The 57,006-nt window shown below is 63.9% G+C and carries 53 protein-coding genes and 1 tRNA gene (2 of these 54 running past the window's edge); 34 read left to right on the top strand and 20 right to left on the bottom strand.

What is annotated here, in order from left to right; all coding sequences use genetic code 11:
• Together L6D77_RS10340 and L6D77_RS10335 are read right to left on the bottom strand one after the other, a co-directional pair.
• Nucleotides 1-808, bottom strand: the 5' portion of a protein-coding gene (locus L6D77_RS10340) for a tyrosine-type recombinase/integrase (RefSeq protein ID WP_232883053.1). It extends 404 nt beyond the left edge of the window; 808 of the gene's 1,212 nt are visible here — the first part of the coding sequence; it begins with the start codon at nucleotides 806-808; its stop codon lies off the left edge, out of view.
• A 208-nt stretch (nucleotides 809-1,016) separates the two neighbouring features.
• Nucleotides 1,017-1,101: transfer RNA gene (locus L6D77_RS10335), tRNA-Leu, on the bottom strand.
• 108 nt (nucleotides 1,102-1,209) lie between these two features.
• Between L6D77_RS10335 and queA the strand changes: the two genes are divergently transcribed.
• From queA to L6D77_RS10305, 6 genes are all read left to right on the top strand, one after another.
• A complete protein-coding gene (gene queA, locus L6D77_RS10330; protein WP_232883054.1) occupies nucleotides 1,210-2,259 on the top strand; it encodes a tRNA preQ1(34) S-adenosylmethionine ribosyltransferase-isomerase QueA in 1,050 nt (349 codons plus the stop codon).
• Between the two features lie 14 nt (nucleotides 2,260-2,273).
• A complete protein-coding gene (tgt, locus tag L6D77_RS10325; protein WP_167409821.1) occupies nucleotides 2,274-3,389 on the top strand; it encodes a tRNA guanosine(34) transglycosylase Tgt in 1,116 nt (371 codons plus the stop codon).
• A gap of 43 nt (nucleotides 3,390-3,432) precedes the next feature.
• Nucleotides 3,433-3,768 (top strand): preprotein translocase subunit YajC, encoded by a 336-nt coding sequence (gene yajC, locus L6D77_RS10320; protein ID WP_008092587.1) that lies wholly within the window; start codon nucleotides 3,433-3,435, stop codon nucleotides 3,766-3,768.
• A gap of 64 nt (nucleotides 3,769-3,832) precedes the next feature.
• Nucleotides 3,833-5,695 (top strand): protein translocase subunit SecD, encoded by a 1,863-nt coding sequence (gene secD, locus L6D77_RS10315; protein ID WP_232883055.1) that lies wholly within the window; start codon nucleotides 3,833-3,835, stop codon nucleotides 5,693-5,695.
• Nucleotides 5,696-5,705: 10 nt separating this feature from the next.
• Nucleotides 5,706-6,614, top strand: a complete 909-nt coding sequence (secF, locus tag L6D77_RS10310; RefSeq protein ID WP_110993507.1) for a protein translocase subunit SecF — start codon at nucleotides 5,706-5,708, stop codon at nucleotides 6,612-6,614.
• A gap of 120 nt (nucleotides 6,615-6,734) precedes the next feature.
• Entirely contained in the window at nucleotides 6,735-7,283 is a 549-nt protein-coding gene (locus L6D77_RS10305) for a glycine zipper 2TM domain-containing protein (protein ID WP_232883056.1), read from the top strand.
• A 218-nt stretch (nucleotides 7,284-7,501) separates the two neighbouring features.
• On the opposite strand, the gene suhB is transcribed toward L6D77_RS10305, so the two are convergent.
• On the bottom strand, nucleotides 7,502-8,320 hold the full coding sequence (gene suhB, locus L6D77_RS10300) for a type III secretion system regulator SuhB (protein WP_110993505.1): 819 nt from the start codon (nucleotides 8,318-8,320) through the stop codon (nucleotides 7,502-7,504).
• Nucleotides 8,321-8,471: 151 nt separating this feature from the next.
• On the opposite strand from suhB, the gene trmJ reads away from it, so the two are divergent.
• The 21 genes from trmJ (at nucleotide 8,472) to L6D77_RS10195 (ending at nucleotide 27,147) form a co-directional block, all read left to right on the top strand.
• Nucleotides 8,472-9,227: a tRNA (cytosine(32)/uridine(32)-2'-O)-methyltransferase TrmJ gene (gene trmJ / locus L6D77_RS10295; protein WP_232883057.1), complete on the top strand. Its 756-nt coding sequence runs from the start codon at nucleotides 8,472-8,474 to the stop codon at nucleotides 9,225-9,227.
• Nucleotides 9,228-9,230: 3 nt separating this feature from the next.
• The gene (gene cysE / locus L6D77_RS10290) at nucleotides 9,231-10,019 is read left to right on the top strand and encodes a serine O-acetyltransferase (RefSeq protein WP_232883058.1); all 789 of its coding nucleotides are present in this window, start codon (nucleotides 9,231-9,233) and stop codon (nucleotides 10,017-10,019) included.
• Nucleotides 10,020-10,187: 168 nt separating this feature from the next.
• Nucleotides 10,188-10,679: a Fe-S cluster assembly transcriptional regulator IscR gene (gene iscR, locus L6D77_RS10285; RefSeq protein ID WP_110993503.1), complete on the top strand. Its 492-nt coding sequence runs from the start codon at nucleotides 10,188-10,190 to the stop codon at nucleotides 10,677-10,679.
• A gap of 43 nt (nucleotides 10,680-10,722) precedes the next feature.
• Nucleotides 10,723-11,937 (top strand): IscS subfamily cysteine desulfurase, encoded by a 1,215-nt coding sequence (locus tag L6D77_RS10280; RefSeq protein ID WP_110993502.1) that lies wholly within the window; start codon nucleotides 10,723-10,725, stop codon nucleotides 11,935-11,937.
• A gap of 46 nt (nucleotides 11,938-11,983) precedes the next feature.
• Nucleotides 11,984-12,370: a Fe-S cluster assembly scaffold IscU gene (iscU, locus tag L6D77_RS10275; protein WP_010452756.1), complete on the top strand. Its 387-nt coding sequence runs from the start codon at nucleotides 11,984-11,986 to the stop codon at nucleotides 12,368-12,370.
• A 28-nt stretch (nucleotides 12,371-12,398) separates the two neighbouring features.
• Nucleotides 12,399-12,722, top strand: coding sequence for an iron-sulfur cluster assembly protein IscA (gene iscA / locus L6D77_RS10270; RefSeq protein WP_011532338.1), 324 nt, complete (start codon nucleotides 12,399-12,401; stop codon nucleotides 12,720-12,722).
• Nucleotides 12,723-12,730: 8 nt separating this feature from the next.
• On the top strand, nucleotides 12,731-13,252 hold the full coding sequence (gene hscB, locus L6D77_RS10265; protein ID WP_232883059.1) for a co-chaperone HscB: 522 nt from the start codon (nucleotides 12,731-12,733) through the stop codon (nucleotides 13,250-13,252).
• Nucleotides 13,253-13,295: 43 nt separating this feature from the next.
• Nucleotides 13,296-15,158: a Fe-S protein assembly chaperone HscA gene (gene hscA / locus L6D77_RS10260; RefSeq protein WP_232883060.1), complete on the top strand. Its 1,863-nt coding sequence runs from the start codon at nucleotides 13,296-13,298 to the stop codon at nucleotides 15,156-15,158.
• A 3-nt stretch (nucleotides 15,159-15,161) separates the two neighbouring features.
• Entirely contained in the window at nucleotides 15,162-15,503 is a 342-nt protein-coding gene (fdx, locus tag L6D77_RS10255; protein ID WP_110735783.1) for an ISC system 2Fe-2S type ferredoxin, read from the top strand.
• A gap of 10 nt (nucleotides 15,504-15,513) precedes the next feature.
• Nucleotides 15,514-15,714, top strand: coding sequence for a Fe-S cluster assembly protein IscX (gene iscX, locus L6D77_RS10250; RefSeq protein ID WP_110699949.1), 201 nt, complete (start codon nucleotides 15,514-15,516; stop codon nucleotides 15,712-15,714).
• A gap of 89 nt (nucleotides 15,715-15,803) precedes the next feature.
• Nucleotides 15,804-16,229 carry a nucleoside-diphosphate kinase gene (ndk, locus tag L6D77_RS10245; protein WP_008092560.1) on the top strand — a complete coding sequence of 142 codons (426 nt, stop codon included), beginning with the start codon at nucleotides 15,804-15,806 and terminating at the stop codon, nucleotides 16,227-16,229.
• Nucleotides 16,230-16,257: 28 nt separating this feature from the next.
• The gene (gene rlmN, locus L6D77_RS10240) at nucleotides 16,258-17,400 is read left to right on the top strand and encodes a dual-specificity RNA methyltransferase RlmN (protein WP_232883061.1); all 1,143 of its coding nucleotides are present in this window, start codon (nucleotides 16,258-16,260) and stop codon (nucleotides 17,398-17,400) included.
• A 14-nt stretch (nucleotides 17,401-17,414) separates the two neighbouring features.
• Nucleotides 17,415-18,176 (top strand): type IV pilus biogenesis/stability protein PilW, encoded by a 762-nt coding sequence (pilW, locus tag L6D77_RS10235; protein WP_232883062.1) that lies wholly within the window; start codon nucleotides 17,415-17,417, stop codon nucleotides 18,174-18,176.
• Nucleotides 18,173-19,186: a RodZ domain-containing protein gene (locus L6D77_RS10230; RefSeq protein WP_232883063.1), complete on the top strand. Its 1,014-nt coding sequence runs from the start codon at nucleotides 18,173-18,175 to the stop codon at nucleotides 19,184-19,186. The genes pilW and L6D77_RS10230 overlap by 4 nt, the downstream gene beginning before the upstream one ends.
• 3 nt (nucleotides 19,187-19,189) lie before the next feature.
• A complete protein-coding gene (gene ispG, locus L6D77_RS10225) occupies nucleotides 19,190-20,299 on the top strand; it encodes a flavodoxin-dependent (E)-4-hydroxy-3-methylbut-2-enyl-diphosphate synthase (RefSeq protein ID WP_110993496.1) in 1,110 nt (369 codons plus the stop codon).
• Between the two features lie 25 nt (nucleotides 20,300-20,324).
• Complete coding sequence (hisS, locus tag L6D77_RS10220; RefSeq protein ID WP_232883064.1) at nucleotides 20,325-21,614, top strand: histidine--tRNA ligase; 1,290 nt, start codon at nucleotides 20,325-20,327, stop codon at nucleotides 21,612-21,614.
• A gap of 38 nt (nucleotides 21,615-21,652) precedes the next feature.
• Nucleotides 21,653-22,294 (top strand): tetratricopeptide repeat protein, encoded by a 642-nt coding sequence (locus tag L6D77_RS10215; protein ID WP_232883065.1) that lies wholly within the window; start codon nucleotides 21,653-21,655, stop codon nucleotides 22,292-22,294.
• The gene (gene bamB, locus L6D77_RS10210; RefSeq protein ID WP_110993493.1) at nucleotides 22,269-23,438 is read left to right on the top strand and encodes an outer membrane protein assembly factor BamB; all 1,170 of its coding nucleotides are present in this window, start codon (nucleotides 22,269-22,271) and stop codon (nucleotides 23,436-23,438) included. The genes L6D77_RS10215 and bamB overlap by 26 nt, the downstream gene beginning before the upstream one ends.
• A gap of 117 nt (nucleotides 23,439-23,555) precedes the next feature.
• Entirely contained in the window at nucleotides 23,556-25,019 is a 1,464-nt protein-coding gene (der, locus tag L6D77_RS10205) for a ribosome biogenesis GTPase Der (RefSeq protein ID WP_232883066.1), read from the top strand.
• A gap of 200 nt (nucleotides 25,020-25,219) precedes the next feature.
• Nucleotides 25,220-26,368, top strand: a complete 1,149-nt coding sequence (locus L6D77_RS10200) for a pyridoxal phosphate-dependent aminotransferase (RefSeq protein WP_232883067.1) — start codon at nucleotides 25,220-25,222, stop codon at nucleotides 26,366-26,368.
• On the top strand, nucleotides 26,356-27,147 hold the full coding sequence (locus tag L6D77_RS10195) for an amidohydrolase (RefSeq protein ID WP_232883068.1): 792 nt from the start codon (nucleotides 26,356-26,358) through the stop codon (nucleotides 27,145-27,147). Before L6D77_RS10200 ends, L6D77_RS10195 begins: the two co-directional genes overlap by 13 nt.
• A 60-nt stretch (nucleotides 27,148-27,207) precedes the next feature.
• Here L6D77_RS10195 and L6D77_RS10190 read toward each other — a convergent pair whose 3' ends face one another.
• Both L6D77_RS10190 and L6D77_RS10185 read right to left on the bottom strand, forming a co-directional pair.
• Nucleotides 27,208-29,763, bottom strand: a complete 2,556-nt coding sequence (locus L6D77_RS10190) for a sulfite reductase flavoprotein subunit alpha (protein WP_232883069.1) — start codon at nucleotides 29,761-29,763, stop codon at nucleotides 27,208-27,210.
• Nucleotides 29,764-30,012: 249 nt separating this feature from the next.
• The gene (locus tag L6D77_RS10185) at nucleotides 30,013-32,316 is read right to left on the bottom strand and encodes a TonB-dependent receptor (RefSeq protein ID WP_232883070.1); all 2,304 of its coding nucleotides are present in this window, start codon (nucleotides 32,314-32,316) and stop codon (nucleotides 30,013-30,015) included.
• 222 nt (nucleotides 32,317-32,538) lie between these two features.
• Between L6D77_RS10185 and L6D77_RS10180 the strand changes: the two genes are divergently transcribed.
• From L6D77_RS10180 to L6D77_RS10170, 3 genes are all read left to right on the top strand, one after another.
• Complete coding sequence (locus L6D77_RS10180; protein ID WP_232883071.1) at nucleotides 32,539-33,219, top strand: Fe2+-dependent dioxygenase; 681 nt, start codon at nucleotides 32,539-32,541, stop codon at nucleotides 33,217-33,219.
• A gap of 3 nt (nucleotides 33,220-33,222) precedes the next feature.
• The gene (locus L6D77_RS10175; protein WP_232883072.1) at nucleotides 33,223-33,990 is read left to right on the top strand and encodes a tetratricopeptide repeat protein; all 768 of its coding nucleotides are present in this window, start codon (nucleotides 33,223-33,225) and stop codon (nucleotides 33,988-33,990) included.
• A 122-nt stretch (nucleotides 33,991-34,112) separates the two neighbouring features.
• A complete protein-coding gene (locus tag L6D77_RS10170; RefSeq protein WP_232883073.1) occupies nucleotides 34,113-34,673 on the top strand; it encodes a hypothetical protein in 561 nt (186 codons plus the stop codon).
• A gap of 54 nt (nucleotides 34,674-34,727) precedes the next feature.
• On the opposite strand, the gene L6D77_RS10165 is transcribed toward L6D77_RS10170, so the two are convergent.
• Nucleotides 34,728-35,891, bottom strand: a complete 1,164-nt coding sequence (locus L6D77_RS10165; RefSeq protein WP_125860139.1) for a type III PLP-dependent enzyme — start codon at nucleotides 35,889-35,891, stop codon at nucleotides 34,728-34,730.
• 571 nt (nucleotides 35,892-36,462) lie between these two features.
• On the opposite strand from L6D77_RS10165, the gene L6D77_RS10160 reads away from it, so the two are divergent.
• From L6D77_RS10160 to L6D77_RS10150, 3 genes are all read left to right on the top strand, one after another.
• Complete coding sequence (locus tag L6D77_RS10160; protein WP_232883074.1) at nucleotides 36,463-36,963, top strand: RNA polymerase sigma factor; 501 nt, start codon at nucleotides 36,463-36,465, stop codon at nucleotides 36,961-36,963.
• 17 nt (nucleotides 36,964-36,980) lie between these two features.
• Entirely contained in the window at nucleotides 36,981-37,943 is a 963-nt protein-coding gene (locus L6D77_RS10155) for a FecR family protein (RefSeq protein WP_232883075.1), read from the top strand.
• Between the two features lie 109 nt (nucleotides 37,944-38,052).
• Complete coding sequence (locus tag L6D77_RS10150) at nucleotides 38,053-40,470, top strand: TonB-dependent siderophore receptor (protein ID WP_232883076.1); 2,418 nt, start codon at nucleotides 38,053-38,055, stop codon at nucleotides 40,468-40,470.
• A 126-nt stretch (nucleotides 40,471-40,596) separates the two neighbouring features.
• Here the strand turns inward: L6D77_RS10150 and L6D77_RS10145 are convergent, their stop codons facing one another.
• The 4 genes from L6D77_RS10145 to L6D77_RS10130 are packed head-to-tail and all read right to left on the bottom strand — an operon-like array spanning nucleotide 40,597 to nucleotide 44,039.
• A complete protein-coding gene (locus L6D77_RS10145; protein ID WP_232883077.1) occupies nucleotides 40,597-41,754 on the bottom strand; it encodes an osmoprotectant ABC transporter ATP-binding protein OsmV in 1,158 nt (385 codons plus the stop codon).
• Entirely contained in the window at nucleotides 41,751-42,404 is a 654-nt protein-coding gene (locus tag L6D77_RS10140) for an ABC transporter permease (RefSeq protein ID WP_153787441.1), read from the bottom strand. The genes L6D77_RS10145 and L6D77_RS10140 overlap by 4 nt, the downstream gene beginning before the upstream one ends.
• Complete coding sequence (locus tag L6D77_RS10135) at nucleotides 42,401-43,312, bottom strand: glycine betaine ABC transporter substrate-binding protein (protein ID WP_232883078.1); 912 nt, start codon at nucleotides 43,310-43,312, stop codon at nucleotides 42,401-42,403. Before L6D77_RS10135 ends, L6D77_RS10140 begins: the two co-directional genes overlap by 4 nt.
• A gap of 13 nt (nucleotides 43,313-43,325) precedes the next feature.
• The gene (locus L6D77_RS10130; RefSeq protein ID WP_232883079.1) at nucleotides 43,326-44,039 is read right to left on the bottom strand and encodes an ABC transporter permease; all 714 of its coding nucleotides are present in this window, start codon (nucleotides 44,037-44,039) and stop codon (nucleotides 43,326-43,328) included.
• A 563-nt stretch (nucleotides 44,040-44,602) separates the two neighbouring features.
• Between L6D77_RS10130 and L6D77_RS10125 the strand changes: the two genes are divergently transcribed.
• Entirely contained in the window at nucleotides 44,603-46,186 is a 1,584-nt protein-coding gene (locus tag L6D77_RS10125) for a peptide chain release factor 3 (RefSeq protein ID WP_232883080.1), read from the top strand.
• 111 nt (nucleotides 46,187-46,297) lie between these two features.
• Here the strand turns inward: L6D77_RS10125 and L6D77_RS10120 are convergent, their stop codons facing one another.
• From L6D77_RS10120 to L6D77_RS10075, 10 genes are all read right to left on the bottom strand, one after another.
• On the bottom strand, nucleotides 46,298-47,377 hold the full coding sequence (locus L6D77_RS10120; RefSeq protein ID WP_232883081.1) for a polyamine ABC transporter substrate-binding protein: 1,080 nt from the start codon (nucleotides 47,375-47,377) through the stop codon (nucleotides 46,298-46,300).
• Nucleotides 47,378-47,429: 52 nt separating this feature from the next.
• Entirely contained in the window at nucleotides 47,430-47,771 is a 342-nt protein-coding gene (locus tag L6D77_RS10115; protein WP_232883082.1) for a cupin domain-containing protein, read from the bottom strand.
• Between the two features lie 33 nt (nucleotides 47,772-47,804).
• Nucleotides 47,805-49,211, bottom strand: a complete 1,407-nt coding sequence (locus L6D77_RS10110; protein WP_232883083.1) for an NAD(P)/FAD-dependent oxidoreductase — start codon at nucleotides 49,209-49,211, stop codon at nucleotides 47,805-47,807.
• A 64-nt stretch (nucleotides 49,212-49,275) separates the two neighbouring features.
• Nucleotides 49,276-50,085: a helix-turn-helix domain-containing protein gene (locus tag L6D77_RS10105; protein WP_232883084.1), complete on the bottom strand. Its 810-nt coding sequence runs from the start codon at nucleotides 50,083-50,085 to the stop codon at nucleotides 49,276-49,278.
• A 404-nt stretch (nucleotides 50,086-50,489) separates the two neighbouring features.
• Entirely contained in the window at nucleotides 50,490-51,458 is a 969-nt protein-coding gene (locus L6D77_RS10100) for a peptide ABC transporter ATP-binding protein (RefSeq protein ID WP_232883085.1), read from the bottom strand.
• Entirely contained in the window at nucleotides 51,458-52,426 is a 969-nt protein-coding gene (locus L6D77_RS10095; protein WP_232883086.1) for an ABC transporter ATP-binding protein, read from the bottom strand. Before L6D77_RS10095 ends, L6D77_RS10100 begins: the two co-directional genes overlap by 1 nt.
• Nucleotides 52,427-52,436: 10 nt before the next feature.
• Nucleotides 52,437-53,363, bottom strand: coding sequence for an ABC transporter permease subunit (locus L6D77_RS10090; protein WP_153787429.1), 927 nt, complete (start codon nucleotides 53,361-53,363; stop codon nucleotides 52,437-52,439).
• A 10-nt stretch (nucleotides 53,364-53,373) separates the two neighbouring features.
• Entirely contained in the window at nucleotides 53,374-54,384 is a 1,011-nt protein-coding gene (locus L6D77_RS10085; protein ID WP_232883087.1) for an ABC transporter permease subunit, read from the bottom strand.
• 74 nt (nucleotides 54,385-54,458) lie between these two features.
• Nucleotides 54,459-56,054 carry an ABC transporter substrate-binding protein gene (locus L6D77_RS10080; protein WP_232883088.1) on the bottom strand — a complete coding sequence of 532 codons (1,596 nt, stop codon included), beginning with the start codon at nucleotides 56,052-56,054 and terminating at the stop codon, nucleotides 54,459-54,461.
• 71 nt (nucleotides 56,055-56,125) lie between these two features.
• Nucleotides 56,126-57,006, bottom strand: partial view of an OprD family porin gene (locus L6D77_RS10075; RefSeq protein WP_232883089.1) — the 3' portion only. It continues 487 nt past the right edge of the window; the window shows 881 of its 1,368 coding nt (coding positions 488-1,368); its start codon lies beyond the right edge, outside the window; the stop codon is at nucleotides 56,126-56,128.

Below are 57,006 nucleotides of genomic sequence, written 5' to 3'. Positions count from 1 at the left end.
TTGCCTTCATCCGTGCTGCTGGGATAGTCCAGGTCGCGGCATCCAGGTCGAACTCATCCCAGGGCGCCAGTCGTAGTTCACCGGGGCGCACCGCTGTCAGCAGTAGCAGGCGAATTGCGATCTTGCTGGTGATATCGCACTGAGCCGCCTCCAGCTTCTCCAGCAGTTCGGGTAGTTCGGCTTCCGATACGTGCGGGTGATGGCGAGTGCGCGGGGCGTGGGCGGCTACTACGTCCAGGTCGGTGGCGGGATTGCCTGGCACCACGCCCTTAGCCAGGCCGAAGCGGAATATCTGGCTCAGCCATTGGCGAACCTTGCGGGCGACGTTAAATGCCTCGCGCCGCTCGATCTTGCGCACCAGGTCTACCAGTTCAGGGCGCTGTACCTCGGCAGCAGGCCGCTTACCAATCACCGGGAAAATGTCCGACTCCAGGTACTGCAATGCCTTCGACGCGGTGGCCGGTGCCCATCGCGGGTGGTTGTAGGCGTACCACTCCCGAGCCAGTGACTCGACCGTCAGGGCCTGGATCGCAGCCGCCACCTTTTCCTGCTGTTTATAGGCGCTTGGGTCTACGCCCTGCGCCAGCAGCTTCTGTGCGGCATCACGGCGTTCGCGGGCATTGGCGAGCGTGACCGAGGGATAAGCGCCCACGGCCAGCATCTTCGCCTTGCCTTCAAATCGGTAGCGGACGCGCCACAGCTTGCTGCCGGTCGTCGTGACCTCAAGGCATAAGCCGTGAGCGTCAGCCAGGCGGTACAGCTTATCGCGGGGTTTGGCGGTGCGGATGGCAGTGTCGGTGAGCGCCACGGCGATACCCTTGTAGTTCACTGAGCACGCTGGAATGCGGTCAGTGTGTGAGTAGATTTCTGGACCGAACTCGGTCTACTCACAAATCTACTCACATAACTTTGGGCTTACAAGGGAACCACTGGGAACGATAGACACAAAAAAACCGGCTCAGTGGCCGGTTTCTCTGGTGTTCCGGGTCTGGTAGGGACCGCTTGGAACTATATGATGGTGCCCCGAGGGAGACTCGAACTCCCACTCCTTTCGAAAACGGATTTTGAATCCGCCGCGTCTACCAATTCCGCCATCAGGGCTTGTCGCGGCGCAGTATAGAGAGGCGCATGAGGTCGGTCAATCGTCTTTCATGGTCAATTTTCATGCATTGGGCTAAACTTCCCGGCCCTGTCGAACCGAACATCATCATGCGCGTCGCCGATTTTTCTTTCGAACTCCCAGACTCCCTCATCGCCCGCCACCCGTTGGCCGAGCGTCACGGCAGCCGCCTGCTCGTGCTCGACGGCCAAAGCGGCGCGCTGGCCCACCAGCAGTTCCCCGACCTGCTCGACTACCTGCGCCCCGGCGACCTGATGGTGTTCAACAACACCCGGGTGATTCCTGCACGGCTGTTCGGCCAGAAAGCCTCCGGCGGCAAGCTGGAAGTGCTGGTCGAGCGAGTGCTGGACAGCCACCGCGTGCTGGCCCATGTGCGCGCCAGCAAGGCGCCTAAAGAGGGCACGGTGATCCTCATCGATGGCGGTGGCGAGGCCGAGATGGTCGCGCGCCACGAGACGCTGTTCGAGCTGCGCTTCACCGAAGAGGTGCTGCCACTGCTCGAACGTGTCGGCCACATGCCGCTGCCGCCCTACATCGACCGCCCGGACGAAGGCTCAGACCGTGAGCGCTACCAGACGGTCTATGCCGAGCGTGCAGGCGCCGTGGCCGCACCGACGGCCGGGCTGCACTTCGACGAGGCGCTGCTGGAGAAGATCGCCGCCAAGGGTGTCGAGCGTGCCTTCGTCACCCTGCACGTGGGCGCTGGCACCTTCCAGCCGGTGCGGGTCGACAAGATCGAAGACCACCACATGCACAAAGAGTGGCTTGAAGTGAGCCAGGACGTGGTCGACGCCGTAGAGGCCTGCCGCGCCCGTGGCGGCCGCGTGATCGCGGTAGGCACCACCAGCGTGCGTTCACTGGAAAGCGCGGCGCGCGATGGCGTGCTCAAGGCGTTCAGCGGCGATACCGACATCTTCATCTTCCCGGGCCGGCCGTTCCATGTGGTCGACTGCCTGGTGACCAACTTCCACCTGCCGGAGTCCACGCTGCTGATGCTGGTCTCGGCCTTTGCCGGTTACCCCGAGACCATGGCTGCCTATGCGGCGGCGGTCGAAAACGGTTACCGCTTCTTCAGTTACGGTGATGCCATGTTCATCACCCGCAATCCGGCGCCACGCGGCCCAGAGGATCAAGCATGAGTCGCACCTGTCGAATGTCGTTCGAACTGCTGGCCACCGACGGCAAGGCCCGTCGCGGTCGGCTGACCTTCCCCCGTGGCACTGTCGAGACCCCGGCGTTCATGCCGGTGGGCACCTATGGCACGGTCAAGGGCATGTTGCCGCGCGACATCGAGGCCATCGGCGCCGAGATCATCCTCGGCAATACCTTCCACCTGTGGCTGCGCCCAGGCACCGAGGTGATCAAGAAGCACAACGGCCTGCACGACTTCATGCAGTGGAAGGGCCCTATCCTCACCGACTCCGGTGGTTTCCAGGTGTTCAGCCTGGGCGCCATGCGCAAGATCAAGGAGGAGGGCGTAACCTTCGCCTCGCCCGTTGACGGTTCCAAGGTGTTCATGGGCCCGGAAGAGTCCATGCAGGTGCAGCGCGACCTGGGCTCGGACATCGTGATGATTTTCGACGAGTGCACGCCGTACCCGGCCGAGCACGACGTGGCGCGCACCTCGATGGAGCTGTCGCTGCGTTGGGCCCAGCGTTCGAAGAACGCCCACGCCGACAACACCGCGGCGCTGTTCGGCATCGTTCAGGGTGGCATGTACCAGGACCTGCGCATGCGCTCGCTGGAAGGCCTGGACAACATCGGCTTCGACGGCCTGGCCATCGGCGGCCTGTCGGTGGGCGAGCCCAAGCACGAGATGATCAAGGTACTGGACTACCTGCCAGGCCAAATGCCGGCTGACAAACCTCGTTACCTTATGGGGGTAGGCAAGCCGGAGGATCTTGTAGAGGGTGTGCGCCGCGGCGTCGACATGTTCGACTGCGTGATGCCCACGCGCAATGCGCGCAATGGCCATCTGTTCATCGACACCGGGGTGATCAAGATCCGCAACGCGTTCCATCGCCATGATGAATCGCCGCTGGATCCGACCTGCGATTGCTATACCTGCACCAACTTCTCCCGCGCTTACCTGCACCACCTGGACAAGTGCGGCGAAATGTTGAGCAGCATGCTGAATACCATCCACAACTTGCGCCATTACCAGCGCTTGATGGCCGGTTTACGCGAGGCTATTCAACAGGGTAAATTGGCCGCCTTTGTCGACGCCTTCTACGCCAAACGCGGGCTCCCCGTGCCGCCTTTGGACTGACTGTTTGCATCCATTATTAGAAAATTTGCATTAGGAGTGCACAATGAGCTTCTTGATTCCCGCCGCCTACGCGGACGCTGCAGCCCCTGCCGCCGGCCCAGCCGGTACCGGCTTCGAGTGGATCTTCCTGGTCGGCTTCCTGGTCATCTTCTACCTGATGATCTGGCGCCCGCAGGCCAAGCGCGCCAAAGAGCAGAAGAACCTGCTGAGCAACTTGCAGAAAGGTGACGAAGTTGTCACCAACGGCGGCATCGCCGGCAAGATCGTCAAGGTTTCCGATGATTTCGTGGTCCTGGAAGTGTCCGACACCGTCGAGCTGAAGTTCCAGAAGGGCGCGATTGCCGCGACCCTGCCAAAAGGTACGCTCAAGGCTATCTGAGTTACCGGTTTCATTTTTCCAGTCGGGGCGCGCAAAGCGCCCCGCGTCTTGAACGGGCGGCGTGATGCTGAACAAATACCCTCTGTGGAAATACCTGCTGATCGTGGTGGTACTGGCGATCGGTTTTATTTATTCCGCACCCAACCTCTACCCGGATGATCCGGCGGTGCAGATCAGCGGCGCCAGCTCCGCGCTGCATGTCAGCCAGGCTGACCTCGATCGCGTCACCAAGGCGCTGACCGATGCCGGCATCACGGTAAAAGGCGGCAACCTGGGCGAGAAGGGCAGTGCGCTGGTGCGCCTGACCAACCAGGAAGACCAGCTGCCAGCCAAGGATGTGGCGCGCAAGGCCCTCGGCGATGACTATGTCGTGGCGCTTAACCTGGCCCAGACCACCCCGCAGTGGCTGCGCAACCTGGGTGCCAGCCCGATGAAGCTGGGCCTGGACCTGTCCGGTGGTGTGCACTTCCTGCTGGAAGTGGACATGGACAAGGCCATGACTGCCCGCATGAAAGTCTACGAAGGCGAGGTCAAGACCTTGCTGCGCAAAGAGCGCGTCCGCTACCGCAGCCTGCCTCAGCAGGATGGCGGCATCATGCTGGGCTTCGCCGACGACGCTACCCGCGAACAGGCCCGCAGCCTGATCCGCAAGAATTTCAATGATTTCGAACTGACCACCACCGAGCGCAACGAGCTCGCCGTGCTGCGCCTGGCACTGACCCAGGCCAAGGTCGCCGAAATCCGCGAATACTCCATCAAGCAGAACCTGACCACCGTTCGCAACCGTGTGAACGAGCTGGGCGTGGCCGAGCCGCTGGTACAGCGCCAGGGCGCCAACCGCATCGTGGTCGAGCTGCCGGGTGTGCAGGACACCGCCGAAGCCAAGCGTATACTCGGCAAGACCGCCAACCTGGAGTTCCGCTTCGGTGCCGAGCCGGGTGCTTCCAAAGCCACCACCGAGGTGTTCGAGTTCCGCGAAGGCGGCCGTTCGGCCCCGGTCGAGCGCGGCCTGATCATCACCGGTGACCAGGTCACCGACGCCCAGGCCAGCTTCGACGAGCACGGTCGCCCGCAGGTGAACATCCGCCTCGACGGCCACGGCGGCGAGCTGATGAGCCGCGCCACCCGCTCCAACGTCGGGCGCAGCATGGCGGTGATCTTCATCGAGCAGAAGCCGATCACCCACTACGAGAAGCAGACGGTCAACGGCGTCGAGAAGGACGTTGCGGTCCAGAGCTTCAAGGAAGAGAAGAAGATCATCAGCCTGGCGACCATCCAGTCGCCACTGGGCAGCCAGTTCCGCATCACCGGCCTGAACGGCCAGGGTGAATCGTCCGAACTGGCCCTGCTGCTGCGTGCCGGTGGTCTGGCTGCGCCGATGTACTTCGCCGAAGAACGTACCATTGGCCCGAGCCTGGGTGCCGACAACATCACCAAGGGTATCGATGCATCCCTGTGGGGCATGCTGTTCGTATCGCTGTTCATCATTGCCATCTACCGTGGCTTCGGCGTGATCGCCACTGTCGCCCTGGCGGGCAACATGGTGCTGCTGCTGGCATTGATGTCGTTGCTGGGCGCCACGCTGACCCTGCCGGGTATCGCCGGTATCGTGCTGACCATGGGTATGGCGGTCGACGCCAACGTGCTGATCTTCTCGCGTATCCGCGAGGAGCTCAAAGCGGGCATGTCGGTGCAGCGTGCCATCCACGAAGGCTTCAACCGTGCGTACACCGCGATCATCGACGCCAACCTGACCAGCCTGCTGGTGGGCGGCATCCTGTTCGCCATGGGTACCGGCCCGGTCAAGGGCTTCGCGGTCACCATGTCCCTCGGGATTTTCACCTCGATGTTCACCGCCGTCATGGTGACCCGCGCCATGGTCAACCTGACCTGTGGCGGGCGTGACATCAAGAAGCTGTGGGTTTGAGGGAGCTGCGATGAAAACCATCAACTTCATGGGCGTGCGCAATGTCGCGTTCGCCATTACCGTGCTCCTCACCGTACTGGCGTTGTTCAGCTGGTGGCAGAAGGGTCTGAACTTCGGCCTGGACTTCACCGGCGGTACGCTGATCGAGCTGACCTACGAGCGCCCTGCGGACCTCAAGGCCGTACGTGCCGAGCTGGTCGAGTCGGGCTTCCACGAGGCTGTGGTGCAGAGCTTCGGCGCCACCACCGACCTATTGGTGCGCATGCCGGGCGATGACCCGCTGCTGGGCAACAAAGTCGCGGCGGCGCTGCAGAAGGCCGGCGGTGATAACCCGGCAACCCTCAAGCGTGTCGAGTTCGTTGGCCCGCAGGTGGGTGAAGAGCTGCGCGACCAGGGTGGCATGGGCATGCTCCTGGCCCTGGGCGGCATCCTCATCTACCTGGCGTTCCGCTTCCAGTGGAAGTTCGCCGTTGGCGCCATCGTCTCGCTGATCCACGACGTGGTGGTGACCCTGGGTATCCTGTCGTTCTTCCAGATCACCTTCGACCTGACGGTGCTGGCGGCGGTACTGGCGATCATCGGTTACTCGCTCAACGACACCATCGTCGTGTTCGACCGGGTGCGTGAGAACTTCCGGGTGATGCGCAAGGCCTCGCTGATCGAGAACATCAACGTCTCGACCACCCAGACCCTGCTGCGCACCATCGCCACCTCGGTGTCGACCTTGCTGGCCATCGCGGCGCTGCTGTTCTTCGGTGGTGACAACCTGTTCGGCTTCTCCCTGGCGCTGTTCATCGGCGTCATGGCGGGTACCTACTCGTCGATCTACATCGCCAACGTGGTGCTGATCTGGCTGAACCTGAACAGTGAAGACCTGATCCCGCCGGCCAAGAACGAGGGCGTGGACGAGCGTCCGTAAACGATCGTTCAGCGCCGTTCGGCGTAATCAAAGGCGCGAGTGTTGAACTCGCGCCTTTTTTTTTGCTCCAAGGCTGGGAGAAAGCGGGCTGGAACCCGCAAGGAAGATCAGGAGGTTCAGGTGAATAAATCAATGCTGGTGGGTGCGGTACTGGGTGCTGTCGGTGTGACTGCCGGAGGTGCTGTAGCGACCTACAGCTTGGTGAACAAAGGGCCTGACTACGCCCAAGTCACCGACGTGCAGCCAATCAAGCAGCAGGTGAAGACACCGCGCGAGGTGTGCAAAGAGGTTGCCGTGACGCGTCAGGCGCCGGTCAAGGACCAGCACCAGATCGCCGGTACTGTGGTGGGCGCCATTGCCGGTGGCCTGCTGGGTAACCAGATCGGCGGTGGTACCGGCAAGAAGATCGCTACGGTCGCCGGTGCTGTAGGTGGTGGTTACGCGGGCAACAAGACCCAGGAATACATGCAGGAGCGTGACACCACCACGACCATGCAGACCCGTTGCAGTACGGTCAACGACATCAGCGAGAAGGTGGTGGGCTACAACGTCACCTATTCCCTCGGTGACCAGGTAGGCAAGGTGAAGATGAATCATGAGCCGGGCTCGACCATTCCTGTGGACAAGAACGGCAAGTTGATCCTGAGCGAAAATCAGGCGGGGCAGTGAGCCTTGGTTAGTGCGCGGTCTGCTTTTCTGTAGGAGCGGCCTTGTGCCGCGAAAGGGCTGCGCAGCAGCCCCGAGGTGTATATGCGATCCTGGGGCCGCTTCGCGCCCCTTTCGCGGCACAAGGCCGCTCCTACAGCAAGCGCGCGTGAGCGTGGAGTCTGGAAATACAGACACAAAAAAACGCCCCGAGGGGCGTTTTTTGTGCTCGCAATCGTCGCTTAGCGCTTCATGCTCTCTGGCAGGTGCGGCTGGATAGCAGTCAGCACGGCCTTGAAGCACTTGATATTGCCGGCAACGATATGGCCCTTCTCGAGGAAGTCATGGCCACCGTTGAAGTCGCTCACCAGGCCGCCCGCTTCCTGGATCAGCAGCACGCCTGCAGCCATGTCCCACTCGGACAGGCCCGACTCCCAGAAGGCATCGAAGCGGCCGGCGGCCACATAGGCGAGGTCCAGGCTGGCGGAGCCGGCGCGGCGGATGCCGGCAGTCTGGCCGGTCAGGGCGCGGAACATGCCCAGGTAGTTGTCCAGGTCGGCCAGCTGGTTGTCACGGAACGGGAAGCCGGTGCCCAGCAGGGCGCCTTCCAGGCTGGTGCGCGAGCTGACGCGCAGGCGACGACCATTGATCTGGGCGCCACGGCCACGGCTGGCGGTGAATTCTTCCTGGCGAACCGGGTCAAGGACCACGGCGTGCTCCAGGCGGCCGCGGTATTTGCAGGCGATGCTGACGGCGAAGTGGGGGATGCCGCGCAGGAAGTTGGTGGTGCCGTCCAGTGGATCGATGATCCACAGGTAGTCCTTGCCTTCTTCGCCGGTGCCGGCGTGCAGGCCAGTCTCTTCGCCCTGGATCGAGTGGTTCGGGTAGGCCTTGCGCAGGGCCTCGACGATGACCTTCTCGGCGGCGCGATCTACCTCGGACACATAGTCCTTGGCCTGTTTTTCGTCGACTTTGATGCTGTCCAGGCGTTCGATGGAGCGGAAAATCAGTTCACTGGCGCTGCGAGCGGCGCGCAGGGCGATATTCAGCATAGGCTGCATGGGAAGGTCACCTGGAGATGTTAAAGAAGAAAGCCGCACATTCTAGCAGAAATCTTTGACGGAAGAAGTGTCACATTTGCTTTCATAGCGTTACGCTGGTCGGTTCTGTAAGATCGAAACCTTCTTCATCCGCGTCTGTGAGCACAACACCTTGCTGCAAAATATTCGTGTTGTTCTGGTCAATACCAGCCACCCCGGCAACATCGGCGGCGCTGCGCGTGCCATGAAAAACATGGGCCTGGCGCGTCTGGTGCTGGTGCAGCCAAAAGAATTCCCGGCCGTCGAAGCCTCGGCGCGCGCCTCGGGTGCCGACGATGTGCTCGACAATGCCCTGGTGGTCGACAGCCTCGAGCAGGCGCTGGTCGGCTGCAACCTGGTGATGGGCACCAGCGCCCGCGAGCGCAGCATCCCCTGGCCGCTGATCGGCCCGCGGGAATGCGGCACCAAGGCGGTGGAGCATGCCCTGGCCGGCGAGGAAATCGCCCTGGTGTTCGGTCGCGAACATGCCGGCCTGACCAACGAAGAACTGCAGCGATGTCACTTCCACGTACACATTCCCTCCAATCCCGACTTCAGTTCGCTGAATCTGGCTGCCGCCGTCCAGGTGCTCTCCTACGAGGTGCGCATGGCCTCGTTGGCGGTGCCGGGCGTGGCGCCCAAGGTCGAGAAGGCGGACGCCAGCGAGCTGGCGACCATGGACGAAATGGAGCTGTTCTATGACCACCTGGAAAAAACCCTGGTGGACATCGGCTTCCTCGACCCCGCCAAGCCCAAGCACCTGATGCCGCGCTTGCGCAGGCTTTATGGGCGCAGCTCGGTCGAGCGTACGGAAATGAGCATTTTGCGCGGCATCCTCACCGAGACCCAGAAAGTCGTCCGGGGCGAGCCGCATAAACGGAAGGACTGAACGATGTTCGAGCGTCTGCGTGAAGATATTCAAAGTGTTTTCCATCGTGACCCGGCGGCGCGCAACGCCTTCGAGGTGCTGACCTGCTACCCGGGCATGCACGCCATCTGGCTGCACCGCCTCGGCAATGCCCTGTGGAAGCGCGATTTCAAATGGCTGGCGCGCCTGGTGTCGAACTTCGGGCGCTGGATGACCGGTATCGAGATCCACCCCGGTGCAACCATCGGCCGACGCTTCTTCATTGACCATGGCATGGGCATCGTCATTGGCGAGACCGCCGAGATCGGTGACGACGTGACGCTGTACCAGGGTGTAACCCTGGGCGGCACCAGCTGGAATAAAGGCAAGCGCCATCCGACCCTGGAGAACGGCGTGGTGGTGGGGGCGGGCGCCAAGGTGCTGGGGCCGTTCACGGTTGGTGCCGGGGCCAAGATCGGCTCCAACGCCGTGGTCACCAAGGCCGTGCCGGCCGGCGCCACGGCGGTGGGTATCCCGGGGCGCATCATCGTCAAGAGCGAGGACGATGCCGTGGAAGCCAAGCGCAAGGCCATGGCCGAGAAGATCGGTTTCGACGCCTATGGTGTCAGCGGCGACATGCCTGACCCGGTGGCCCGGGCGATCGGCCAGATGCTCGACCACCTGCAGGCAGTCGACGAACGCCTGGAGGGGATGTGTGGCGCCCTGACCAAAATGGGCAGTGACTACTGTGCCAAGGAGCTGCCGGCACTGCCCGCCGATGACTTCGCCGAGGCCTGTGCAGAGCTGAAGCAGGGCGACACTCAGCCGCATTGATTCCGTCAGCCCGACACAAGGGGCGTGTGCTCGCGCCCCTCGTCTGCTACACTCGCGCCCGCCTCCCGCATGCATACCCGACTAAAGCACTAGGTCTAATAGTTGACTTAAATGCTCGGGAATCGCATACTCGCACACATTCTGTAACTCCCGTGGTAACCATACGCCATGCGACTGACCACCAAAGGCCGATACGCCGTGACCGCCATGCTTGACCTGGCGTTGCACGCGCAGCATGGGCCGGTGTCACTGGCCGATATTTCCGAGCGCCAGGGCATTTCCCTTTCTTATCTGGAGCAGCTGTTCGCCAAGCTGCGCCGCAGTAGCCTGGTATCCAGCGTTCGCGGCCCGGGCGGCGGCTACCAGCTGTCGCGCGGCATGGAAACCATCCAGGTGGCCCAGGTCATCGATGCGGTGAATGAATCGGTCGATGCCACCCGCTGCCAGGGTTTGGGCGACTGCCATGCCGGTGATACCTGCCTGACTCACCACCTGTGGTGCGACCTGAGCCAGCAGATCCATGAATTCCTCAGTGGCATCAGCCTGGCCGACCTCGTCAAGCGCCGTGAGGTGCAAGAAGTCGCCCAGCGCCAGGACCTGCGCCGTGTTGCAGGCCGTACCGCCATGCTGGACAAGATTGAGACGTCCGCCGTCGACTGAAATTCAGCGCCGAGCGACGCCAACGCCTGATAGGAGATACTCAATGAAGTTGCCGATCTACCTCGATTACTCCGCGACCACCCCGGTCGATCCACGTGTCGCCCAGAAAATGGCCGAATGCCTGCTGGTGGACGGGAACTTCGGTAACCCGGCCTCGCGCTCCCACGTGTTTGGCTGGAAGGCCGAAGAAGCGGTCGAGAATGGCCGTCGCCAGGTGGCCGAGCTGATCAACGCCGACCCGCGCGAGATCGTCTGGACCAGCGGTGCCACCGAGTCCGACAACCTCGCCCTCAAAGGCGTGGCGCACTTCTATCAGACCAAGGGCAAGCACATCATCACCTCCAAGATCGAGCACAAGGCGGTCCTGGACACCGCTCGCCAGCTCGAGCGTGAAGGGTTCGAAGTCACCTACCTCGAGCCAGGCGAAGACGGCATCGTCACCCCGGCCATGGTTGAAGCGGCCCTGCGCGACGACACCATCCTGGTTTCGCTGATGCACGTGAACAACGAAGTCGGCTCGATCAACGACATCGCCGCCATCGGCGAACTGACCCGCTCGCGCGGCGTGCTGTTCCATGTCGACGCCGCCCAGTCGGCCGGCAAGGTCGAGATCGATGTGCAAAAGCTGAAAGTCGACCTGATGTCGTTCTCGGCGCACAAGGTCTACGGCCCCAAAGGCATCGGCGCGCTGTACGTCAGCCGCAAGCCGCGCGTGCGCCTGGAAGCCATCATCCACGGCGGTGGCCATGAGCGCGGCATGCGTTCGGGCACCCTGCCGACCCACCAGATCGTCGGCATGGGCGAAGCCTTCGCCATTGCCAAGCAGGAAATGGCCAGCGAGAACGCACGCATCAAGGCCCTGAGCGACCGCTTCTTCAAGCAGGTCTCGGACCTTGAAGAGCTGTATGTCAACGGCAGCCAGACCGCCCGCGTACCGCACAACCTGAACCTGAGCTTCAACTACGTCGAAGGCGAGTCGCTGCTGATGTCGCTCAAGGACATCGCCGTTTCGTCCGGTTCGGCCTGCACCTCCGCTTCGCTCGAGCCGTCCTACGTCCTGCGCGCCCTGGGCCGCAACGACGAACTGGCACACAGCTCGATCCGCTTCTCTTTCGGCCGCTTCACCAGCGAAGAAGAAGTCGACTACGCCGCGCAGAAAGTATGCGAGGCCGTCAACAAACTGCGTGAGCTGTCGCCCCTTTGGGACATGTACAAAGACGGCGTCGACATCTCCAAGATCGAGTGGGCCGCCCACTAAGCAGTCGCCGGCAAGAGCGGCTCCCTGATGAGGAAGGAATTGCACCATGGCATACAGTGAAAAGGTCATCGACCACTACGAAAACCCACGCAACGTCGGCAAGATGAATGCCGAGGATCCGGATGTCGGTACCGGCATGGTCGGCGCTCCAGCGTGCGGCGACGTGATGCGTCTGCAGATCAAGGTCAACGAGCAGGGCATCATCGAAGACGCCAAGTTCAAGACCTACGGCTGCGGTTCGGCCATCGCCTCCAGCTCCCTCGCCACCGAGTGGATGAAGGGCAAGACCCTGGACGAAGCCGAAACCATCAAGAACACCCAGCTGGCTGAAGAGCTGGCACTGCCGCCGGTCAAGATCCACTGCTCCGTGCTCGCCGAAGATGCCATCAAGGCAGCCGTTCGCGATTACAAGCAGAAGAAAGGCCTGGTCTAAGTCGCCTGTTGCAAGCTAAGGAGTTCCGATGGCCATCAGCATGACAGAAGCCGCCGCCAACCACATTCGCCGCTCCCTCGACGGGCGCGGCAAAGGTGAAGGCATTCGCCTGGGCGTGCGCACCACCGGTTGCTCGGGCCTGGCCTACGTGCTGGAGTTCGTTGACGAACTGGCCGAAGAAGACCAGGTGTTCGAGAACCACGGCGTAAAGGTCATCATCGACCCGAAAAGCCTGGTGTACCTCGACGGCACCGAGCTGGACTTCGTCAAGGAAGGGTTGAACGAAGGTTTCAAGTTCAACAACCCCAACGTGCGCGGTGAATGTGGCTGCGGCGAAAGCTTCAACGTTTGAGGCTGGCCGTGGGTACTCTTTGTCATTACGCACTGTTTGACCTGCAACCGAGCTTTCGCCTGGACCTCGACAAACTGGCCACTCGCTACCGCGAGCTGGCCCGCGAGGTCCATCCGGACCGCTTCGCCGATGCCTCCGAGCGCGAACAGCGCGTTGCCCTGGAAAAGTCGGCGGCACTGAACGACGCCTACCAGACCTTGCGCAGCGCACCACGCCGTGCCCGGTACCTGCTGGCCATCGGTGGCCATGAAGTGCCCCAGGAAGTCACCGTGCACGACCCGGCCTTCCTGCTGCAGCAGATGCAGTGGCGCGAAGAGCTCGAAGAACTGCAGGACGAAGCCGACCTCGACGGCGTGGCCGTGTTCAAGAAGCGGCTCAAGGCTGCGCAGGACACGCTGAACGAGGATTTCGCCGCCTGCTGGGATGTTGCTGCCGAGCGTGACCAGGCCGAGCGCCTGATGCGCCGCATGCAGTTCCTCGACAAGCTCGCCCAAGAAGTGCGCCAACTCGAAGAGCGCCTCGACGATTAACCCCGGCGTTACCCGTGATGACGCCTAAGGTACTCAGATAAGCATGGCCCTACTGCAGATCGCCGAACCCGGTCAGAGCCCCCAGCCGCACCAGCGCCGCCTGGCGGTGGGCATCGACCTGGGCACCACCAATTCTCTCGTCGCCGCCGTGCGCAGCGGGCGCAGCGAACCGCTGCCCGATGCCCAGGGCCGGGTCATCCTGCCCTCCGCAGTGCGCTACCTGGAAAACGGTATCGACGTCGGTCTGAGCGCGCGCGAGGCGGCGCCCAGCGACCCGCTCAACACCATCGTCTCGGTCAAGCGCCTGATGGGGCGCGGCCTGGCCGACGTCAAGCAACTCGGCGAGCAACTGCCGTACCGCTTTGTCGGTGGTGAATCGCACATGCCGTTCATCGACACCGTCCAGGGGCCGAAGAGCCCGGTGGAAGTGTCGGCCGACATCCTCAAGGTGCTGCGTTCGCGTGCCGAAGAGACCCTCGGCGGTGAGCTGGTCGGCGCGGTGATCACTGTTCCTGCGTATTTCGACGACGCCCAGCGCCAGGCCACCAAGGACGCCGCCAAGCTCGCCGGCCTCAACGTGCTGCGCCTGCTCAACGAGCCGACCGCTGCTGCCGTGGCCTATGGCCTGGACCAGAACGCCGAAGGCGTCGTGGCGATCTTCGACCTGGGTGGCGGCACCTTCGACATCTCCATCCTGCGCCTGACCGCCGGCGTCTTCGAGGTGCTGGCCACCGGCGGCGACACCGCCCTGGGTGGTGATGACTTCGACCACGCCATTGCCGGCTGGATCATCGAGCAGGCCGGCCTCTCCGCCGATCTCGATCCCGCGACCCAGCGCTTGCTGCTGCAAACCGCCTGTGCGGCCAAGGAAGCCTTGACCGATGCCGACGTGGTCAGCGTGCAGCATGGTGCCTGGCAGGGCGAGCTGACCCGCACCGGTTTCGACGCCATGATCGAGCCGATGATTGCCCGCAGCCTCAAGGCCTGCCGCCGCGCCGTGCGCGACAGCGGTATCGAGCTGGAGGAGGTGGGTGCGGTGGTGATGGTCGGCGGCTCTACCCGCGTGCCGCGTGTGCGCGACGCCGTGGGTACGCTGTTTGGCCGGACCCCGCTGACCTCCATCGACCCGGACCAGGTGGTCGCCATTGGTGCTGCCATCCAGGCCGACACCCTGGCCGGCAACCGCCGCGAAGGGGGCGAGCTGCTGCTGCTCGACGTCATCCCGCTGTCGCTCGGCCTTGAGACCATGGGCGGGCTGATGGAAAAGGTGATCCCGCGCAACACCACCATTCCGGTGGCCCGCGCCCAGGAGTTCACTACCTATAAAGACGGCCAGTCGGCCATGATGATCCACGTGCTGCAAGGCGAGCGCGAGCTGATCAGCGACTGCCGCTCGCTGGCGCGCTTCGAGCTGCGCGGCATCCCGGCCATGGTCGCTGGTGCCGCGAAGATCCGCGTGACCTTCCAGGTCGACGCCGATGGCCTGCTCAGTGTCGCCGCGCGCGAGCTGGGTTCGGGCGTGGAGTCGAGCATCCAGGTCAAGCCATCCTATGGCCTGACCGATGGCGAAATCGCCCGCATGCTCAAGGACTCCTTCGAGCACGCAGGCTCCGACAAGCAGGCGCGCCAGCTGCGCGAGCACCAGGTCGACGGCGAGCGCCTGCTCGAGGCGGTACAGGGCGCCCTGGACGCCGATGGCGAGCGCCTGCTCAGCAGCGACGAGCGCGACGCCATTGCATTCCAGATGCAGGAACTACGTGATTTGCTGAGCGGCACCGATGGCGCTGCCATCGAGCAACAGACCAAGCGTCTGTCGCAGGTGACCGATGCATTTGCCGCCCGTCGCCTTGATTCGACGGTCAAAGCCGCACTGGCCGGGCGCAACCTGAATGAGATCGAGGAGTAACCGATGCCGCTGGTGACATTCCTGCCGCATGAAAAATTCTGCCCCGAGGGGCTGACCGTGGAAGTGCCGGCCGGGACCAATATCCTGGAACTGGCCCACGACCATCACATCGAGATGGAAAGCGCCTGCGGCGGCGTCAAGGCCTGCACCACCTGCCACTGCATCGTGCGCAAGGGCTTCGACTCGCTTGAAGAGGCTGATGAGCTCGAAGAAGACATGCTGGACAAGGCGTGGGGCCTGGAAGCGCAATCGCGCCTGGGCTGCCAGGTGGTGGTGGCCGATGAAGACCTCACCATCGAAATCCCCAAATACTCGCTCAACCACGCCGCCGAAGCGCCGCACTGAGGTTTGCCCCATGAGCCTGAAATGGATTGATGTACTTGAGATCGCCATCCAGCTTGCAGAAAGCAAGCCCGACGTCGATCCTCGTTACGTGAATTTCGTCGATCTGCACCGCTGGGTGCTGGCCTTGCCAGAATTCAGCGACGATCCGTCACGCGGCGGTGAGAAAGTGCTCGAGGCCATCCAGGCGGCCTGGATCGACGAAGCCGACTAAGCGCACGCTGCAGGTTAGGCAATCCCCTGGAACCCGCGTATAATTCGCGGGTTTAATTTTTCGCAACACTCATATTTCTGGAGTTCTCCATGGCTGTTCAACGTACTTTCTCGATCATCAAGCCTGACGCCGTCGCCAAAAACGTCATCGGCAAGATCACCACTCGCTTCGAAGAAGCCGGCCTGAAAATCGTTGCCTCGAAAATCAAGCAACTGTCCAAAGCCGAAGCCGAAGGCTTCTACGCCGAGCACAGCGCTCGTGGCTTCTTCGGTGACCTGGTTGCCTTCATGACTTCCGGTCCGGTCGTTGTCCAGGTTCTGGAAGGCGAGAACGCCATCGCTCTGAACCGTGAGCTGATGGGCGCCACCAACCCTAAAGAAGCTGCTGCCGGCACCATCCGCGCCGACTTCGCCGAGTCGATCGACGCCAACGCCGTTCACGGTTCGGACTCCGAAGCCGCTGCCGCTCGCGAAATCGCTTACTTCTTCGCAGCTACCGAGGTAACCACTCGCTAAGCGAAAGCTTACGGGTGAGGGTGAATCCATGACGACATCTACTGGCAAGATCAACCTGCTGGGGCTGACCCTGGCGGAAATGGAACAGTTCTTCGACTCAATCGGGGAGAAGCGCTTCCGCGCCGGGCAGGTGATGAAATGGATTCACCATTTTGGCGTCGATGATTTCGCCGCCATGACCAATGTCGGCAAGGTCTTGCGCGAAAAGCTCGAGGCCGTTGCCGAGATTCGGGGCCCGGAAGTGGTCAGCGAAGACATTTCCGCCGACGGTACCCGCAAGTGGGTGGTCCGCGTTGCCTCTGGCAGCTGCGTCGAGACCGTCTACATCCCTACCGACGATCGCGGTACGCTCTGCGTGTCGTCGCAAGCCGGCTGCGCCCTGGACTGCAGTTTCTGCTCCACCGGCAAGCAAGGCTTCAACAGCAACCTCACCGCCGCCGAAGTGATCGGCCAGGTGTGGCTTGCCAACAAATCCTTCGGGACCGTTCCGGCCAAGATCGACCGCGCTATCACCAACGTGGTCATGATGGGCATGGGCGAACCCCTGCTGAATTTCGACAATGTCATCGCCGCCATGAAGATCATGATGGAAGATCTGGGCTATGGCATTTCCAAGCGCCGCGTGACGCTTTCCACGTCGGGCGTGGTGCCGATGATCGACGAGCTGGCCAAGCACATCGACGTGTCGCTGGCCTTGTCGCTGCACGCCCCCAACGACGAGCTGCGCAACCAGCTGGTACCGATCAACAAGAAGTACCCGCTGAAGATGCTGCTGGAGTCGTGCATGGGCTACATGTCCACCCTCGGCGGCAAGCGCGTGCTGACGATCGAGTACACCCTGCTCAAGGACGTCAACGACCAGCCCGAGCACGCCGCCCAGATGATCGAGCTGTTGCGCGACGTGCCGTGCAAGATCAACCTGATCCCGTTCAACCCCTTCCCGCATTCGGGCTACGAGCGGCCGAGCAACAATGCCATCCGCCGCTTCCAGGACCTGTTGCACCACGGTGGCTTCAACGTCACCACCCGCACCACCCGCGGTGACGACATCGATGCCGCTTGCGGGCAGCTGGTCGGCCAGGTCAACGACCGTACCCGCCGCAGCGAGCGCTACATCGCCGTGCGCCAGCTGGCTGCCGACGAGTCGCAAGACACCGCCGCGCGCCACTGACGAGCACTCGCCCCATGACCCTGCGCGCCGCGCTGTCGATCCTCACGCTTGCGCTGCTGGCTGGCTGCGTTTCCAGCGGTGGTGGCGACCCCCTGGCCAGCCGCCAGGGGCGTGACGAGGCTGTGCGGGCCTATGTGCAGCTGGGATTGGGGTATTTGCAACAAGGTTTGACCGGGCAGGCCAAGGCACCCTTGGCCAAGGCTCTGGCGCTGGACAGCACGGATGCCGACGCCAATGCGGCGCTGGCGCTGGTGTATCAGGCCGAGGCTGAGCCGGAACTGGCAGGCCGGCACTTCCGTAAAGCGCTGGCAGCGCGCCCGGATGACACGCGAATCCGCAACAACTACGGCAGTTTCCTATATGCTCAGGGCCGTTTTGCCGACGCCGAGGCAATGTTTCGCCAGGCGGCCGCCGATACCCTGTACCCTGAGCGTTCGCGGGTGTACGAGAACCTCGGCCTGACCGCACGCAAGCTGGGGCAGGGCGAGCAGGCCCGTGAATACCTGGAAAAGGCACTGCGCCTCGATCAGCGGCAACCGAAGGCGTTGCTTGAAATGGCTGAGTTGTCCTACGAAAACAGGCATTATGTGCCGGCCCGGGACTACTACGATCGTTTCAGCCAGTTGAGCGACCAGAACCCCCGCAGCCTGTTGCTGGGCAGCCGCCTGGCCCGCGCCCTTGACCAGCAGGGTGATGCGGCCCGGCTGGGCCAGCAATTACAACGACTTTATCCCGGTACGCCGGAATATCAGCAATACCTGTCGGAGCAACGATGAAAGCCGCGCAAACAGAAGTAGCAGCGACTCGCCAGAACCCCGGTGACGTTTTGCGCCAGGCCCGCGAACAGCGGGAGTGGAGCCAGGCTGAGGTCGCGCAAAAGCTCAATCTCACGGTATCTTCGCTGAACAACCTGGAAACCGGCGCCTTCGACAAGCTGCCCGGGCACACCTTTGCCCGTGGTTACATCCGCGCCTATGCCAAGCTGATGGGCATGGACCAGGCACCGCTGGTGCAGGCGTTCGACAACATCACCGGCACCCACGCCCAAGGCAGTGACGTGCACGCACTCGGTCGTATCGAGGAGCCGGTCCGTCTGTCGCACAACATCATGCGCGTGGTCAGCCTGCTGCTGCTGGTGGCCGTGGTCGGTGGTGGCTTTTTCTGGTGGCAGGACCAGGGCAGCCTGCGCGGCAAGGACCTGGCCAAGATCGCCCTGGAGCACGTCGAGGTCGAGAGCGCCGACGGCACTACCCAGATTCATCCGCTGGACGAGCCGGAAGACCAGGCTGTCAGCGAAGCCCAGCAACCTGCCAGCGAAGCGCTGCCATTGGAACCAGTGGCCAGCGAACAAGCCCCTGCAGCGGCTGTTGAAACCCCGGCACCGGTAGTGGCTGTGGCACCGTCCAGCAGCGTAGCGGCGCCAGCGCCAAGCGTCGCCCCTGCACCGGTCGCCCCGGTCGCCCAGCCTGCACCTGCCAGCCCCGTGGCCGCCGCTCCGGCTCCCGTCGCCCCGGCGGCAGCGGTTCCGGCGCCAGTGCCGGCCGGCAGCGCCAGCGTACACATCCAGTTCACCGCCGATTGCTGGACCCAGGTCTCCGACGGCAACGGTAAGGTGCTGTTCAGCGCCATCAAGCGCAAGGGCGACAGCCTGGAACTGACCGGCAAGCCACCGTTCGCGGTACGCCTCGGGTTCGCCCGTGGCGCCCAGGTGAGCTACAACGGCCAGGCGGTCGATGTCGCCCCGTTCACCAGTGGCGAAACCGCTCGCCTGAAGTTGGGACAGTAAGTCATGCACGGCGAATCTCCGATCAAACGTCGCGAATCCCGCAAAATCTGGGTCGGCAATGTACCGGTGGGCGGCGATGCGCCCATCGCGGTGCAGAGCATGACCAACACCGACACCAACGATGTCGCCGCCACCGTGGGGCAGATCCAGCGCCTGGTCGATGCCGGCGTCGACATCGTGCGTGTCTCGGTACCGGACATGGACGCCGCCGAGGCGTTCGGCAAGATCAAGAAGCTGGTCAGCGTGCCGCTGGTCGCCGATATCCACTTCGACTACAAGATCGCCCTGCGCGTGGCCGAACTGGGTGTTGACTGCCTGCGCATCAACCCGGGCAACATCGGCCGCGAAGACCGTGTGCGCGCGGTGGTCGATGCCGCCCGTGACCGTGGCATCCCGATCCGCATCGGCGTCAACGCCGGCTCGCTCGAAAAAGACCTGCAGAAGAAGTACGGCGAACCGACCCCGGCCGCGCTGGTGGAGTCGGCGCTGCGCCATGTCGAGCACCTCGACCGCCTGGATTTCCAGGACTTCAAGGTCAGCGTCAAGGCCTCCGACGTGTTCATGGCCGTCGAGGCCTACCGCCTGCTGGCCAAGCAGATCATCCAGCCACTGCACTTAGGCATTACCGAAGCCGGTGGCCTGCGTTCGGGGACGGTGAAATCCGCCGTCGGCCTCGGTATGCTGCTGGCCGAAGGTATCGGCGACACCATCCGCATTTCGCTGGCCGCCGACCCGGTCGAAGAAGTGAAGGTCGGCTACGACATCCTCAAGTCGCTGCACCTGCGTTCCCGTGGCATCAACTTCATCGCCTGCCCGAGCTGCTCGCGGCAGAACTTCGATGTGGTCAAGACCATGAACGAGCTGGAAGGGCGCCTGGAAGACCTGCTGGTGCCGCTGGACGTGGCGGTGATCGGTTGCGTGGTCAACGGCCCGGGTGAAGCCAAGGAGGCGCACGTCGGCCTCACCGGCGGCACACCGAACCTGATCTACATCGATGGCAAGCCATCGCAGAAGCTGAACAACGACAACCTGGTCGATGAGCTGGAAAAACTCATCCGCCAGAAAGCGGCCGAGAAGGCCGAGGCCGACGCGGCGCTGATCGCCCGTGGCTGATACACAGAATTCGTAAGGACTACTCGTGAGCAAATCGCTGCAAGCCATCCGTGGCATGAACGACATCCTGCCCGACCAGTCGCCGCTGTGGCGCTACTTCGAGGGCACCGTGGCCGGCCTGCTGGACAGCTACGGCTACAGCCAGATCCGCACGCCGATCGTCGAGTTCACCGAGCTGTTCAAGCGCTCGATCGGTGAAGTCACCGATATCGTCGAAAAAGAGATGTACACCTTCGACGACCGCAACGGCGATTCGCTCACCCTGCGCCCTGAAGGCACCGCCGCCTGCGTGCGCGCGGTACTCGAGCACGGCATCACCGGCAACGGCCAGGTGCAGAAGCTCTGGTACATCGGCCAGATGTTCCGCCACGAGCGCCCGCAGAAGGGCCGCTATCGCCAGTTCCACCAGATCGGCGTGGAGGTGTTCAACCTCGACGGCCCGGACGTCGATGCCGAGCTGATCATGCTGACCTGGCGCCTGTGGGGCCTGCTGGGCATCCAGGACGCCGTGGAGCTGCAGCTCAACAGCCTGGGCACCAGCGAAGCCCGCGCGCGCTACCGCGATGCGCTGGTCGAGTTCCTGTCCGCGCGCCTCGAGCAACTGGACGAAGACAGCCAGCGTCGCCTCAAGAGCAACCCGCTGCGCATCCTCGACAGCAAGGATGCCAACACCCAGGCGGTGCTGGTCGGCGCGCCGAAGCTGGAAGACTACCTGGACGAAGAATCCCGCGTGCACTTCGAGGGGCTCAAGGCCCGTCTCGACGCCGCTGGCATCCCGTTCGTGATCAACACCAAGCTGGTGCGTGGCCTGGACTACTACAGCAAGACCGTGTTCGAGTGGGTCACCGACAAGCTCGGTGCCCAGGGCACCGTCTGCGCCGGTGGCCGCTATGACGGCCTGGTCGAGCAGATGGGCGGCAAACCGACCCCGGGCGTCGGTTTCGCCATGGGCATCGAGCGCCTGATCCTGCTGCTGGAAACGCTAGGCAAGGTGCCCGAGTCGATCAGCCGCACCATCGACGTCTACCTGTGCGCCTTCGGCGAGCAGGCAGAGCTGGCCGGCCTGCGCCTGAGCGAGCAGCTGCGCGACCGTCTGCCGGGCCTGCGCCTGGCGGTCAACGCCGGTGCCGGCAGCTTCAAGAGCCAGTTCAAGAAGGCCGACAAGAGCGGCGCGCTGTTCGCCCTGATCCTCGGCGACGACGAGTTGGCCAAGCAAGAGATTGGCCTGAAGCCCCTGCGTGGCCAGGGCGAACAACAGAACATTGCCTGGGATGCTCTTGCCGAGCACCTGGAAACCGCGATCGCCCAGGCGTAACGCGGTTCAACAACGAATAGGCGAAAAGGAGTATTGGGGTGTCGAGTACCGATGATGACGACCTGGCTGGGGTCAAGGACTGGTGGAACCGCAACGGCAAGCCGCTGCTGACCGGCGCGCTGCTGGCCGGCGTGGTGGTGATGGGCTGGCAGACCTGGCACAAATACCAGGCCAACCAGTCCCAAGGCGCCTCGGCGCTGTACCAGGCCCTGCTGGAAACCTCGCTGACGCCGTCCGGCCAGCCGGATGCGAGCAAGGTCGCCGAGCTGTCCGGCAAGCTCAAGAGCGAGTTTGGCGGTAGCGCCTACGCCCAGTACGGCAGCCTGTTCGTGGCCAAGGTCGCGGTCGAGAGCGGCAAGCTGGACGACGCCGCCACCGAGCTCAAGGCCGTGATGGACAAGCCGGCTGACGCCACCCTGGGCGAAATCGCCCGTCAGCGCCTGGCCCGCGTGCTCGCGGCGCAGGACAAGGCCGAAGACGCCCTGAAACTGCTCGACGGCGATGCCGACAAAGCCTTCCTGGCCAGCCGCGAGGAGCTCAAGGGCGACCTGCTGGTGCAGCTGGGCCGTGCTGACGACGCCCACGGTGCCTACGAAAAAGCCAAGGCCGCGCTGTCTGACGACGCCGCGATCGGTGGCCTGCAACTGAAGCTGGATGACCTGGCCAAAGGGGACGCCTGAAGTGAAGGGTTGGAAACAAGCAGCAGTGCTCACCCTCGCCGTGCTGGCAGCGGGTTGCAGCAGCAACAGCAAGAAGGAACTGCCCCCGGCCGAGCTGACCAAGTTCACCGAGGAAGTGGTGCTGAAGAAGCAGTGGAGCCGCTCGATCGGTGACGGCCAGGGTGAGACGTACAACACCCTGGTACCGGCCATCGAGAACGACCGCATCTACGCTGCCGACGTCACCGGTGAAGTCTTCGCACTCGACCGCCTCAACGGCGACGTGGTGTGGAAGAAGGACCTCGAGCTGCCGGTTTCCGGCGCGGTTGGCGTGGGTTACGGCCTGGTCATGCTGGGTACGCTCAAGGGTGAGGTGATTGCCCTGGATTCGAGCACCGGCGAGGAGCGCTGGCGTTCGCGCGTCACCAGCGAAGTACTGGCACCGCCCGCCAACAACGGCGACGTGGTGGTGGTGCAGACCCAGGACGACCGCCTGATCGGCCTCGACGCCGCCACCGGCGACCGTCGCTGGATCTACGAAAACACTCCAGCGGTGCTCACCCTGCGTGGCACCGGCGCGCCGATCGTCACCAACCGCCTGGCCGTCGCCGGCCTGTCCACCGGCAAGGTGGTGGCGGTGGACATCAACAACGGCGTACCGGTGTGGGAAAGCCGCGTGGCCATCCCGCAAGGCCGCTCCGAGCTGGACCGTGTGGTGGACATCGACGGCGGCCTGCTGCTGTCTGGTGGCACCCTGTACGTCAGCACCTACCAGGGCCGCGTCGCCGGCCTGGACCTGGAAAGCGGCCGTGTGCTGTGGCAGCGTGATGCCTCCAGCTACGTGGGTGTTGCCCAGGGCTTCGGCAACGTCTACGTGAGCCTGGCTTCGGGCACCGTCGAAGGTGTCGACGAGCGTTCCTCCAGCGCCTTGTGGAGCAACGACAGCATGGCCCGCCGCCAGCTGTCGGCGCCGGAAGTGTTCTCCAGCTACGTGGCGGTGGGTGACTTCGAGGGTTACCTGCACCTGCTGAGCCAGGTCGATGGCCGCTTCGTCGGCCGTGAGCGTATCGACAGCGATGGCCTGCGCGCCCGCCCACTTGTGGTCGGCGACACCATCTACGTCTTCGGCAACAGCGGCAAGCTCGAGGCACTGACCATCCGCTGAAGCTATGCTTGAGCCCGTTCGCGGGCTCAGGTAGCGGCGTAGGAAACGCCGCCCGAACTCCGGCCGCTGCCTTGCAGCGGCCTTTGCATTTTCAAGAATTCAAGAGTGGAGAGCCGCATGGTTCCCGTAATCGCCCTGGTGGGCCGGCCGAACGTCGGCAAATCCACCATGTTCAACCGCCTGACCAAGACCCGCGATGCCATCGTCGGTGACCTGTCGGGCCTGACCCGTGACCGCCAGTACGGCGATGCCAGCTGGCAGGGTCGTTCCTACATCCTGATCGACACCGGCGGTATCACCGGTGACGAAGTGGGCATGGACGAGAAGATGGCCGAGCAGTCGCTGATGGCCATCGAAGAAGCCGACTACGTGCTGTTCCTGGTCGACGCCCGCGCCGGCATGACCGCCGCCGACCAGATGATCGCCGACCACCTGCGCAAGCGGAACAAGTCGGCCGTGCTGGTGGCCAACAAGATCGACAACATCGATCCCGACATCGCCCGCGCCGAGTTCTCGCCGCTGGGCATGGGCAACGCCGTTCCGGTGGCCGGCTCCCAGGGTCGTGGTATCAACGCCCTGATGGAAGCGCTGCTCGGCCACATCCCGCGCGATGCCGAAGAGGAAGCCCTCGACCTGGACGTCGCCGAAGGCGAAGAGGCCGTGCGCATTCCCGGCCCAAGCGAGAAAGACGGCATCAAGATCGCCATCATCGGCCGCCCGAACGTGGGCAAGTCGACCCTGGTCAACCGCATGCTCGGCGAAGAGCGCGTGGTGGTGTACGACCAGCCGGGCACTACCCGCGACAGTATCTACATCCCGTTCGAGCGCGATGGCGAGAAGTACACCTTCATCGACACGGCCGGGGTGCGCAAGCGCGGCAAGATCCACGAGGAAGTCGAGAAGTTCTCGGTGGTGAAGACCCTGCAGGCGATCAAGGACGCCAACGTGGTGGTCTTTGTCATGGACGCCCGCGAAGGCGTGGTCGACCACGACCTCAACCTGCTGGGCTTCGCTCTTGAGGCTGGCCGGGCCATCGTCATCGCACTGAACAAGTGGGACGGCATGGAAGCGGGCGAGCGCGACTACGTGAAGACCGAGCTGGAGCGCCGGCTGTTCTTCGTCGATTTCTGCGACATCCACTTCATCTCTGCCCTGCATGGCACCGGCGTTGGCCACCTGTACAAGTCGATACAGGCCGCGTTCAAGTCGGCGGTCACCCGCTGGCCGACCAGCCGCCTGACGCAGATTCTCGAAGACGCCATCAGCGTGCACCAGCCGCCGCTGGTCAACGGCCGCCGTATCAAGCTGCGCTATGCCCACCTCGGTGGTGCCAACCCGCCGCTGATCGTGATCCACGGCAACCAGACCGAGAAGGTGCCCAACTCCTACTCGCGTTACCTGGAGAACACCTACCGCCGTGTGCTCAAGCTGGTCGGTACGCCGATCCGCATCGAGTACAAGGGCGGTGAGAACCCGTACGAGGGCAACAAGAACACCCTCACCGATCGCCAGGTCAACAAGAAGCGCCGCCTGATGTCGCACCACAAGAAGGCCGAGAAGAAGCGCCGCGACAAGCGCTGATTCCGTGCTGGCTTCATCGCCGGCAAGCCAGCTCCCACAGGGTATGCGTAAGCCACACTACCTGTGGGAGCCGGCTTGCCGGCGATAGGGCCCTTTGATCCACCGCAATCCCCCTATTGTTTCAACCTTTTTCCTGACTGCTTGATCCGCTATGCTCGGGCTCCACCCCGTGCCGGACAAACCCCAGGAAAGAGGGCTCCATGATCCGCAGCAAACTGCCGAACGTCGGCACGACCATCTTCACCACCATGTCGCAACTCGCGATGCAGACCGGTGCGCTCAACCTGTCCCAGGGCTTCCCTGACTTCAACGGCCCCCAGGCCCTGCTCGATGCCGTTGGCCGTCATGTGGCCGCCGGGCATAACCAGTATTCGCCGATGACCGGCCTGCCCGCCTTGCGCCAGCAAGTGGCGGCCAAGATCGCCCGGCTTTACGGGGCGCAGGTGGATGCCGACCAGGAAGTGACCATCACCCCCGGCGCCACCGAAGCGATCTTCTGCGCCATCCAGGCCGTGATCCACCCCGGCGACGAGGTGATCGTCTTCGACCCGTGCTACGACAGCTACGAACCCTCGGTGGAGCTGGCCGGTGGCCGCTGCGTGCACGTGCCGCTCGTTGACGGCAGTTTCAGCATCGACTGGCAGAAGTTCAGCGACGCCCTCAGCCCGCGCACGCGCATGGTCATCCTCAACTCGCCGCACAACCCCAGCGGCGCGCTGATCAGCCGCGACGACCTGGACCAGCTGGCCGCGCTGATCGGCAACCGCGACATCTACCTGGTCAGCGACGAAGTCTATGAGCACCTGATCTACGACGGTGTGCGCCACGCCAGCGTGCTGGCCCACGAGCAGCTCTACAGCAAGGCCTTCGTCATCAGCTCGTTTGGCAAGACTTACCACGTCACCGGCTGGAAGACCGGCTATGTGGTCGCACCGCCAGCGCTCAGCGCCGAGCTGCGCAAGGTCCACCAGTACGTCAATTTCTGCGGTGTCACGCCCTTGCAGTGCGCCCTGGCCGACTTCATGGCCGAGCACCCGGAGCACATCGACGAGCTGCCGGCCTTCTACCAGGCCAAGCGCGACCTGTTCTGCGACCTGTTGCAGGCCTCACGCTTCAGCTTCACGCGCACCCCGGGCACCTATTTCCAACTGGTGGACTATTCGCAGATCCGCCCCGACCTGAGCGACGTCGACATGGCCCTGTGGCTGACCCGCGAACACGGCGTGGCCAGCATCCCGGTGTCGGTGTTCTACCAGCAACCCATCCCCGAGCAACGCCTGGTGCGCCTGTGCTTTGCCAAACGCGAGGAGACGCTGCGACAGGCGGCGGAAAGACTATGCGCGATCTGAGTGAACTGCCGAACCTGAAAATCGCCCTGGTGCAGACCACCCTGGCCTGGCACGACCGCGAAGCCAACTACGCCCATTTCGAGGAACTGATTGGCCAGGCCGGTGAAGTCGACCTGGTGATCCTGCCGGAGATGTTCACCACCGGTTTTTCGATGGAGTCCGAAAGCCTGGCAGAGCCGGAGAACGGCCCGACCTACAAATGGCTCAAGGCCCAGGCGAAGAAGCACAATGCGGTGATCACCGGCAGTGTGATCATCCAGGCCGCCGATGGCAGCCACCGCAACCGCCTGCTGTGGGCGCGGCCCGACGGCGAGATTTTGCACTACGACAAGCGCCACCTGTTCCGCATGGCCGGCGAACACAAGCACTACACCCCTGGCGAGCGCCAGGTGCAGTTCGAACTCAAGGGGTGGCGCATTCGCCCGCTGATCTGCTACGACCTGCGTTTCCCGGTGTGGAGCCGCGACGCCCAGGACACCGACCTGCTGCTGTACACCGCCAACTGGCCCGCGGCGCGGCGCACCCACTGGAACCGGCTGCTGCCGGCGCGGGGGATCGAGAACCTGTGCTTCGTGGCGGCGGTGAACCGGGTGGGCACCGATGGCAAGGGCTTTGCCTACTCCGGCGACAGCCAGGTGCTGGACTTCCAGGGCGAGAGCCTGTTGAGTGCCGGTGAGGCCGACGGGGTGTTCACCGTGGTTTTGAGAGCAGCAGAGTTGGCCGCGTATCGCGCGCGATTCCCGGCCAACCTGGATGCCGATACCTTCGAATTGCACTGACCCGACACCGGCCCCTGTAGGAGCGGCCTTGTGCCGCGAAAGGCCGCTCCTACAGGCTGATCAGTACACATCCCGCCGATAGCGACCATCCTCGATCAGCTGCTGCACCCGCACCTCACCGAGCATCCCCTGCAGCGCCGCATCAACGCCCGCAGCCATGCCGTGCAAACTGCCGCACACATACACACAGGCGCCATCGTCGATCCAGCGCTTGAACTCGGCGCCCTGTTGCAGCAGCACATCCTGCACATAGACCTTCTCGGCCTGGTCCCGTGAAAACGCCAGGTCCAGTCGCTGCAGGTCGCCCTTGGCCAACCAACCTTGCAGCTCTTCGCCACACAGCAGGTCGTGGGCCCGGTTGCGCTCGCCAAACAGCAACCAGTTGCGTTGTTCGCCGTTGGCAATGCGCGCCCGTAGCAGGCTGCGCAAGCCGGCCAGGCCGGTGCCGTTGCCGATCAGCACCATCGGCGCTGCGGTCTCGGGCAAGTGGAAGCCGCTGTTGCGCCGCAGGCGCGCGCTGAGCGTGCCGTGCAGCGCCAGGTACTCGGTCAGCCAGCCGGAACCCAGGCCCAGGTGGCCGTCGGGGTGGCGTTCCTGGCGCACGATCAGTTCCAGCTCGCCATCGCTGGCGATGGAAGCGATCGAGTACTCACGGGCACTCAGCGGGATCAGCGCATCGACCAGCGCCTGGGCGTGCAGGCCCACCAGGTGCTCGCGGCTCCGTGGCAGTTGGCGGCTGGCCAGGGCCTGGACGAGGGTTTCCTGCAGACCCTCCACTTGTACCGGGCTTTGCGGGTCAAGGCCCAGCCCTGCCAGCAAGGCATCGATGCGCGGTTGGCCGTTGCACGGCAACACCTCAACCAGATCACCGGCCTCCCAGTGCGCCGGTACCTCGGGTTGCAGACCCAACAGGTACACCGGAGCGCCCTGGCTGCCAGGGTTGAGCAGCACGCGGCGGTTCAGGCGCCAGTTGCCGTAGCTCGGCGGCTGCCAGGCGGCCACCGGGTGCGCGCCGGTCAGCTGGGCGAGCTCTTGCTGCCACAGTTGCAGTGCGGCGGGGTCGGCATTGTCCACTTCGACCGGGCTGAAGGCGCTGCTGGCGCCACGCTCGCCGAGCCAGGCCTGCAGCCGTCGGGCAAAACCGCAGAAGTGCGGGTACTGCCGGTCGCCCAAGGCCAGCAGCGCGTAATCCAGGTGTTCCAGCGCCCAGGGCTTGCCGATCACCTTGCGCTCGAAGGCGCGGGCGCTGTCCGGCGCTTCGCCGTCGCCGAAGGTGCTCACCACGAACAGTGCGCGGTTGGCCTGGCGCAGCTCGGCTTCGCCCAGTTCGGCCAGCGGCCGCACCTGCACCGCCAGCCCGGCGGCCTGCAACTGGCCGGCGCTCTGCCAGGCCAGTTGTTCGGCGAAGCCGCTCTGGCTGGCGAACCCGATCAGCCAGCTGTCGCCGTTGCTGCTACTTGTCGACACGGCACTGCGGGCGGCACGTACCTGGCGCTTCTTGCGCCGGCGGTCGAGGTACAGCAGCCAGCCGGTGACGAAGAACAGCGGCATGGTTAGGCTGGCCACGGTGACGATGATCCGCCCCGGCAAGCCGAAGTAGCTGCCCACGTGCAGGGCGTAGACGCTCTGCAGCAGCTGGGCCTTGAACGAGCTGTCGCTGTAGCGCTGGTGGCGCTTGACCTGGCCGGTGGCCGGGTCGAGGGTGAGGGTGTTGAAGGCGCGCTCGTGGTCGGCGCCTTGCAACAGGTAGAACAGGGTGGCTGGCTGGCCACCAGCGGGCGGCAGCCGCAGGTTGTAGGTGGACAGGCCGGGGCCTGCCGCCTGCTTGAGGTTGGCCCAGATGGCATCGTAGTCCACCACCAGTGGCGGGGCGTTCTTGTCGACCTTGGGCGGGCCATGGCGGCCACCGCCGCCTTGCGCGCGCTTTTGCTCACCGGCCGCCGGTGGGTCGGCCAGCAGCTTGTTCAGGCCTGCGCGGTACCACTCGTAGGACCAGAACAGGCCGGTCAGGGCGAACAGCAGGTAGAACACCAGGCACCAGGTGCCGAACACGGCATGCAGGTCCCAGTTGAATGCACGGCCCTTCTTGGCCCAGTCCAGGGTCAGCCAGGTCCGCCAGTTGAGGGCTTTGCGCGGCCAGCGCAGGTACAGGCCGGACAGGCAGAAGAAGATCAGCATCAGGGTGCAGGCGCCGGTGATCTGCCGGCCGGTGTCGCCTACCGCCAGGAAGCGGTGCAGCTGCAACACGAAGTTGAAGAAACCCAGCCCGCTCACTTCACCCTTGAGCTCGCCGGTGTAGGGGTCGGCATAGCGCAATTCGCCACGGCGTTCACCGGGCGCGGGGGTGAAGAAGATCCGCGCGGCATTGCCCTCGCGGGTGTCGACCCACAGCATCGAGACCTTGTCGCCTTGCGCGGCTTCGACCCGGCGCACCAGCTCGGCCGGTGGCAACACGCCTTCCTGGCGAACTTCGACATTGAGTACGTCGGCGTTGAACGCCCGCAGCAATTCTTCCTGGAACGACCAGATGGCCCCGGTGATGCCCATCAGCGCGAGCACCAGGCCGGCGGTGATGCCGAACAACCAGTGCACCTGGAACAGCGTCTTCTTCAACACATCGATCACCTTGTCTGGCCGCCTACCGCGCGGCGTGCATTATGCCTTGATACGCAAAAGCCCCGTTCAAGCAACTGAACGGGGCGGCGATGGGGCGTTGTGTCTTCTGTGCTGGCCTCTTCGCGGGTAAACCCGCTCCCACAGGTACTGCGGCGCCCTCGGGCCCGGTGGCATACCTGTAGGAGCGGGTTTACCCGCGAAAGGGCCAGCGCAGAAACGACCCTCTCAGCGGGTAGCCCCGCGCTCACATCAGAAGTGCACGCTGGTGGTCAGCAATGCGGTCCGGCCCGCCGCCTGGTTGGCGAAGTGGGTGGAGAACGCTTTGTCGTAGTAGACCTCGTTGGTGAGGTTCTGCACGTTCAGCTGCAGGTCGACGTTCTTGGTCAGCTTGTAGGCGGCCATGGCGTCGTAACGTACGTAGCTGTCGACCATGGTGGTGTTGGCCACGTTGCCGAACACGTCATCGACGTAGAAGGCGCCGCCGCCGACGGTGAACTTGGGCGTGACCTGGTAGGTGGTCCACAGGCTGGCGCTGTTGTTCGGGGTGTTCGGCAACTGGTTGCCGTCGTTGGCCTTGCCCAGCGGGCCGCCGTCGATCTGGCGGGCCTGCATGTAGGTGTAGCCAGCAAACACCTGCCACTTGTTGGTCAGCTTGCCGCTGGCCGACAGCTCGATACCCTGCACGCGGGTTTCGCCGACGTTCTCGTAGCTGGTGGTGCCGACCTGCACACGGGCGTTTTCTTTCTCGGTGCGGAACAGCGCGGCGGTCAGGGACAGGCGCTCTTCGAGCAGGTCCCACTTGGTGCCGATTTCATAGTTGGTGGTTTCTTCCGGCTCCATGTCGCTGGAGAGCAGGTTGCCGGAGCGGTCGGTGGTGTTGCCCAGCGGGTTGGCTTCCATGCCCTCGTTGAGCAGTGCGCCTGGTGGCGTTGCAGAGGTCGCGTAGGAGACATAGATGCTGCCGTTGTCGGCCGGTTTCCACACCAGGCCCAGTTGGCCGGTGATGAACTCGCTGGTGTCCTTGCCCTTGGCGGCGACACCCTTGGTGTTCACCGTGGTGCTGCCATTGGCGTTGTAGCCGCGGTACTGGGTATCGAAGTGGTCGTAGCGCAGGCCCATGTTCAGCAGCCAGGCCGGGCTCAGCTCAAGGGTGTCGAACACGTACAGGGCACGGGTGTTGCTCTTGGTGTCGGTGCCGGCGTAGTTGCGCGAGATGGCGCCGTTCCACGGATCATCCGGGTTCGGGTTGCCCAGCGAGGTGCAGTTGTAGCCACTGCCTGGGCCGATCAGGCCCGGGGTGCAGGTGGTGGCGGTTGCGCCCTTGGTATTGGTATCGACGTTGTAGCTTTCGCGCTTGCTCTCTTCGCGGCTCAGTTCAATGCCGGTAGAGAAGCTGTTCTTCAGGCCGCCCAGGTAGAACTCACCGAACAGGTCGGTCTGGTTGGTGGTGGTGGCGGTGTTGCCCACGCGGGTGTTGGCACGGCGCCAGACGCTGCCATTGTTGACGTTACGCTGGCTGTCGTCCGGCTGGGTGAGGATGTAGTCCTGCATGCTGTTGCCGTGGCGCAGGGTGTTCTTGATGGTCAGCGCGTCGGTCAGGTCGTGCTCGATGGCGAAGGTGGCGATGTCCACGCGCGACTTGCGGAAGTCGCGGTCGGTCAGGCCATAGAAGTTGTCGCTGTCGCCACCGTCATACGGCTTGCTCGGGTGCGCCGAGGTGCGTGCGCTGCTGCCGCCGGCCGGAATGGTGTAGGGAATGCCCGAATCCGGCAGGTCGTCGCTTTCCAGGTGGTAGTAGTCGAGGTTGACGCGGGTTGCCGTGCCCAGGCCGAAGGCCAGCGACGGGGCGATGCCCCAACGGTCGTAGTTGACCTTGTCACGGCCGGCGACATTGCTTTCGTGGGTCATCAGGTTCAGGCGCCCGGCAATGCTGTCGCTGAACTGGTAGTTGCCGTCGAAGGTGTAGCGCTGGGTCTGGTCGCTGCCCCAGGTCCAGGCGCCGTCCAGCGAGTTGCCCAGGTGCGCGCGCTTGCTCACCAGGTTGATGGTGCCGCCCGCTGCGCCGCGGCCGCCGATGGCCGAGTTCGGGCCCTTGGCCACTTCCACCGACTCGATGGCGAAGATCTCGCGGGTTTGCGCGCCAGTGTCACGCACGCCGTCCAGGTAGGTGTCGCCCTGGGCATCGAAGCCACGAATGAACGGGCGGTCGCCTTGCGGGTTGCCGCCTTCGCCGGCACCGAAGGTGATGCCGGGCACGGTGCGCAGGGCATCCTGCAGGTTCAGGGCGTTGGTGTCCTTGATCACTTGCTGCGGGATCACGGTGACCGAACGTGGCGTGTCCACCAGGGGCGCGGTGTACTTCTGCGAAGAGGCTTTCTCGACCTTGTACTCGGTGTTCGCCTGTTCGGCCTTGCCGTTGACGCTGGTGGCGTCGAGGGTGATGGCGTTGTTGGCGGCCGGGTCGGCAGCGTAAGCGGAAGTGGCGGTGATCGCCAGGCCGATGGCCGAGGCGAGCAAGCGTGGTGAACTGACAGCGGTTGGCACGTGGCGCATTGTTATTGACCTTCCCCAAGGTATCGAAGGCCGCGGATGTTAATGTAAGCGAATGTAAGGAACAATTGAGAAGCGTTACCATTCGCCAGGAATTTACATTCTTTACATTTTCACCTTACGGTTTTTAGGGGTTCGTACGTCGATTGGTCAGAAAGGGGGTTGTGAAGGGTAAAAGGGAATCAATATCATTGGCGCCCCATACCTGTGCCAGGTGCCACCGCCATGCTGCTTCACATTCCCGGGCTGTTCGACGCCGATGAAATCTCGCGTATCCGCCAGGCCCTGGAGCAGGCTGACTGGGCAGATGGCAAGGTCACGGCGGGCTACCAGTCGGCCAAGGCCAAGCACAACCTGCAGCTGGCCGAAGGCAATCCGCTGGCCAAGGAGATCGGCAGCGCGCTGATCGAGCGGCTGTGGCGCAACCCGCTGTTCATGTCGGCGGCGCTGCCGCACAAGGTGTTCCCGCCGCTGGTCAACTGTTACCAGCAAGGGGGCAATTTCGATTACCACATCGACAATGCCCTGCGCCAACCCAAGGGCAGCCCGGAGCGGGTGCGCACTGACCTGTCCTCGACGCTGTTCCTCAGCGACCCGGACAGCTACGACGGTGGCGAGCTGGTGATCCAGGACACCTACGGTGTACAGCAGGTCAAGCTGGCGGCCGGCGACATGGTGCTGTACCCCGGCACCAGCCTGCACAAGGTCAACCCGGTCACCCGTGGCGCCCGATATGCAGCGTTCTTCTGGACCCAGAGCCTGGTGCGCGATGACGGCCAGCGCACGCTGTTGTTCGAGATGGACAACGCCATCCGCCATCTCACCGCCGATGTGCCGGACCACCCATCGCTGCTGCAACTGACGGGCACCTACCACAACCTGCTGCGCCGTTGGGCCGAGGTCTGAACCGTGTCCTATCAGTTGCGTCGTGAACAGCTGGTGGACCTGGCCGGCCTGCAGGCCATGCTCGAGCACAGCCCGGGCCAGGCCGCCCAGGCCATCCTCGCGGCAGCGGGGCAGGGCGTGGTCGAGGCGCAGTTGCTGCTGGGGCAGATCCTGCTCGACGGGCGTGGCATCGAGCAGGATGCCGAGGTGGCCCGGCGCTGGTTCCAGATTGCCGCCCAAGGCGGCAATGGCATGGCCCACAACATGCTCGGGCGCTGCCTGGAGCATGGCTGGGGCGGCGCGGTGAACCTGGCCCAGGCGGCCATTCACTACGCGCAGGCCGCCGACACCGGGCTGGACTGGGGCATGTACAACCTGGGCAACCTGTTGAGTACTGGCCGTGGGGTGCCGCAGAACCAGGCCCAGGCACTGGCCTGCTACGAGAAGGCTGCGCAGCTGGGTCATGCCAAGTCGATGAACCTGTACGGCCGTTACCTGGAGCAGGGTATCGCCACCGCCGCCAGCCCGGCCCGCGCCGTGCGCTGGTATCGCCGCTCGGCCGAGGCGGGCGATTTCCGTGGCATGTTCAGCCTGGCCATGGTGCTTGTCGAGCGCGGTGAGGTGGCCGAAGCGCTGACCTGGCTCGGGCACGCGAGGACGTCGGGCAACGTGAATTTTCTGCGTAGCAGCGTGCGCACATTGTCGGGCGCCGGGGAAGTGCTGGCAGGGGCTGCTGCGGACTATTGCGCTGAGCTCGAGCGGCGGGTCTTGGCCGGCGGAAAATCTACCTGATTAGGCCAGCACGGTGCCCTCGGCGGCTGAGCTGTGGCTTCGAGCGTGAGCAAGATTTCCCGCTTATCCCGCTGCAGTCTACTCACAATGATGTGTGCTCATTTGCAAACCCCGAGGTAAATATGAGCACCTACAATCAAGCCGCTTCATTCATTGCCGAGCTGTCCTGTGTGATCACCGAAGGTGTAGGCACGCTGACCGCAGGTAAGCTCAAACCGGCAAAGGCCAGTGTTGCTTACCATGGGTACGTCGATGTCAGCCGCGTCGCGGAAGTTCATGTGTGCGAAGGTGCCAGAGAGCTGCTCGACGAGCGCTTCTGGTTTGGTTGCTTCAACAGCGGAGAGCCGGAGCGTTACGACGTGCGTTGCTGGGCACCAGGCAAGCCTCATCATGGCAAACGCCTGACCGTAGCCAGCGATGGCGGGCTGAGTGTCGTACCCGCCGCCGCAGTGTCCTGCGAATGGCTATTGAGCTGGGGTGGCCAGCCGTTCCAACGTCGTCATGTCAGCGAAATGGGGGGGCCGGCGTGGGGCTTCGCAATGTCGCATGTCAATGGCGCAAGCTTGTGCCATGAAGCGTCGACCAGAGTCCGAGCGGGCTGGCAGTGCAGGGCGCACACGCGCAAGGGTGCACCGCTGGAGCTGAGAATCCAGATTCACCAGGCCGGGATTGCGCAGTTGTGATGGGGCTCGCCTGATGAAAAAAGGACGCTTCGTGTCGAAGCGTCCTTGCGGGCATTACAGGTAGTAGGCCTTCAGCGGCGGGAAACCGTTGAATTCCACCGCGCTGTAGCTGGTGGTGTAGGCACCGGTGGACAGCCAGTACAGGCGGTCGCCGATGGCCAGGTTCAGCGGCAGGCCGTACTTGTAGTTCTCGTACATGATGTCGGCGCTGTCGCAGGTCGGGCCGGCGATGACCACTTCTTCGGTCTCGCCTTTCTTCTCGGTCCAGATCGGGAACTTGATGGCTTCGTCCATGGTTTCGATCAGGCCGGAGAACTTGCCCACGTCGGTGTAGATCCAGCGCTCGACCGCGGTGCGCGACTTGCGTGCCACCAGCACCACTTCGCTGACCAGGATGCCGGCGTTGGCGATCAGCGAACGGCCTGGCTCGAGGATGATTTCCGGCAGGTCGTCACCGAAGTCTTCTTTCAGGAAGCGGATGATCTCTTCGGCGTAGGTCTCGAGGCTGTTGGTGCGGGTGATGTAGTTGGCCGGGAAGCCGCCACCCATGTTGATCAGCTTCAGCTCGATGCCGTCTTCTTCCTTCAGGCGCTCGAAGATCACCTTGACCTTGGCGATGGCGGCGTCCCACACGCTGATGTCGCGCTGCTGCGAGCCAACGTGGAAGGAGATGCCATAAGGCACCAGGCCCAGGTCGCGGGCGAGGATCAGCAGGTCCATGGCCATGTCGGTCTGGCAGCCGAACTTGCGCGACAGCGGCCAGTCGGCGGTGGTGGAGCCTTCGGTGAGGATACGCACGTAGACTTTCGAGCCCGGTGCGGCCTTGGCGATGTTGCGCAGGTCGGCTTCGGAGTCGGTGGCGAACAGGCGCACGCCTTTCTCGAAGAAGTAGCGGATGTCCTTGGATTTCTTGATGGTGTTGCCGTAGCTGATGCGGTCAGGGCTGACGCCACGGCCAAGCACTTTGTCCAGCTCGTAGATCGAGGCGATGTCGAAGCTCGAACCTTTCTCTTTGAGCAGGTCGATGATCTCGACGGCCGGGTTGGCCTTGACCGCGTAGTAGACCTTGGCGAATTCGAACCCGGCGCGCAGGTCGTCGTAGGCCTGGCTGATCATCTGGGTGTCGATGAGTACGAATGGGGTTTCCTGCTTGTCGGCGAACGCCTTCATTTTCTGGAAGGTGTCACGCGCGAAATAGTCTTCGACCTGGATCGACATGCTCAAGGGCTCCATGGGCAAACTGAAAAAATAAGTGGCTGCAAACTGAACGTCCTCCGTATCCCCACTTTGGTTCGCCTACTTCCCAAGGCATGTCGCCGAAAGCAAAAAGGTCAACCGTGCCAGGGTGGGGCTGCGGGTGACCTTGCTGTCTCGTCGTCAGTACTTGAGCCGGATGGATCGTTTCCAGCATGGACGTTCGGCGCGCACTTTAGGGCGTGATTCCAGCAAGATCAACAGGCAATCCCGGTGGGTTCGCCGTGGATCGACGAGCAGTTACCTGAATAACCGACTCGTGTGACCGGCAGATGTTCCCCGGGATGTTTGAAGCGTTAAATATTGTGGAATAGACCGGGTTGGCCCCTTCGCGGGTGAACCCGTTCCCACAGGGATTGCGCATTTCCTGTGGGAGCGGGTTCACCCGCGAAGAGGGCTGAGGTGTTCATATTTATGGCCACACAACCCTGGTACTCCCGTGCATGAAATCCGTCATAAATTTTTTGTTACCGACTGGCGGAATTGCCGCTTTTGATGAGAAACATTACTATTCGCACCCTTATCTGCCTGCCTGATGACCCCTACCGTGTCCGGACACAAAGGCTTCCTCGACCACTATCACGAGCTGATCGGCACCTGGACGCGCAAGTTGCGCAGTCGTCAGCAGGCCGAGGACCTCACCCATGATGCCTTCGTGCGGGTTCTGGAAAATCCGCGCGATCAGGTCGAGCAGCCACGCGCCTACCTGCACCAGACCGCCCGCAACATCGCTGTCGATGGTTATCGCCGCGAAGACCGGCGCCAGGCCCTGGTGCTGGAAGGTTTCGACGACGAAGCGGCGGCGGGGGATGACCCGGAAGCCTACGTGCATGCCCTGGAGCTGGCCGACAGCGTCGAACGGGCGCTGGCCGAACTGCCGCTCAACTGCCGGCAGGTGTTCGTCTGGCAGAAGCTCGAAGGCCTGAGCCAGGCCGAGATCGCCGAGCGCATGGGCTTGAGCAAGAACATGGTCGAAAAGTATATGATCCGCACGCTCCGACATCTGCGTGAGCACCTGGATGTGTCGGCCAGATGAGTCAGGAGACCCCATTGATGAAACAGCACGCGTTCGACCCCGTCGGTGAACAGGCGGCGGCCTGGTTCGCCCGGGTTCAGGACGCACCGAACGACGCCGAGCTCCTGGCTGCCCTGCAGCAGTGGCTGCAAGCAGATACGCGGCATCGCGAGGAATACCAACAGCTCACCGCGTTGTGGCGCGCCGCCGACTTGATTCCGCGGCAACGCCTGGAAGCGCTCTGCACGCCTGAGCCGGTGCGCCAGTTGCCGCGCCGACGGGTGCTGCGCCAGGCGCTGGCGGCCGGCGTGGCGATCGCTGCACTTGGTCTGGGCTGGAGCGGCTGGCACTACCAGCGGCTCAATCATCAGGACGCGCTGCAAACGGCCCTGGGCGAGCGCCGCCAGGTCGAGTTGCCAGACGGTTCACACCTGGAGCTCAACAGCGGCACACAGCTGAACGTGGACTTTTCCCCGGGCCGGCGCCATGTGCGGCTGAGCCAGGGCGAGGCGATGTTCATCGTTGCCCACGACAGCAGCCGCCCCTTTGTGGTCAGCACTGCCCAGGGTGAGGTGACGGTTACCGGCACGCGCTTCGACGTGCGCCAGGACCCGGGCAGCACCCGCGTGGCAGTGGAGCAGGGCTCGGTGCGGGTGCAAGGCGCAGGTAATGGGCTGGCGCAGTTGGGGGCCGGCCAGGGTTCGCATATCGATGCCCACGGCAAGGTCGCCGCGCCCTATGCCATCGACGTCGATTCGCTCACCGCCTGGCGCCAGGGCAAGCTGGTATTCGACAACGCACCGCTTGGCGAAGTGGTCGTCGAAGTGTCGCGCTACCGTGCCCAACCGCTACGGGTTGCCCCCGGCAAAGTGGCCAGCCTGCGCCTGTCGAGCAGCTTCAGCACGGACGACCCCGATGCTCTGCTGCGCGCCTTGCCGAGCATTCTGCCGGTGGCGATCCGGCAGCATGCCGATGGCTCCAGCGAAATAATTGCAAAATAGATTCAGGTTTTTTTTCGGCCGTTCGTCTTCCCCGCCAGCTGCAACTGCCAAGCATTTACATTTGCATGCAGTTGGCGTTTATCCCGACCTTTCAGGATTTCTCGAAGACGTGAACAACAACAAGCCCCTTCTCCAGCTGCGTCGCCTGGCGCTGGCCCTGGTGGTCAGTGCCGCTGCCGCCAACAGCTACGCCGACAGCATTCAGATCCAGGCCCAGCCGCTGGCTGCCGCCCTCAAGCAACTGGGCCAGCAGACCCACCTGCAACTGTTCTTCAGCCCGGAGCTGGTGGCCGGCAAGCAGGCCCCGGCGGTGTCCGGCAACCTGGCGCCGGAGCAAGCGCTGCAGCAGCTGTTGCAAGGCAGCGGCCTGACCTATGAGCAATCGGCCGACACCGTGGTGGTGAAGCCAGCTCAGGCGGCCGGTACGATCACCAGCGGCAGCCTGGAGCTGGCGCCCACCGATGTGAAAGTGGTCGGTGACTGGCTGGGCGATGCCCAGCAGAGCGTGGTGCAGAACCACCCCGGCGCACGCACCGTGGTACGCCGCGAGGCCATGCAGGAAAAGGGCACGATGAATGTGCGCGATGCCCTGCGGGGTATCCCCGGGGTGCAAGTGCAGGACTCCAACGGCACCGGCGGCAGCGACCTGTCGCTGAACGTCGGCGTGCGCGGCCTTACCTCGCGGCTGTCGCCGCGCTCCACCGTGCTGATCGACGGCATTCCGGCCGCCTTCGCCCCCTATGGCCAGCCGCAGCTGTCGATGGCGCCGATCTCCTCGGGCAACCTCGACAGCATCGATGTGGTGCGCGGTGCAGGCTCCGTGCGCTATGGCCCGCAGAACGTCGGTGGGGTGATCAACTTCGTCACCCGGGCCATCCCTGAAAAAGCCAGCGGCGAGTTGTCCACCACCCTGGAGACGTCGCGCGATGGCGGCTGGAAGCACACCGAATCGGCTTTCGTCGGTGGCACCGCCGATAACGGCATGGGCGTGGCGCTGCTGTACACCGGGGTGAACGGCAACGGCTACCGTGAAAGCAACAACGGCAACGACATCGACGATGTGATGCTCAAGACCCACTGGGCACCGACCGACGTCGACGAGTTCTGGCTCAACTTCCACTACTACGACGGCCGCGCCGACATGCCCGGTGGCCTGACCCAGGCCCAGTACGACCAGAACCCCTTCCAGTCGGTGCGTGACTACGACTACTTCAGTGGCCGGCGCAAGGACGTGTCGTTCAAGTGGCAGCGCCAGCTCGACGACGCCACCCAGTTCGAAGTACTGACCTACTACACCGACAGTTTCCGCGGCAGCGCCATTGCCGCACGTGACCAGAAGACCCTGTCGTCGTACCCGCGCAACTACCACACCTTCGCCATCGAACCCCGCCTGTCGCGGGTATTCTTCGCCGGCCCCACCACCCAGGAAGTCAGCGTCGGCTACCGCTACCTCAAGGAAGCGATGCGCGAGCAATCCACCCGCCTGGCGCTGATCGACAACGTGCCGACCGTCACCCCGACCTCCGACGGCCACGTGTTCCAGGACCGCAGCGGCGGCACCGAGGCCAGTGCCTACTACATCGACGACAAGATCGACGTGGGCAACTGGACCATCACCCCGGGCATCCGCTTCGAGCACATCAACACTGACTGGCGCGAGCGCCCGGTGCTCGACGCCAACCGCCGCCCGGTGGCGGAAAAGAACCGCAGCATCACCAGCAACGAGCCGCTGCCGGCCTTGAGCGTGATGTATCACCTGTCGGATGCCTGGAAACTGTTCGCCAACTACGAGACCTCGTTCGGCAGCCTGCAGTACTTCCAGCTGGGCCAGGGTGGCACCGGCGACAGCACCGCCAACGGCCTGGAGCCGGAGAAGGCCAAGACCTACGAAGTAGGAACGCGCTATGACGATGGTGGCTTTGCCGGCGAGCTGACGGCGTTCTACATCGACTTCGACGACGAGCTGCAGTACATCAGCAACGACGTTGGCTGGACCAACCTGGGGGCCACCAAGCACCAGGGCATCGAGGCTTCGGCGCGCTATGACCTGGCCGGCATCGACCCGCGCCTGGAAGGGCTGTCGGTGAATGCCGGGTACACCTACACCCGCGCCACCTACGAAGGCGAGATCCCGGGCTTCAAGGGCCGCGACCTGCCGTTCTACTCGCGCCAGGTGGCCACGGCCGGGGTGCGCTACGAAGTCAATCGCTGGACCTGGAACCTGGACGCCTATGCCCAATCCAAGCAGCGCGCGCCGGGCACCGGGATGAACGCAAACGGCAGTTTCACCGGCAACTACATCACCGAGCCGAGCGCCGATGGGCAGTATGGCGATATTCCGGGGTACGTGACCTGGCATGCGCGGGGCGGCTATGCCTTCGGGCCGCAGCTGTCGAACCTGAAGCTGGCGGCGGGGGTGAAGAACCTCTTCGACAAGCAGTACTTCACCCGCTCCAGCGACAACAACTCGGGGATCTATGTGGGTGAGCCGCGCACCTTCTATGTGCAGGCCAGTGTAGGGTTCTGAATTCGACATCGCTGGGACCGCTTTGCGGTCCTATCGCGGCACAAGGCCGCTCCTACAGGGGAACGCAATCCCCTGTAGGAGCGGCCTTGTGCCGCGATAGGGGCGCGAAGCGCACCCGGCTTTTTATCAGGAAACCACCGCCTCGGCCGGCGAAACAATGCAGGTTGTAGCCCCCCGCGACCTGCCCGAACTCAGGTACGCGGCAATCGACTCCTGCGTCACCTCGCCCAGAAACACCTGCTCGGCATCCAGCACCGGCAACCACGCCCGGTTGAATTCGTACATCCGCGACAACAGGATGCGCAGGTGCTCATCAAACGAGGCCGTGGCATTGAACGGCCGCAGGAAGTCGCCACAGGTCCCTTGCTGGCGATGCATATCGCGTCGACGCACATAGCCCAGCGCCTTGTTCTGCCTGTCGGTCACTACCACATAACGGCGGTCATGCTCGTCGAGCAATTCCAGGGCATCGTTCACCGGCGTTTCTGGACTGACCGACGGCGCGTTGTCCGCCGCATCTTCGGCGCGCACCAGCAGCAGGCGCTTGAGGGTGCTGTCCTGGCCGACGAAGTTGCTGACGAAATCGTCCACCGGGTGCGCCAGCAAGGTGTCCGGATGATCCAGCTGCAACAGCTTGCCGGCGCGGAAGATGGCGATCTTGTCGCCCAGCTTGATCGCCTCATCAATGTCGTGGCTGACCATGATCACGGTCTTGTTCAGCGCCCGCTGCATCTCGAAGAACTCGTGCTGGATCATCTCGCGGTTGATCGGGTCGACCGCACCGAACGGCTCATCCATCAACAGCACCGGCGCCTCGGCGGCCAAGGCGCGGATCACCCCGATGCGCTGCTGCTGGCCACCGGACAGCTCGCGCGGGTAGCGCTGCAGGTACTGCTTGGGCTCGAGCTTGATCATGCTCATCAGTTCGCGGGCGCGGTCGTGGCATTTCTGTTTGTCCCAGCCAAGCAGGCGCGGCACCACGGTGATGTTCTCCTCGATGGTCATGTTGGGGAACAGGCCGATCTGCTGGATCACGTAGCCGATATGGCGGCGCAGGGTCACCTCGTCCAGCCCGCTGGTGTCCTCGCCATTGATGAATACCTGGCCCGAGGTGGGGGTGATCAGGCGGTTGATCATTTTCAGGGTGGTGCTCTTGCCGCAGCCCGAAGGGCCGAGGAACACGCAGATCTCGCCTTCGTTGACGGTGAGGCTGACCGCGTCGACGGCTTTGACCTCCTTGCCGTTGGCGTGGAAGGTCTTGCTGAGGTTCTTCAGTTCGATCATGGGCGCAGTCCTTCTGGAGTCAGGGCACGTTGCAGGGTTTGCAGGAGCAGGTCGGCGATGATCGCCAGCAGGCTGACCAGCACGGCGCCGACCAGCAGCATCGACATGTCGCTGCGGCTGATGGAGGTGAGGATGAGCACACCCAGGCCGCCGGCGCCGATGGTGGCGGCGATGGTCATCACGCCGATGTTCATCACCACGGCGGTGCGCACGCCGGCGAGGATCACCGGCACGGCGATGGGCAGCTCGACCATGCGCAGGCGCTGGCCGAAGGTCATGCCGATACCGCGTGCGGCTTCACGGATGCCCGGCTCGACATTGGTCAGGGCCAGGTAGGTGTTGCGCAGGATCGGCAGCAGTGAATAAAGGAACACTGCGGTGATGGCCGGCAGCGGGCCGAGGCCTTGGCCGAATTTCGAGTAGAACGGCAGCAGCAGGCCGAACAGGGCAATCGACGGAATGGTCAGCAGCACCGTGGCACTGGCCTGCAGCGGGCCGGCCAGTGACGGGAAGCGGGTCATCAGGATGCCCAGCGGCACGCCGACGAGGATCGCCAGGCCCACCGCGATGCCGACCAGGGTGATGTGCTGCCCGGTCAGTTGCAGGACCTGGGCCCAGTCCAGGTGGGCGAAGGTGTCGAGCAGGTTCATGGGGTGACCTCGCTGAGTGGGTGCGCTTGCAAAAAGGCAGCGGCGACCACGGCCGGGCTCTGGTGCTCGACATCGACCTTGGCGTTGAGCTGGCGCATGGTCTCGTCATCCAGCTGTTCGGCCAGCGGCTTGAGCAGCGCGGCCAGTTGCGGATGAGCATCGAGCACGGCCTGGCGCAGCACCGGGGCGGCGGTGTAGTCGGGGAAGTAGTGCTTGTCGTCTTCGAGCAGCTTGAGGTTGAACGCGTTCAGGCGCCCGTCGGTGGTGTAGACCAGGCCGGCGAACACCTGGTCGTTGCGCATCGCGGTGTACACCAGGCCGCCATCCATCTGGCGGATATTGCGCCGGTCCAGCGGCAGGCCGTACGTCTCGCGCAGGCCGACCAGGCCATCGGGGCGGTTGGCGAACTCGGTGTCCAGCGCTACCAGGTGCAGACGTTGGTGCTCGTCGTGCAGTACCTGGTTGAGGTCGCTGATGGTGTTGACCTGCGGATAGGCCTCGGCCACCTGCTTGGGCAGGCCCAGGGCATAGGTGTTGCTGAACTTCGACGGGGTCAGCCAGACCAGGCCCTTTTTGGCGTCGAGTGCTTTCACCCGGGCGTAGGTGGCGTCTGCGTTGGGCATGCGCTCGTCGATATGGTTGTAGGACACCAGCGACACGCCGGTGTATTCCCACATCAGGTCGAGCTGGCCGGTCTCCTGTGCCTGGCGCGCGATGTTGCTGCCAAGGCCGGTGGTCACCCGTACCTCGAAGCCGTTGGCACGCAGGTATTGGGCGGTGATTTCGGCGAGCACGGTCTGTTCGGTGAACATCCGCGCGCCGACGTGGATCAGCGGTTTTTCCGCTGCCTGGGCAAATCCTGCGCAAAGCAGGGCCGCGCCCAGCAGCAAGGCGATTGTCTTGTTCATGGGTTCCCTTGTTCTAGTGGGCCAGGCCACGTTCCAGCCAGCGCTTGCTGGAGGCACTCACCAGCGCGTCGAGCGCCAGGGCCAGCAGTGCGGTGCAGGCGGCGCCGAGCAACAGCTGCGGCTGGTTGTTCAGGGCGATGCCGGGGAAGATCAGGCTGCCCAGGCTGTTGGCGCCAATCAGGAACGCCAGCGGCGCGGTGCCCACGTTCAACGCCAGGGCCACCCGCACACCGCCGACGATGATCGGCACGGCATTGGGCAGTTCCACTTGCCACAGCTGCTGGCGCGGGGTCATGCCGATGCCGGTGGCGGCTTCCTTGAGCGAGGCAGGGACGTTTTTCAGGCCCTCGTAGGTGTTGCGCACGATGGGCAGGAGGGAGGCGAGGAACAGCGCGAAGATCGCAGGGCCTGCGCCGATGCCCAGAACGCTCAGGGCGATGGCCAGGACGGCCAGAGGGGGGATGGTGTTGCCAATGTTGAAGAACTGCATGAAGCGTTCGGCTTTGTCGACCCGCTGCGGTCGACTCAGGGCAATGCCGGCGGGGATGCCCACGGCCAACGCCGCCGCCATCGAAGCCAGCACCAGGACCAGGTGCGCTTGCAGGTAGAAACCCAGATCGTCGCGGTAGCGGGCGATCGTGTCGATGCCGATCCAGTGGACCAGCAGGGCCAGGATGACGAGCACGGCGGCCCATCCCAACAGCCCTTTTCCGTAGCGTGCAGCCACAGGTGGACTCCTTTTTGTCGTCGGCGACCGCACTCCCGTGTGGCCGGCCATTCCTGGCGGCGGGCGGTGTGGTCGCGAGTAGCAGCGTGATGCGTGGCATCAGGCCATGAGCCGAACCCCGTCAGGTCCGAAATGCAGGTGAAACCAGCCCTGAAGCGAAGCGGCTTGCAGGGGAGTGGACGTCTCCGTGGGCGTAAAGGTTCCCATCTGAGGCGGCATTTGGCCAGTGTTAATCACTGGGAGTTAGCGAAAAATGCAAGAAAAAACAGCGTATTGAATCGCTGCAGGCGTTGAAGTAACTGCCTTGTAGCCTTTTGTCGTGATAAAGCAATTGTCTGCTGCATTTGTTGTGGCTGTACCGGCCCTTTCGCGGTCAAGTCGCATCGGCGCACGGCCGCTCCCACAGGTACTGTATGGGGTTTAGGGTGGTGGAGATCCTTGTGGGAGCGGGCTTGCCCGCGAAGAGGCCGGGCCTGCAACCACTCATTCTGCCGATTTTGGTCTCGCCCCAACTTCAGGTATGATACCGCCCCATTTTTAATCCCCCAGTCAGGCGATTTCCCATGACCAACCAGGCCGCCGAAGTCGCGAAGCGCCGCACTTTCGCCATTATTTCCCACCCCGACGCCGGTAAGACCACCATCACCGAGAAGCTCCTGCTGATGGGCAAGGCGATCTCCGTCGCGGGCACCGTGAAGTCGCGCAAGTCCGACCGCCACGCCACCTCCGACTGGATGGAAATGGAGAAGCAGCGCGGCATCTCCATCACTACCTCGGTGATGCAGTTCCCCTACCGCGAGCACATGATCAACCTGCTCGACACCCCCGGCCACGAAGACTTCTCGGAAGACACCTACCGCACCCTGACCGCGGTGGACTCGGCGCTGATGGTGCTCGACGGCGGTAAAGGTGTAGAGCCGCGCACCATCGCCCTGATGGACGTCTGCCGCCTGCGCGACACGCCCATCGTCAGCTTCATCAACAAACTCGACCGTGATATCCGCGACCCGATCGAACTGCTCGACGAAATCGAGGCGGTATTGAAGATCAAGGCCGCGCCGATCACCTGGCCGATCGGTTGCTACCGCGACTTCAAGGGCGTGTACCACCTGGCGGGCGACTACATCATCGTCTACACCCCGGGCCACGGCCACGAGCGTACCGCGGTGAAGATCATCGAAAAGCTCGACTCCGATGAAGCCCGCGCGCACCTGGGTGACGAATACGAGCGCTTCCTCGAGCAACTGGAGCTGGTGCAGGGCGCCTGCCACGAGTTCGACCAGGACGAGTTCATCAGCGGCCAGCTCACCCCGGTGTTCTTCGGTACCGCCTTGGGCAACTTCGGTGTCGACCATGTGCTCGACGCGGTGGTCGACTGGGCACCGCGCCCGCTGCCTCGGGTCGCTCACGAGCGTACCGTGGAGCCGGTGGAAGAGAAGTTCTCGGGCTTCGTGTTCAAGATTCAGGCGAACATGGACCCAAAACACCGCGACCGTATCGCCTTCATGCGCATCTGCTCGGGCAAGTACGAGAAGGGCATGAAGATGCGCCACGTGCGCACCGGCAAGGACCTGCGCATCGGCGATGCGCTGACCTTCTTCTCCTCTGAGCGCGAACAGCTCGAAGAGGCCTTCGCCGGCGACATCATCGGCCTGCACAACCACGGCACCATCCAGATCGGCGACACCTTCACCGAAGGCGAGGCGCTGGGCTTCACCGGTATCCCGCACTTCGCCCCGGAGCTGTTCCGCCGCGTGCGCCTGAAGGACCCGCTGAAATCCAAGCAGCTGCGCCAGGGCCTGCAGCAGCTGGCCGAAGAGGGCGCCACCCAGGTGTTCTTCCCCGAGCGCAGCAACGACATCATCCTCGGTGCGGTCGGTGTGCTGCAGTTCGACGTGGTCGCCAGCCGCCTGAAGGAAGAGTACAAGGTCGAGTGCGCCTACGAGCCCATCACCGTGTGGTCGGCGCGCTGGATCAGCTGCGATGACAAGAAGAAGCTCGAAGACTTCCAGAACAAGGCCATGGAGAACCTGGCCATCGACGGCGGCGGCCACCTGACCTACCTGGCGCCGACCCGGGTCAACCTGTCGCTGATGGAAGAGCGCTGGCCGGATGTGAAGTTCCGCGCTACCCGCGAGCATCACTGATATTTCAGCGCCTTCACCCAATCCTGTGGGAGCGGGTTTACCCGCGAATGCGATGTTGAATTCACCGACGCATTCGCGGGTAAACCCGCTCCCACAGGGACCGCGTGAGACTTAATTACCTGCCTTGATGCTGGTCCAGATCCGTGTCCTGATGCGGTCGATCTTCGCCGGCATCGCCTCCAGGGCATACAGCTTGCCCATCACATCCTCGCTCGGGTAGATCATCGTGTTGGCTTTCATGGCCGGGTCCACCTGCGTATCGGCCTGCTGGTTGCCATTGGCGTACTGCACGAAATTGCTGATGCCCGCCATCACCTCAGGCTGCAGCAGGTAGTTCATGTAGGCGTAGCCCGCCTTTTCGTCCGGGGCATCGGCCGGCATGGCCACCATGTCGAACCACATCGGCGCGCCTTCCTTGGGGATCGAATACCCCACCTTCACCCCGTTCTTCGCCTCTTCCGCGCGGTTCTTCGCCTGCAGCACGTCCCCCGAGAAGCCCACCACCACGCATACATCGCCATTGGCCAGGTCGCCGGTGTACTTCGATGAATGGAAGTAGCTGATGTACGGGCGCACCTTCATCAGCAACGCCTTGGCCTTGTCGTAGTCGGCGGGGTTCTGGCTGTGCTGGGGCAGGCCGAGGTAATGCAGGGCGATCGGCAGCAGTTCGGGGCCGTTGTCCAGCACCGCCACGCCGCAGCTTTTCAGCTTGCCGATGTACTCGGGCTTGAAGATCAGGTCCCAGGAATCGACCGGCGCGTTGTCGCCCAGCACCGCCTTGACCTTGTCGATGTTGTAGCCGATGCCGGTGCTGCCCCACAGGTACGGGAAGCCGTACTGGTTGCCCGGGTCGTTGACCTCCAGGGCCTTGAGCAGCACCGGGTTGAGGTTCTTCCAGTTGGGCAGCTGCGACTTGTCGAGCTTCTTCAGGGCCTTGCCCTGGATCTGCCTGGCCATGAAGTGGTTGGAGGGGAACACCACGTCGTAGCCGGAGTTGCCGGTCATCAGCTTGCCGTCGAGGGTTTCGTTGCTGTCGAACACGTCGTAGGTCGGCACGATGCCGCTGGCTTGCTGGAAGTTCTTCAGGGTGTCGGGGGCGATGTAGCTCGACCAGTTGTAGATCTTCACCGAGTCGGTGGCACTGGCCACGCCGGCGGCCAGCATCAGGGGAGCGAGAAGGAGCGTGCGCATGTCGGGTTTACCTTGCTTTGTCTGTTGTTATCGAAGGCAGGCGATCAGCGGATCAGAAGATGAGGACGTAGGTCTTGCGCACGGTCTCCTGGATGTCCCAGGTGCCGAGGCTGTTGGCCGGTAGCATCAGGGCGTCTCCGGCTTCTATGGTCAGGGGCTCGCCACCGTCGGGGGTGAAGGTGCAGCGGCCCTTGATGAAATGGCAGAACTCCTGTTGCACGATCTGCCGCCGCCAGCGCCCGGGGGTGCATTCCCAGATGCCGGTCTCGACCCCGTCGCTGCGTTCGACGGCGGTGACTGAGGCGATGGAGACCGGCTCGCCAAGGGGCACGGCGACCGGGTTGGAGCTGTCCAGGATGGCGCTGTCGGTGTGCTTGAACTGGGTGATGCTCATGACCGGTGGATCCTGTTGTGGTGGAGGGAGAAGTCAGTGCATGAAGCCTTCCATGAAGTCGGCCAGCCCGCTGGCCAGGCGACGCCGCCAGGGGGCGCTGGCCGGGCTGGCGAGGGTCCGGTCCTCGTGGACGAAACTCTGGATGATCGCGTTGTAGCCCAGCCAGCGGCACGGCTCGGGCGGCCAGCTGGCCAGGCTGGCCAGCGGGCGGTTGTCGTGTACCCAGGGCTGGGCGGTGAGGGCGTTGTGCTGGCCGAGGATCAGCGCGGCCAGGGTGCGCCCGCCGAGGTTGGTGGCCCCGACGCCTTCGCCGCCGTAGCCGCCGGACAGGGCGATGCCACGCTGGCGGTCGCAGAGCATGTGCGGCCTGAAGCGTCGGGCCATGCCCAGGTTGCCGCCCCAGGAATGGGTGATGCGCACGTGCTTGAGTTGCGGGAACAGTTCGCCGAACAGGTAGCGGCGCAGCTCGACCTCGCTGTCGGTGAGGGTGAAGTCTTCACGCAGCCGGCCGCCGAAGCGGTAGCCACCGCGGGCGCCGAATACCAGGCGGTTGTCGGCGCTGCGCTGGCCGTAGGTGACCTGGCGGCTGTTTTCGCTGAAGGCCTGGCCCTGGCTGAGGCCGATCTGTTCCCAGGTCGATTCCGGCAGGGGTTCGGTGGCCACCAGCAGGCTCTGCACGGGCAGTTGATGGCGCCCGAGCGGCGGCAGGCTGGCGGCATAGCCTTCCACCGCCGGCACCACCCAGTGGCTGCGAATACGCGCCAGTGGTGTGCGGACTTCACCGGTATGCCAGTCGATGGCCGGAGTGTTTTCGTAGATGGCTACGCCCAGGTTTTCCACAGCTCGGGCCAGCCCCCGCACCAGCTTGGCCGGCTGGATGGTCGCGGTGTGCGGGCTGAAGATCGCGCCGTAGGGGTTGCTGATGCGCAGGTGGGCATCCAGCTGCTCGGGGCGCAGCCAGTGGTAATCGGCCTCGGTCATGCCCTGGCGGTACAGGTCGTCCAGCCAGGCGCGCAGGCTGCGTTCCTGTTCCGGGTAGCGGGCCGCGCAGTAGAGTACGCCGCCCTTGCGGTAGTCGCAGTCGATGCCTTCGCGCTGCAGCACGCTGTGCACTTCGTCGGGGACGCCGTGCAGCAGGTCGATGCTGGCGCGGCGCTGTTGTGGTGACAGGCTGGCCAGCAGGCGGTCTTCACCCAGCAGGTTGCCCATCAGCCAGCCGCCATTGCGCCCGGAGGCGCCAAAGCCGGCGATGTTGGCCTCGATCACCGCGATGTTCAGCTGCGGGGCCTGGCGCTTGAGGTAATAGGCGGTCCACAGGCCGGTGTAGCCAGCGCCGATGATGCACACATCGACGTCCAGGTCTTCGCGCAGTGCCGGGCGTGCGCACAGCGGCTCGTCAAGCTGGTCCATCCACAGGCTGATCGTGCGCAGGGGTTGCATCGGGTCGGGCTCCACATCCGTCTTGGTCTGTGGGCGATCCTATTAGCGTGGTGCGATGGCTGTCTTACGTGCGTGCACGCAGGGAAATTTGCTTGAGGTAGGCCTTGGGCGACAACCCGGTGTGTTCGCGGAAGCACTTGTAGAACGCCGACAACGAGTTGAACCCGGCATTGAATGCCAGACGGTCGATCGGGGCCTCGGCGCTGCCGTTGTCCAGGCTGGCCATCAGGTGCTGCAGGCGCGCCTGGTTGACGTAGCGGTAGAAGCTTTGGCCCAGCACCTGGTTCAGCAGGTAGGAAATCTGGTTGCGGCTGTAGCCGCTTTCGTCGGCCACCTGCTGCAGGTCCAGCTCGGGGTCCAGGTAGGGGCGCTGGTGATCGAAGTAGTGCTCCAGGTCCTGGGCCATGGTCGACAGCTGGCGCGGCGACAGGCCCAGGCGGCTGGTGGCCGGGCGTGGGCCGCCCGCCTGGTTGCCCTTGGCGTGCTGGCGCACCAGCGTTGCGTACTCGTTGATGCGCCAGATCAGCCCATCCTTGACGGTGATCGCCTCGCTGGACTGGAACGCCACCAGCCCTTCGCCGCCTTGCACCGTGACCTGGTACTGGATGAACGCAGTACAGCCGTCAACGCGGATACGGTCGCTGTGGACGATGTCTTCGCCGGCCTCATGGGGCAGGCAGGCGCGCACATAGTCGCGCAGCTCGTCAAAGCCGAGCACGCGGTTCTGGAAGAAGTCGTGGTACTGGATATCCGGGTGGTACAGCGCCATCACCCCGTCCAGGTCGCGATGCTTCCAGCACAGGTGGTAGCGCATGACAGTGTCGGCGGTGAGCGGGGTTTGCCCGGGGCCGTCGGGGAGGGTGGTCGAAGTCATGGGAGCGATAGTGCATTGGCCCGCTGGCGGGTGACAAGGCCAGGCATTGCAGAACGCCTCGGGGATGGGCGGTGATCCGGCATTTTGCACGGTGGCCCAACGGGGCTTAACGGCTAAGGCCTTGTTTCATATGGATGTCATTTTTTGACACAACTGGCATGAGCGCTGCACGGACCTTGGTAGATCACGAACGAGGAGAAGCATCATGCGCTCGATACTGTTGTGGATGATTGGTGTGCCGATTCCGGTGATCATCCTGATCTGGTTCTTTATGCATTGAGATCCCCGGGGCCGCTTCGCGGCCCTTTCGCGGCACTAGGCCGCTCCTACAAGGGACTGCGATCACCTGTAGGAGCGGCCTAGTGCCGCGAAAGGGCTGCCAAGCAGCCCCAGCAATCTAAAGGTTAAAGAAACTGCTCGGCGTAGTGGCAGGCCACCTGGCGGGTACCCACCTGCCTTAGCGCCGGTACCTCCTTGGCGCAACGCTCGGTCGCATACGGGCAACGCTTGTGGAACGCGCAGCCATCCGGCGGGTTCAGCGGGTTAGGCAGCTCACCGGCGATGCGGATCTTCGGCTTCAGCGGGTCCGGATGGATCGCCGGCGTCGCCGACAGCAGCGCTTGTGTATACGGATGCAGGGGTTTTTCGTAGATATCCTCCTTCGGCCCCATCTCCGCCGGCCGGCCCAGGTACATCACCAGCACCTGATCAGCCACATGGCGCACCACCGCGAGGTTGTGCGAGATGAACACGTAGGCGGTGTTGAACTCCTTCTGCAGATCCATGAACAGGTTCAGCACCTGGGCCTGGATCGACACATCGAGCGCCGAGGTCGGCTCATCCGCCACCAGCACCTTGGGCTGCAGCATCATCGCCCGGGCCAGGGCGATGCGCTGGCGCTGGCCACCAGAGAACATGTGCGGGTAGCGCTGGTAGTGCTCGGGGCGCAGGCCCACCTGCTCCATCATCTTCTGCACTTTCTCGCGGCGCTCGGCCTTGCTCAGCGAGGTGTTGATCAGCAGTGGCTCGGCCAGCTGGTCGCCGATCTTCTGCCGTGGGTTGAGCGAGGCGTAGGGGCTCTGGAACACCATCTGCACATCGCGGCGCAATTGCTTGCGCTGGTCCTTGCCGGCGCCTTTGACTTCAGTGCCGGCGATCTGCAGCGAGCCGGACGACGGCTCCTCGATCAAGGTCAAGGCGCGGGCCAGGGTGGACTTGCCGCAGCCAGACTCGCCGACCACGGCCAGGGTCTTGCCGGCCTCAAGCTCGAATGACACGCCATTGAGCGCACGCACCAGGGCGTGGCCTTTGAACAGGCCGCGGGACACTTCGTAATGACGGGTCAGCTCACGGGCTGAAAGAACGACGGCCATCACGCCACCTCCTGGTTGAGCGGGTAGAAGCAACGCACCAGGCTATGGGCCTGTGGGTCGAGGGCGGGGCGCTGCCGGCGGCAGTTGTCCTGCACATAGGGGCAGCGAGGCGACAGCAGGCAGCCCTGCGGGCGGTCGTAGCGGCCGGGGACGATGCCGGGCAGGGTGGCCAGGCGTTCGGCGCCGATGCTGTGCTCGGGGATGGCCGCCAGCAGCGCTTCGCTGTAAGGGTGGGCGGGGATGTCGAACAGCTCTGGCACATGGCCGACCTCGACGGCCTGGCCGGCATACATCACGCACACGCGCTTGGCAGTCTCGGCGACCACGGCCAGGTCGTGGGTGATCAGGATCAGCGCCATGTTGCGCTCTTTCTGCAGGTTGACCAGCAGCTCCATGATCTGCGCCTGGATGGTCACATCCAGTGCAGTGGTCGGTTCGTCGGCGATCAGCAGCTTGGGTTCACCGGCGATGGCCATGGCGATCGCCACCCGCTGGCTCATGCCACCCGACAGTTGGTGCGGGTAGGCGTCCAGGCGGCTTTCGGCGCCCGGGATCTCGACTTTTTTAAGCAGCTCCAGGGCCCGCTGGCGCGCAGCCTTGCCCTTGAGCCCGAGGTGCTGGCGCAGCACTTCCTCGATCTGGTAGCCCACGGTGTAGCTGGGGTTGAGCGCGGTCATCGGGTCCTGGAAGACCATGGCGATGTCCTTGCCCACCACCTTGCGCCGTTGCCGGCCGCTGAGCTTGAGCATGTCGGTGCCGTCGAAGGTGAGGGCATCGGCGGTGATGCGCCCAGGGGCGTCGATCAGGCCCATCAGGGCCATCATGGTGACGGACTTGCCGGAGCCGGACTCGCCGACGATGGCGAGGATCTCGCCGGCGTCCACGTTCAGGTCCAGGCCGTCCACCACCGGTACCGCATTGGCGTCGCCGAAGCGCACGTTCAGGTTGTTGATCTGCAACAGTGACATGGCGTTCTCCTCAGGCGGCGTTCTTGAGTTTCGGGTCCAGCGCATCGCGCAGGCCGTCGCCCATCAGGTTGATTGCCAGCACGCTGAGCAGGATGGTCAGGCCGGGCAGGCTCACCACCCACCAGGCCCGCTCGATGTAGTCGCGCGCCGAGGCCAGCATGGTGCCCCACTCGGGAGTGGGCGGCTGAACGCCGAGGCCGAGGAAGCCCAGGGCGGCGGCATCGAGGATCGCCGAGGAGAAACTCAGGGTGGCCTGCACGATCAGCGGCGCCATGCAGTTGGGCAGCACGGTGACGAACATCAGCCGTGGCAGGCTGGCGCCGGCCAGGCGGGCGGCGGTCACGTAGTCACGGTTCAGCTCGCCCATCACCGCGGCGCGGGTCAGGCGCACGTAGGACGGCAGCGAGACGATGGCGATGGCGATCACTGTGTTGATCAGGCCTGGGCCGAGGATGGCGACGATGGCCACGGCCAGCAGCAGCGAGGGCAGGGCGAGCATGACGTCCATCAGGCGCATGATCGACGGGCCGAGGATCTGCGGGAAGAACCCGGCCAACAGGCCCAGCAGGATGCCGGGGATCAGCGACATCACCACCGACGACAGGCCGATCAGCAGCGAAAGGCGTGCGCCCTGGATCAGGCGCGAAAGCAGGTCGCGGCCCAGCTCGTCGGTGCCGAGGATGAACTGCCAGGTGCCGCCTTCGAGCCACACCGGTGGCGTGAGCAGGAAGTCGCGGTACTGCTCGCTGGGGTTGTGCGGTGCCACCCAGGGGGCGAACAGTGCGCAGAACACCACCAGGGTCATGAAGGCCAGGCCGGCCACCGCGCCTTTGTTGCGCGAGAAGGCCTGCCAGAATTCCTTGTAGGGCGAGGGGTAGAGCAAGCTGTGGTCAACCGCGGCTGGCGGGGTGACGGATTTCGGAATTGGGCTGGTCATGACGAAGTCCTCAGCGCTGATGGCGGATGCGTGGGTTGACCAGGCCGTAGAGGATGTCCACGACGAAGTTGACCAGAATCACCAGGCAGGCGATCAACAGAATGCCGTTCTGCACCACAGGGTAGTCACGGGCGCCGATGGCTTCGATCAGCCATTTGCCGATGCCCGGCCAGGAGAAGATGGTTTCGGTGAGCACGGCGCCGGCCAGCAGCGTGCCGACCTGCAGGCCGAACACGGTGAGCACCGGGATCAGGGCGTTGCGCAGGCCGTGGATGAATACCACGCGGGCGGGCGACAGGCCTTTGGCGCGTGCGGTACGGATGTAGTCTTCGCGCAGTACCTCGAGCATCGACGAACGGGTCATGCGGGCGATCACCGCCAGCGGAATGGTCCCCAGCACAATGGCCGGCAGGATCAGGTGCATTACCGCATCCTTGAACGCCCCTTCTTCGTCGCTGAGCAGGGTGTCGATGAGCATGAAACCGGTCTTGGGTTCGATGTCGTAGAGCAGGTCGATGCGACCGGAAACTGGCGTCCAGCCCAGGCTCACGGAGAAGAACATGATGAGAATCAGGCCCCACCAGAAGATCGGCATGGAGTAGCCGGCCAGGGAGATGCCCATGACGCCGTGGTCGAACAGCGAGCCTCGCTTGAGTGCGGCGATCACCCCGGCCAGCAAGCCGATGATGCCGGCGAACAGCAGGGCGGCAAAGGCCAGTTCGAGAGTCGCCGGGAACAGCGTGGTGAACTCGTGCCAGACGCTTTCGCGGGTGCGCAGCGACTCACCGAGATCGCCCTGGGCGAGCTTGCCGACGTAGTCCAGGTACTGCACCGGAAGTGGTTTGTTCAGGCCGAGGCGCTCCATGGCCTGGGCGTGCATTTCGGGGTCGACCCTGCGTTCACCCATCATCACTTCGACAGGGTCGCCGGGGATCAGGCGTATGAGCGCGAAGGTCAGCAGGGTGATACCGAAGAAGGTCGGGATCAACAGGCCCAGGCGCCGGGCAATGAAACTCAACATGTTTGGGGTACCTCATCAGCCACTAAGGGCACAGCCGCCGGCTACCTTGCAGATTGCCGGCGGTCGTTGTTGTTCTACTTCACCTTGGTGGTGGCGAAGTTATTGTTGGTCAGTGGGTTGATCACGTAGCCCTCGACGTTCTCGCGCATCGCGGTGAACATCTTTGGGTGGGCCATGCTGATCCACGGTTGGTCCTCATCGTACACCGCCAGCGCTTCGCTATAGAGCTTGGCGCGTTCGTCGTTGTCGATGGCTTCGCGGGCGCGGGTGATCAACTGCTGGAACTTGGGGTTGCACCAGCGCGCATAGTTTTCGCCGGATTTGGCCGCATCGCAGCTGAGCAGCGGGCTGAGGAAGTTGTCCGGGTCGCCGTTGTCACCGGCCCAGCCGGTTGATACGAGGTCGGCCTCGCCGTTCTTGGCCCGGCGCAACATTTCGGCCCATTCCATCACGCGAATATCGAGCTTGATGCCGACCTTGGCCAGGTCGGCCTGCAGCATTTCCGCGGACAGGCGTGGGTTGGGGTTGGTCGCGCCACCACCATTGCGGGTGAACAGGGTGATCACGGTGCCGTCCGGTACGCCGGCTTCCTTGAGCAGGGCGCGAGCCTTGTCCAGGTCGTGGGGCGGGTTCTGGTTGGCACTGTTGTAGCCGAGCATGGTGGGAGGGTACGGGTTGACCCCTACCATCGCGTTGCCCTTGCCGAACAACTGGTCGACGTGGGTCTGGCGGTCGAAGGCCATGTTGATCGCCTTGCGCACGCGTACGTCGCTCAGGTACTTGTGCTCGGTGTTCATCGCGATGTAGCCGGTGACCAGCGCTTCGATCTCGGCGACCTTGAGTTTCGGGTCGGCCTTGATCGAGGACACGTCGTCAGGTTTGGGGTACAGCGCCACCTGGCACTCGTTGGCACGCAGTTTCTGCAGGCGGACATTGCTGTCGCTGGCGATGGCGAAGATCAGCGCGTCGGCCGGTGGCTTGCCACGGAAGTAGTCCGGGTTGGGTTTGAAGCGAACCTGCGCATCCTTGTTGTAGCGCTGGAATATGAAGGCTCCGGTACCGATAGGCTTGCTGTTGAGGTCGCCGGTTTTACCGGCCTTGAGCAACTGGTCGCCGTATTCGGCGGAGTAGATCGAGGTGAAGGCCATGCCCAGGTCATGCAGGAACGGGGCTTCCGGACGGGTCAGGGTGATCACCACGGTGTGGTCGTCGGTCTTCTCCACCGACTTGAGCAGGTCCTTGAAGGCCATGCTCTCGAAATAGGGGTAGCCGACGCTGCTCTTGTCGTGCCACGGGTGGTCTGGCCTGAGCTGGCGGTTCAGGCTCCACAGCACGTCGTCGGCGTTGAAGTCACGGGTGGGGGTGAAGTAGTCGGTGGTGTGGAACTTCACGCCTTCACGCAGGTGGAAGGTGTAGACCAGACCGTCCGGGCTGATGTCCCAGTGGGTGGCCAGGGCCGGCTCGATATCCGTGGTGCCGGGCTTGAAGTCGACCAGGCGGTTGAACACGGTTTCGGCCGAGGCGTCGGCGGTGACGGCGGTGGTGTACTGGACAATGTCGAAGCCCTCGGGGCTGGCCTCGGTGCACACCACCAGCGGCTTGGCCACAACGGTGGAGGCCGCGCCCAGGATGACCGCTGCCAGGGCAGCGCGTAGCGGTAACGATTTCATGAAACCTCCCTGCAGTGCTATTCCAGCGTAGCCGCCACGGCCCGTGGGGAGTCGGGCCGTGGCGCCAGCGGTCAGAGGATGTTGAACGGAATGGTGGTGACCAGGCGGAACTCGTCGAGGCTGCCATCGCCCTGGGCCTTGCTGGCGCGGTGGGCGGTGTAGGTGGCGCGGATGCTGGTGTCCTTCAGTGGGCCGCTCTGCACTGCGTAGCTGGTGCCGAAGCCCCACTCGTAGTGCGTTTCGCCATCGAGGCCTTTGACGTTGTAGGCGGTGCCCTGGTAGTGGGTGCCGTCGATGCCCCAGCCGCGGGCGTTGTACAGGTTGAACTTGAGCCCCGGTACGCCGTAGGGCGCCATGTTCAGCACATAGCTGATCTGCAGCGATTTCTCGTTGGGGCCGTTGAAGTCCGACAGCAGCGAGTTGGCCAGGTAGATGCCGTTGGTTTCATGCAGGTAGTCGAAGTACTCGTTGCCATTCACCTGCTGCCAGGACGCGCTCAGGGTATGAGCCTGGTGGGTCAGGCCGAACGACAGGCTGTAGGTGTCGTTGTCGATCTCGCCCATCTTCTTGCTGCCGGCGTCGACGGTCTTGTAGTAGTTCAGCCCGGTGGTCAGGCTCAGCACCGCGCTGTCGCCCAGCACATGGTTGGCGCCGAAGTAGTACTGGTTCCAGAAGTCGTCGACCTTGGTCGCGTACAGGCTGGTGCTCAGGCTCTTGAGCGGCTGGTAGTTGATGCCGGCGGTGCTGGCGCGGTCGGTTTCGACACCGGTGCTGCCGTACTCGCTGCGGAACTTGCTCAGGCTCTGTTCGGTACGCGGCGAGACGCGGTCGAAGGTGCCCAGGTCGAACGACAGGTTGTCGAACTCGGCGCTGTGCAGGAACGCACCCTGGAAGCTTGATGGCAGGGCACGGTTGCCGATGTAGGCGATCATCGGGGTGTCGACCGACTGGC

It is taken from the genome of Pseudomonas parasichuanensis (genome assembly GCF_021601385.1).
GTDB classification, from domain to species: Bacteria; Pseudomonadota; Gammaproteobacteria; order Pseudomonadales; family Pseudomonadaceae; genus Aquipseudomonas; species Aquipseudomonas parasichuanensis.
Note: the sequence above shows the minus strand (reverse complement) of the source record. Positions and strands in the feature narration are given on the sequence as shown.

Coding starts and splice junctions, on each gene's coding strand:
- queA (WP_232883054.1), top strand. CDS start 1,210: ATGCGCGTCGCCGATTTTTCTTTCGAACTCCCAGACTCCCTCATCGCC.
- tgt (WP_167409821.1), top strand. CDS start 2,274: ATGTCGTTCGAACTGCTGGCCACCGACGGCAAGGCCCGTCGCGGTCGG.
- yajC (WP_008092587.1), top strand. CDS start 3,433: ATGAGCTTCTTGATTCCCGCCGCCTACGCGGACGCTGCAGCCCCTGCC.
- secD (WP_232883055.1), top strand. CDS start 3,833: ATGCTGAACAAATACCCTCTGTGGAAATACCTGCTGATCGTGGTGGTA.
- secF (WP_110993507.1), top strand. CDS start 5,706: ATGAAAACCATCAACTTCATGGGCGTGCGCAATGTCGCGTTCGCCATT.
- suhB (WP_110993505.1), bottom strand. CDS start 8,320: ATGCAGCCTATGCTGAATATCGCCCTGCGCGCCGCTCGCAGCGCCAGT.
- cysE (WP_232883058.1), top strand. CDS start 9,231: ATGTTCGAGCGTCTGCGTGAAGATATTCAAAGTGTTTTCCATCGTGAC.
- iscR (WP_110993503.1), top strand. CDS start 10,188: ATGCGACTGACCACCAAAGGCCGATACGCCGTGACCGCCATGCTTGAC.
- L6D77_RS10280 (WP_110993502.1), top strand. CDS start 10,723: ATGAAGTTGCCGATCTACCTCGATTACTCCGCGACCACCCCGGTCGAT.
- iscU (WP_010452756.1), top strand. CDS start 11,984: ATGGCATACAGTGAAAAGGTCATCGACCACTACGAAAACCCACGCAAC.
- iscA (WP_011532338.1), top strand. CDS start 12,399: ATGGCCATCAGCATGACAGAAGCCGCCGCCAACCACATTCGCCGCTCC.
- hscA (WP_232883060.1), top strand. CDS start 13,296: ATGGCCCTACTGCAGATCGCCGAACCCGGTCAGAGCCCCCAGCCGCAC.
- fdx (WP_110735783.1), top strand. CDS start 15,162: ATGCCGCTGGTGACATTCCTGCCGCATGAAAAATTCTGCCCCGAGGGG.
- iscX (WP_110699949.1), top strand. CDS start 15,514: ATGAGCCTGAAATGGATTGATGTACTTGAGATCGCCATCCAGCTTGCA.
- ndk (WP_008092560.1), top strand. CDS start 15,804: ATGGCTGTTCAACGTACTTTCTCGATCATCAAGCCTGACGCCGTCGCC.
- rlmN (WP_232883061.1), top strand. CDS start 16,258: ATGACGACATCTACTGGCAAGATCAACCTGCTGGGGCTGACCCTGGCG.
- pilW (WP_232883062.1), top strand. CDS start 17,415: ATGACCCTGCGCGCCGCGCTGTCGATCCTCACGCTTGCGCTGCTGGCT.
- L6D77_RS10230 (WP_232883063.1), top strand. CDS start 18,173: ATGAAAGCCGCGCAAACAGAAGTAGCAGCGACTCGCCAGAACCCCGGT.
- ispG (WP_110993496.1), top strand. CDS start 19,190: ATGCACGGCGAATCTCCGATCAAACGTCGCGAATCCCGCAAAATCTGG.
- bamB (WP_110993493.1), top strand. CDS start 22,269: ATGACCTGGCCAAAGGGGACGCCTGAAGTGAAGGGTTGGAAACAAGCA.
- der (WP_232883066.1), top strand. CDS start 23,556: ATGGTTCCCGTAATCGCCCTGGTGGGCCGGCCGAACGTCGGCAAATCC.
- L6D77_RS10200 (WP_232883067.1), top strand. CDS start 25,220: ATGATCCGCAGCAAACTGCCGAACGTCGGCACGACCATCTTCACCACC.
- L6D77_RS10195 (WP_232883068.1), top strand. CDS start 26,356: ATGCGCGATCTGAGTGAACTGCCGAACCTGAAAATCGCCCTGGTGCAG.
- L6D77_RS10185 (WP_232883070.1), bottom strand. CDS start 32,316: ATGCGCCACGTGCCAACCGCTGTCAGTTCACCACGCTTGCTCGCCTCG.
- L6D77_RS10180 (WP_232883071.1), top strand. CDS start 32,539: ATGCTGCTTCACATTCCCGGGCTGTTCGACGCCGATGAAATCTCGCGT.
- L6D77_RS10170 (WP_232883073.1), top strand. CDS start 34,113: ATGAGCACCTACAATCAAGCCGCTTCATTCATTGCCGAGCTGTCCTGT.
- L6D77_RS10165 (WP_125860139.1), bottom strand. CDS start 35,891: ATGTCGATCCAGGTCGAAGACTATTTCGCGCGTGACACCTTCCAGAAA.
- L6D77_RS10160 (WP_232883074.1), top strand. CDS start 36,463: ATGACCCCTACCGTGTCCGGACACAAAGGCTTCCTCGACCACTATCAC.
- L6D77_RS10155 (WP_232883075.1), top strand. CDS start 36,981: ATGAAACAGCACGCGTTCGACCCCGTCGGTGAACAGGCGGCGGCCTGG.
- L6D77_RS10145 (WP_232883077.1), bottom strand. CDS start 41,754: ATGATCGAACTGAAGAACCTCAGCAAGACCTTCCACGCCAACGGCAAG.
- L6D77_RS10140 (WP_153787441.1), bottom strand. CDS start 42,404: ATGAACCTGCTCGACACCTTCGCCCACCTGGACTGGGCCCAGGTCCTG.
- L6D77_RS10135 (WP_232883078.1), bottom strand. CDS start 43,312: ATGAACAAGACAATCGCCTTGCTGCTGGGCGCGGCCCTGCTTTGCGCA.
- L6D77_RS10125 (WP_232883080.1), top strand. CDS start 44,603: ATGACCAACCAGGCCGCCGAAGTCGCGAAGCGCCGCACTTTCGCCATT.
- L6D77_RS10120 (WP_232883081.1), bottom strand. CDS start 47,377: ATGCGCACGCTCCTTCTCGCTCCCCTGATGCTGGCCGCCGGCGTGGCC.
- L6D77_RS10115 (WP_232883082.1), bottom strand. CDS start 47,771: ATGAGCATCACCCAGTTCAAGCACACCGACAGCGCCATCCTGGACAGC.
- L6D77_RS10110 (WP_232883083.1), bottom strand. CDS start 49,211: ATGCAACCCCTGCGCACGATCAGCCTGTGGATGGACCAGCTTGACGAG.
- L6D77_RS10105 (WP_232883084.1), bottom strand. CDS start 50,085: ATGACTTCGACCACCCTCCCCGACGGCCCCGGGCAAACCCCGCTCACC.
- L6D77_RS10100 (WP_232883085.1), bottom strand. CDS start 51,458: ATGGCCGTCGTTCTTTCAGCCCGTGAGCTGACCCGTCATTACGAAGTG.
- L6D77_RS10095 (WP_232883086.1), bottom strand. CDS start 52,426: ATGTCACTGTTGCAGATCAACAACCTGAACGTGCGCTTCGGCGACGCC.
- L6D77_RS10090 (WP_153787429.1), bottom strand. CDS start 53,363: ATGACCAGCCCAATTCCGAAATCCGTCACCCCGCCAGCCGCGGTTGAC.
- L6D77_RS10085 (WP_232883087.1), bottom strand. CDS start 54,384: ATGTTGAGTTTCATTGCCCGGCGCCTGGGCCTGTTGATCCCGACCTTC.
- L6D77_RS10080 (WP_232883088.1), bottom strand. CDS start 56,054: ATGAAATCGTTACCGCTACGCGCTGCCCTGGCAGCGGTCATCCTGGGC.